This window comes from Xanthocytophaga agilis (assembly GCF_030068605.1).
GTDB lineage: Bacteria > Bacteroidota > Bacteroidia > Cytophagales > 172606-1 > Xanthocytophaga > Xanthocytophaga agilis.
On the sequence record NZ_JASJOU010000028.1, the window covers coordinates 1 to 47,205 of the forward strand.

Consider the following 47,205-nt stretch of genomic DNA (forward strand, 5'->3'; position numbering starts at 1 on the left):
GCCTGTGGTTGTTGCCTGTGGTTGTTGCCTGTGGTTGTTGCCTGTGGTTGTTGCCTGTGGTTGTTGCCTGTGGTTGTTGCCTGTGGTTGTTGCCTGTGGTTGTTGCCTGTGGTTGTTGCCTGTGGTTTGTAAAAATAACGATAAATCAGAACCTGTATTAGTAGATGCATCGGTAGAATAAAATACATATACAGACGCCGATAACTTATCTCCCCGTTTGACTTTCAGAATACGGCTTGGTCCCATGGGTTGAGAAGAAGTCAGTTTAGCCGAATTAGAGCCAGAAGAAGCATGTTCACTATTATGGGTTGCTGTTACATTGTAAAACTAAACAGAACAGCAACTATTGAGTAAGCCAAAAATATGATAGAGCAAGCGGTTTACTTATACAATCAGCGAAAATTACATGTAGCATTAAACCATCAAACACCTAATACTGTCCATCAAAAGTTAACAAAAAATGAACTTAAGTAGAAAAAAAAGTCCTTGTCAGACTTACCAACAAGGACTCTATTTAATCTTTTACTAACTGTCAATTTATTTAAGAATGGGACAAGTATTTAGTGTACTATAACAGAAGGGAGTATCCTTATCTTAGGAGCAAAGCCAAGTACTAAATGTTTGTTGGTGACTACAGTAATGAAAGTTCATTTCATATCCTATCCCTAATATTGAGACCACTCAGCTTTGATGAGCCTAGCCTTATCGTAGAGACCCCGATATTCAATTGAATAACCTGATAATCCAATAAAATTGTGCCTATAAATGGCATAAGGATCTCCTTCTTTTTTAACTGAGTGTAGAAGATTACTAAATAAAAAATCCTCTCTCATTAATATTGGAATTACTTCTGTAGAATCGAGTCTTATATAACGATTTGTATTCTTTATCAGAAATGTGAGTTCCTTCGGAGAATCTCCATGTGAACTTATGAGCACCTGAGTTGTATCATTTTGATGAGATAAAACCCCAAAGATAGAATGATCCGGTCTCAGATTCTTCTTTTTCATGTAGTCTAAAATCTTTGCTTTTACAAAAACGGGAATAAAATAGTAAACAGAATCACGACTCTGAGCAAACGAACCATTTACAGACATGGCAAACAGGCATATAGTAATCAGCATTCGAGATACTTTATTTGTGAATGCCAGCTCTTGTTTCAAGCGCATCCCGAAGAATTTGCTTACTCCTTGGTTGTTTATTTGATATATCTCCATTTTGATTAACTTTATATACATTTTGGTTATCAATAGCATATACAGACCCTCCTATACGGCCCGCAGTTATTCGAACACTACCTCCAGCTGCATTAGGTTTTACACTCACACCACGATGTAATGTCATTCCAGGGACAGGATCGGGGTGGGATGCGCCACACCTACAACAATTTGACCACTGGAAGGGTCATTAAGTCCACTTGGTTATGTTCCTGGAACATAACTTATACATTTAAATGTTCAACCGGAAGAGGAGCAGTTGTCAATGTTCCTGAGGAATCAGGTGTTCTAAATCCCAATGTTCCTGCATCATAATCAAAAACAATAGGAACATTAAATTCTGCTCCGGCACCATTCCCTGCACCATTACCAGTTGTGTAAACCCCAGCCATATAGGTTTCTTAATCTGCTTCACTCATAACAGTTATTGCGTTACTATTCTGTTGTAATTCTGCTGTAGCATTCAAAGAATTAGAGCTTCCATCATTTCCTGCAACAATAGCTTTATAAGTATTTTCTTCAATACCTCTTATATTATTGGTTATAGCTCCGTCCGTGCCTTAATACTTACCTATTTTTGAGTAATCATCATCATAAGGTGCCATTCCATCTGGATCTAAAATCATTATTGGATTATTGGCAGCATAAGTATAAGGAGAAAGAGCATAGTATTTCTCAGATTTATTATCAATTGCATGCCACCTACCAATTTGTGAATCGTCCATCCTTGCCCCTAGATCAATCCAATTCAGTCCAAACGGTTCTGCAACCTGGTAGGAACCAGCAATGAAAACACGTTTCTGAAAGACCCAACCGGAAACCGTCGCTTTCCCATCATTGAAACAGGTGTAATTGATAAAGAGTACTACAATACCATTGATAAATATGAACTCTGGAAAGAGGCTTACTTTATCTATCTGCAAAATCCGGATTCTAAATTTGATGCAAACGATTTCCAGCTGATCAATGAGGTGGCAGACAGCTATCTGCGTCGTACGCCCGAACAGGAACTGTTATTAAAGTTCTATGAAGAAGCCGATGAAGAAACAGGATTGTTTCGCACCACCAGTGATATCCTAAATATGCTGTTAGGAAGTAGCAACATCAAAACAATGAATACAGTCAATCTGGGCAGGGCTATTTCAGCACTCAAGTGGAAGAAATCTATTCAAGGTACAGGTAAACACAAACGATATGGCTACTTCATCCAGGAAAAAACGCTTGCAATGAACAGACAAGTCTAGCCAAATTAACAACTTGGGTAAGCTGGGTAAACTTGGGTAAGATGTGGGTAGGATGTAATGAATTGATAATCAGGCTGGGTAAGATGGGTAGGATTTTTGGCCGGTAACTCTCCTGGAAGAAGTGGGAATGATGGGTAAGTATATACTATATATAGTATTTTTTATATTATTCTCTATATACATATATAAGGGAATCTTACCCAGAAAGTAAGAGAGAACCACTTTATCATCTAACTATTTGACTCATACTATGCAACCAACCGAATCCCGTTTACAAGGCCTATGTTTTCAATGGCACTGGAATACATTTCCTCACTACAGAGGCTTATTACATAGGAACAACAACACCGCCCAAAACGCGATTAAAGGGGCTTTAAACCGCTCGATGGGAATTGTCAAGGGAGTAGCAGACCTGGAATACTTCTTTGCATCTACAGGCCATTTTATAGAGCTAAAATCACAAGAGGGCATTCAGACCTGTCCCGCCATCGGCGGGAGCGAAGAACAAAAACTGTTTCAGGCAAGAATTGAAGAACAAGGCGGATACTATCACATTATTCGCAGTTATGACGAGTTCAAGCAATTAATCACCGCTATTCCTACAGGCCACCACCGATGAAAAAAATACAATCACACACAATCTATGATGACAATCCGAACCCTGTAGGGGCAGGGCTCGCCCCTGCCCAGATTCCCACCGAACGATTGGGATTATTCCGAACCAATGTAGGGGCGCACCTGTGTGTGCGCCCAGTTTCCCACAGACCGCGTTTGTGGTATTCCGACATTGTAGGGGCGATTGGCAGATCGCCCACATTCCCACAGACACGGCATGGGATACATCCGAAAGGATTGTCTGTTAAATCTGATCCTTCGCGAATGGAACCAAGGCGACCGCCAGTCGCCCCTACAGGTGTCGGATTAATCCAATCATAGCCTGTGGGAAACCGGGCGCACACACAGGTGCGCCCCTACATTGGTTCGGAATAATCCCAATCGTTCGGATGGTAAACAGGCAATTACATCACACCAAACCCTTACCCCCTATGGCAAAATCGATATACGATTACATCCAGTTCGTGTTAGACAACTGGAAAACCTCGACCCTGGGTTTATTTACTTTCTCAGGGTATATTCTTTGGCTGGCTAATCGAATTGATACACAGTCGTTCGTTTCGTTACTAGCCTTTATTTCAACAGTCGGGTTCGTCTCCATGAGAGACCCTAAATAACACAGATGCATGCCATCCCACCGTATCGGGATAGGCAGCCTTAGCGAGGACGGCATCAATCCCCATCCTTGCTTTCGTTCCCGTCGTTGGTGTTATCACCAACGACCTTGTTTCCCACCGTTCAGGTTGGTGATAACACACAACCTGGGGAAGAGCACAACGGATTCACAACTCGTCCTGTTCACGTTCAATAAACCACATATAACAAACTACCTCTATGAAATTCCAATACCTGATTATACACTGCACCGCCACCCCTGCCGGACGCTGGATCTCCCCTGATGATGTGAAACGCTGGCACACTAAACCCAAACCCTACGGCAACGCCTGGAAGCAAGTCGGCTATTCCGATCTGATTCTGCTGGATGGCTCCAGGCACCAGTTCGTCAAACACAACAATGACCAGGTAATAGACTCTTTTGAAGTTACCAATGGAGTAGCAGGCATCAACTCCATTTCCAGACATCTCTGTTATGTAGGCGGCCTGGACTCGTCTCACAAAATGCCATTAGATAGCCGCACCCCTCAGCAGATCTCAACCATGTTAGACATTCTCGGTGAGGTACTGGGTTATGCCCCTAATGTAAAAATTGCCGGACACAACCAGTTCGATAACAAAGGCTGTCCGTCTTTCTTTGTCCCCACCTGGCTTAAACAGCTAGGCATTCCCAAGCACAACATCGAGTGGCGCGATCCGTTTGGCTATGAGAAGTACTTTAAGCAAGTTTGGAAGAAGTAAAAATACAAAAGCCGACCTGAAAACAAGTCGGCTTTTATTCCTTATTTTGCCTCTGGTAATATACCCACCTATGAACAATAAAAAAGAAGCAAACCGTTACGATAAAATATTCAAGGAAAATCTGGAAGCTGTTACGCTAAGCATGATTGAGAAAGTACTCCGGATCGATGTTGCCAATTATGAGAAAATACCATTAGATCTGCAACGGACCCTGGAACGAAAACCCGATCAGCTACTCAAAATTACAGACAGGCAAGGCGATACGTTTTTACTGCAACTCGAGTTCCAACTGGTCGATGAAGCACGGATGGTAGACCGCATGTTTGAATACAAAGCCTTGATCTGGCGTAAATATCAATTGCCTATTCGCCAGTACGTCTTGTTTCTCTCAGATACGGTGCCTACCATGCCCACCCGTATCGAGCAACACGGATTAGTATTTTTCTTTGACCTGGTCAGGCTTTCGCTGATAGACTATCAATTATTTCTCTCATCAGATAAGGCTGACGAGGTTGTATTTGCGGTTCTGGCGAATTTTGGCAATATGGAGCCAGAGAAAGCAGCCAGCCAGATTTTAGATCGCCTCACCCAGGTTTCACCAACTCCACTGGAACTAAACCGTCACTTGCAACAGTTACGGATATTAGCTAATTTGCGTAAACTATCACCTTTTATTGAACAGATTATGGAATCCATTACTAACTATATCAAAGAAGAAGATGATTATTTCTTCAAAAAAGGAGAGAGAATAGGAGAACAAAAAGGTAGACAGGAAGGTAGACAGGAAGGATTGCAGGAAGGGAAACAGGAAGGAAAGCAGGAAGCGATTCTCAAATTTCTCAAAGATGGGATTCTGACTACCAAACAACTGGCTTCGTATTTTGATGTAACCGAAGAGTTTGTCGAAGACCTACGCAAAAGCCTAGACAAATAGCATATACAGTACTCCAGACAACCTGAGTCATCCTGAATTTTGAGGGAAGTATTTTACATTGGAAGCATTATCCGATAGTAAAATAATAAGCTACAAAGAGAGTTACATCCACTTCAATCGTATGCGGTCGTATAGGTGCGTAGGCAATCTTTTCTCCGCGAGGTTGGCCTTTGGCCTGCGGGCGGAAGGATCGGAGAAAAGGGCCCTTTTTTGCTCACACACAGATCTGGCTCACCAAACTCTCGTTTGGTGCCCTGTTTTTTGGGCAAGCAAAAAATGAAGAGATCAGTGGAAGAGTGATGAAAGTGACTATAATCAAACTCAGGAAGAGAGCTTTTTCAAAAATTACCCTAGGCTTGGGTTTTATTCAAATCCAACATTCAAGATGACTCATGTTACTTATTTCTTATATTCTGAATACACTGTGTATTGACTCAGTAACAGATTCCACTGCGTCACTTCCTCTTTCTGTTTTTCATAGTCCTCTATATTGTCTGACAGATAATCGTTGACAATATCATACTCCATATCATTGACAATCTTTTTTCGCTTTGCGATTTTTGCCAAAATGCTTTTATTTCCTCTGATATCCTGAGTGGCATTTCTGCCAGTACGTTTTTTATATTCGTCAAATAAGGCTTGTTTGAGTTTCGGGTTTTCACATTCTTCCCAGCTTCCCAGCAATTGTCGTTGCAGCATGCCTAACCCAATTGTATTCTTCTTGTTATAAGCATCCTGAGCTATTTCTTTTCTGTGAAGAGTAACGGAAATATGCCAATTCTTCACCTCACTACTTACATCAATCATCAATAGGATTCTTTCCAACAAAATATCGGCTTTTTTCTTTTTTTCCATAGAAATGAGTTGGTTACTAAAGCAGTAAAGATATCACCGATTTAGGCTACAAAAAAGAAGGGAAGCAAAGCCAGAGATTATTTTTCTTTTGTGTACTACCTAGTTGATCGTGTGTCCAGATTAGAAAAACAGGCATGTGGAATAAAGTTTTTGCAGATTTTAACAGGTATTTTTGTTTATACACATAATTTCAAAGTAGCCTGTCAGAATGGCTATGCAAGAGGTTATAGTACCAATCAATCATTTAACTAGTCGAGCTATGAAAGCACTCCCAATAGAACAGCTAGAGAAGTATGCAAACCCTGAGCTGGGAAAGCCGATAAATCTCAATGAGGTTGAATCTTTGTATAAAGAAAGTTTTAACCTTGTTTGTCTGCATGAATATTTTGAAGGGTGGGAATTCGATTTTTCCTACCAAAAATATATTGACAGTTCTGAAGAAACGAATCTGATCTGGATTAGTGACCAAACTCTTCATATAAATGAACACGTATTCGCTTATCCTCTCACCTTGTATGCATTTATTCAGCATTGCAATCAGGTAGGCGTAAACTTAGTGTGGAATCAGAAAATACTAAAGCGGTTCTATACAGAATGAGTAATGAAAAAGACAAAAGTAAAATAAGCTATATAGACATAACATAATCAGAAGATAATAGCCTGCAGTTGCCTATACATGGCAACTGCTTATTGGCCAAACAACAGGACTTTTTAAAATCATCCAGGATAAAAGAAGTATATAGAGCTGTTTCCAAACAAAATACAATTGATATAGTACACCAATAGTATGAAGCATTCCTCAAGCTGACTAGCCGTTTTACACAATGAATGGTATAAGCTCTGAGCAAATAACACCTCAACAAACATATCCAAACAAGTATGTCCAAACGGTTATAACAGATCAGTTTCTCTTTATTTTTGTTTTGCTCTGAGATAATCGTGTAAAATAGAGCAAATATCATTTGCTAGTATCGGCTTGAGCAAATAGTCTTTGATAAGTGGAGTTGTGTTTGCTTTCTGAAGATCGAACTGATTAACAAAAGAGGTCAGCAGATAGATTCCCAGCTTTGATTTTACGTTATTATACCCGGGAATGGCAATGAGTAAATCTGTCAACTTTTTTATAAATTCCCACCCATCCATTTGCGGAAGCACCATATCCAGAAAGATCAAGTCAGGGAGTGTATCAAAATCCCCTTTCAAAAACAACGTTCTGATTTGAGCCAAAGCCGCAGATGCGGTAGAGAAACAAGATACTTTAACCTGAATCTGCTCAAATGGCTGTTCCATTACATCTCTGTTGGATTGGCCTTCACTGTTTATCTTGTGTTCTGACTTAGGAAAACTACTATTCTCTTCTGAGTTCTGTTGGCTTGTTTTTATTGGATGAAACTGTTCGTTACACACCTTTTCTATTTGTTTTTCAAATATCATTCGATCAACCGGATCATCGTCGACAACATAGATTTTCACAAGCATACCGGATTAGTTTTATCTTTAGTAAAGTATAAAGTAGATATCTCCTTTGAAATTACTTATGATCAGAAAATAACTAATTCGATAAATAGCTAAAAAAGTATGCCTGTTCTTTACACTTTTTATAAAAAAAGGAAGAGAACATAGTTAGATTACAATGAATAGGGTTCAGTAGTATTTTGACAGATTTCAGATTATCCGGCATCTTTAAAATTTCATATATTCTATCCTGCACTTACATATAACAGATAGTTGACTTTTATCAAAAAATAGAATTAATTGCATTCTATCCTTTACTGTTTTTTTTGCCTAGATCATTGATTATCAATTTAGTAGGCGTTTTTTTATTTTTCAGATCTGCGGATTCTCTTTAAACTTACGCCAGTATATGAAAACCATACAAGTAGGACAGAAAGTTATTTTAAGAAAAAATATCAATATCCATTCCATTGAGGTTACTGCTGAAAATGACACTCACAGCCATAGTAGAGAGAAAGAAGTAATACTCAAGGAAATTGGAGAAATCCTTAGTGTCGTTGTGGATCAACACGGCCTTGAATGGGTAGTTGAAACCAATCGACTCTTACCATCTGATAACTATTATCTCAATTCAATGGATACCAATAAATAGAATAGATTACTCCCTGGTGAGTAGTAGGCTGTGATTGAAACCAGTTTTTTTGTGAAGAAAAAAACGTCTATAGTATACAAAGTGATATTCGTAACCAGAAAATTATAAGCAATCCTGCAAACCACCAGCCTTTCTTCTTAATCAGGTAAGGTGATTTCTCTAGCGGTTATTTTGCTTTTTCCCATACTGGTTTTGGAATTGACTGAAAAGAAAGTGTAGAGTCTTTCTCCCCCTTCTCTCATTCTTGTTGTAGCGTGCTTATTTCCATCTAGTTAGTTTACACCTGCCTTAAAAATAAAGCTATCATGAGCTTGCTCTTGACTAAGCGGATAATGCACTACTTATGCACGATATAATGCCTATTGCCCCCACTCCCACTGTTACGAAATATACAACGGATGGGTGCATTTAGCCATTGGTCACAGTGGCGATAGACCCTACTTTTGTACTATACCATCTGTTCATTCAATCATCTACCCGGATAGAAAGGTTTGTGAAAAATGTCATTGTCCGTTAAACAGATCACTGAGTAGCATCAGATAGTGCAGCTTATTCTTCCAGCAGCTTTTATTCGCATTATACCTATTGGTAAATTTTTATACTATGCACACTCAAACCACACAAATCCCTGGCTATACCTATGGAGAAGTAGCCACCTCACCCGTATCTGAGGCTGATTTAGACTTGCTGAAGCAAACCGTACTTTTATCTGAAGAGGATGTACTCTATCTGCAAATGGCAGGAAGAGTACTCGAAGACCAGACAGAAAACATACTGGATGTCTGGTATGGCTTTGTAGGCTCACATCCGTATCTGGCTCAGTATTTTGGAAAAAACGATCAGTTGAATGATGCCTATTTAGCCAGCGTACGTAAGCGCTTCGGGCAATGGATCATGGATACTTGTTTTCGTTCTTACGATCAGCAATGGATGAATTATCAGCATGAGATTGGCCTTCGTCACTTGGTTAAAAAGAACCAGACGGATGGAGTAGATGCTGTTCCGATTATACACTTCCGATACCTTGTCACTTTTATTGTGCCAATCACTGCAACCATAAAACCGTTTCTGGCTAGAAAAGGCAATAGTGTAGGCGAAGTTGAGAATATGTACAATGCCTGGTTTAAGGCTATTACACTGACGGTGGCACTCTGGTGTTATCCCTATGTGAAGGAGGGTACTTTTTAAGTTCCATTTTTTGCTCCGCCTTACCAGATAAGATCTCCTGTAAAACATACATATAGTTCTTTATCACTCATTTAAACACAAACCTATTATGACACCTACTCCATCTAAAACCGTAGTCTTTATTACCGGAGCTTTTGTCAGCCACAGTTGCTGGGACGAATGGCGTACCTATTTTGAAAGCAAAGGCTATTCAACCATTGCACCACCCTGGTTACACAAAGAGGGTACTGCGGCTGAATTACGGGCCAGACAACCCAATGATGTGGCGCTGGCAACTCTTCATTTGGAAGATCTGGTAAATCATTATGTAAACATTATCAAAGGACTACCTGAAAAACCGATTGTGATTGGTCATTCGTATGGCGGTATGCTTACACAGATCATGGTGAATCGCGATCTGGCGGCTGCTGGGGTAGCCATTCATTCCGTCCCTCCACTAGGCGTATTTCCCTATGAATTCTCCTTTCTGAAAGCAGGCTGGAAGTCGTTGGGACTGTTTACGTCACTGGAAGAAACCTATCTGATGTCTTTTGAAGACTGGCAGTATGCTTTTGTGAATGGAATGTCATTTAATGACCAGATTGCTTCCTATGAAAAATATATCATACCGGAGTCGAAAACTGTAGCACGGGATGCATTAACCCCTGCAGCAAAAGTAGACTTTGCCAAACCACATGCGCCTTTGTTGTTTACAGCCGGCGATACAGATCATATTACGCCTGCCCATCTGAATCAACGCAACTTTAAAGCATACGAAGAAAACGGCTCTATTCTCGAGTACAAACTCTTTACCAACCGGAATCACTATGTATTGGGACTGCCTACCTGGAAAGAGGATGCAGACTACATCTTACAATGGATAGATAAAGTACAACAGGCTGTGCCAGTGAGCAGTAATCAGGTCGAAGCCTGAGCTAGTTGACAACGCCTCTATAGTCTCACTTACCCATTTTTCAATCTTAACTGGTTCAGTTACTTGGCCTTTGGCTTGTCCCATAGCTTTTCTAGAAATGAGTCCAGTAAATAAAGAAAAAGCACCCTTTTCTGTCCTCCTGTAAGGAACTCGTGGCAAGACCGGCGACCTATGGATTCTGAATATATTTGTTTCTCTCAGAAAGTAAGCATAGCACTATTTGTCACAAGATTCTTTCAGAAGGACAGCGAAAGGGTGGTTCTTTCAGCAGGACAAAAGAGAAGAGGGCACAAAAAAGGTTTTAGGAAAAAATCCCTCTAAAATTCTATTTATTTTTTTCTCACCTAAACTCACTTCAAACCATGAATGCAGCAGTTTCACAAACTTCTGGTGTAGCGTACTATGCCGAAGATCCGCGTATCGACCAAGGTACTAAGGCCTTTTTACAGATTCTGAACAATTCAGGCGGCCCTGCTCTGGAGACGTTGTCTCCGGAAGCCGCCCGGCTAGTGCTGGTAAATGCACAAGCTTCCATACCCGTCGATGTATCAGGTATTGAAACCACAGAGAAAACCATTACCTATGATGGATATACCGTGAAGCTACACATTGTCCGTCCGGAAGGAGTAAAAGAGGTATTGCCTGTCTTTCTCTTCATACATGGAGGAGGTTGGGTATTGGGAGACTTTCCTACTCACCAGCGTTTAGTCAGAGATTTGGTAGTACATTCCGGTTATTGTGCTGTGTTTGTTAATTATACTCCATCTCCGGAAGCTCGCTATCCGCAAGCTCTCAATGAAATTTATGCAACTACCCAATGGGTTGCTGAACATGGTGCAGAAATCAATGTAGATGGAAAACGCCTGGCCATAATTGGAAACAGTGCAGGCGGAGATCTGGCAGCAGCTACCTGTTTGATGGCTAAACATAAATCAGGTCCGAAAATTAGTTTACAGATACTACTATGGCCGGTTACCAACGCAGACTTCGAACTGGATTCATACAAACAATTTGGCGAGGATCGCTTTCTGACGACATCTGTTATGAAATGGATGTGGGATCAGTATGTGCCAGATCTTGAGAAACGGAAAGAAATCTACGCAGCCCCTTTGCAAGCATCTGTGGAACAGTTAAAAGGCTTGCCTCCTACACTGATCCAAGTAGCGGAGAACGATATATTGCGTGATGAAGGAGAAGCCTATGGCTGCAAATTAGATAAAGCAGGGGTAACAGTAACTACCATACGCTACAATGGAATGATACATGACTTTGGCCTTCTGAACGGTCTGGCAACATTGCCCGCTACACGTTCACTATTTGTCCATGCCGCAGCTGAGCTAACCAAATACCTCGGATAGCATTCCAGGCAGGTAGGTGTATAAAGATGCTTACCTGCCTGGCTATAGAGAATGAGAAAAGCGTGATAGCATATGCTGATTCCTCATTTTGCATCGCTGATTTATAGCCAGAATAGCTGATAGGGCTTTTACTCTCCTTCTTCCAGCACGCTTGTTGTCTGGCAGGTTATTCTATAGTCCATTCATAACTTAATGTTCCCTAAACACAATCAAACCATGCGACTTTTATTTATCATTCTTATGCTTACCAGCACTCTTCTAACTACATCCTGTGATGATGACAAAGACGAGGCAGATCCGAAACCAACCTTTGTGTTTGTACATGGCACCTTTGCCGGTCAATATGCCTGGCATCTGATTAAACCCAAACTTGAGGCGAAAGGCTACCAGGTAGTGACCTTTGATCTACCTGCTCATGGCGATGATCAGACACCTGTTAGCCAAGCCAACTTTGAACTGTATGTAAAGACAACAGTAGACAAAATCAATGCGATTCCAGGAAAGGTAGTACTAGTCGGCCACAGCGGTGGTGGAATGGTTATCACAGCAGCAGCAGAACGGATTCCTGCAAAGATTGAAAAGCTGGTGTATATGTGCGCCTTTTTGCCCAAAAGTGATCAGACTCTCTACGAACTGGCTATCTCTGATACGGCAAGCTTGCTCGGACGCAGCCTGCAACCCTCTCAGGATGGATTAACCGCCTCACTACCGGAAGATGTGCTGATCCAGGTGTTTGCGGTTGATGCGTCAGAAGAGATTCAGAAGGTAGTCGCGAAAACACGGCCAGAACCGTTGGCTATCTTTCAGGGTAAAGCAACATTAACGGCTGCTAATTTTGGTAAAATACCCAAGTACTACATTAAAACGCTTAAAGACGAAGGTATCACCCCAGCCACGCAACAGAAAATGATTGATGCCAATGGCTCTGTTGTCAAGACCTATACTATGAACACAAGTCATAGCCCCTACTGGGCTCAGCCCGATGAATTGGTGACTATTCTACAGGAAATAAACTAAAGTGAGGCTGGCCGCTTATCGTTTCCCAAACTTTTCCAGAAAGGAGTCCGGTAAATAAAGGAAAAGCACCCTTTTCTGTCCTCCTGAAAGGACCTCATGACAAGACCGGCGGCCTTTGGATTCTGACTATATTTGTTTCTCTCAAAAAACAATCATGTCACCTAATTTGAAAGCAACGTCCGTTGCGTTGGGACAAATAGAGCCAAGTTTAGGTTTGTGATAATACCCAAACAAGGTTTTACCCACCAACGCAGCGTCCGCTCAATGCTGTCAAGGTAAGGGAGTTTATTTCTTTTTTCCATATTTCTTTATTGTCCTTCTGAAAGAATCTTGTGACAAATAGAGTGGCGCTTGTATTATGAGCGAAAAAAATACTCTCCAAATTCAGTGGCCGCCGGTCTTGCCACGAGTTCCTTTCAGGAGGACAAGAGGGGGTTGAGAGGGTAAAAAGAGAGTTTTCTCAAAAATACATCAGTCATCCCAAATTTTGAGGAAAAGAATATCACATTCCTTAAGAAAAAGAGAAACAAAGGAGTTACAAAGAGAGCCAAGATCACTTCAATCGTGGATGGTGGTGCAGGTGCGTTGGCCTTCCTTTTCCCGCGAGGTTGGCCTTTGGCCTTGCGGGCGGAAGGATCGGGAAAAGGTGCCCTTTTTTGCAGCTAGCACAAATCCTGGCCCAACAAATTCTCATTTGTTGTCCTTTTTTGGGCAAGCAAAAAATGAAGGGGCCACAAGTAGAGTAAAGAAAAGGATTAGAAACAAACACAGGAAGAGACAAGCAAAAAAGTAACAGGGTGATAAGAAGAGAAATGTTCTGAACAATAAACAAACGCAGAAAGAAACATTTCTCAAAAAGAAACCCAAGCCTACACCATTTTTAAAAGCATAGGCTTGGATTTTACTCATATCCTAAATTCATAATGACTCATGTATATACCTATCTGTTTTGTACTTTCAGACAGCATCTGCATTCACCAATGAAAACCTGGTTTTATCAATAGCATCATTCAATGTAGGGGTAGCCTTGAAGCTTATAAAAATACTTAATCCGTTATCGGAAGTCAGGGTTAGTTTTCCGTCAATGTCATCGGTTAATCCCCGGATGAGTTTAAGCCCTAATCCTTCATTGCTTCTTTTTGTCAAGAAGTCTGCAGGTAACCCTTTGCCATTGTCAGAAATTGTCAGAAGTATTTCATTATTTTCTGTCTGTTTGCATTCGACTGAAATACTATTATTCGATTCCTGTTTAGGAAAAGCATACTTAAATGCATTGGTAACAGCTTCGTTCACAATCAGTCCAATTGGTACTGCCTGAGAAACATCCAGCTGGATAGATTCATAATTTTGATGAAAGTGGATAGGATAACCGTCACTAAAGCTTTCACGCAAGTGTTGAATTAGTTCTTTCAGGTATTCCTCCATATTGATAGAAGCTACATTGGTTGCCTGATACAGTTTTTTGTGAATCAAAGACATAGCATATACCCGATTCTGGCTTACCTGTATTGCCTGTAAGGCATCATTACTCAAACTATGGGATTGCGATTCGAGCAAACTTAATACTGTCTGAAGATTATTCTTAACCCGATGATGTACTTCTTTTAACAACCATTCCTTTTCAGTAAGAAGATGTTGCAATTGCTTGTTGGTTTTCTGCTTGATCCGGTATTGATTGTAAAGCAAGCCCATAATTATACCCAATAACACAATGCCTGCCAGGGTAGTATTTCGTATTATTTCTGATTTTTGTATTTCGCTTTGCTGTACCTGAGTTTGCTTGGTTAATAGATTAATAGACTGTGCTTTTAGCTTAATGTCCTGATCTTTTTTCTCAGTTTCATACTGCACCTGCAACTGGGCAATCTGCTGGCTTTTGGCCTCATTGAAAATCGAGTCATTCAGACGTTTATGGAGCTGATAGTGAGCAATAGCTGAAAGGTAATTCCCCTGAGCAGAATCAACTTCAAACCACGACAACTGATTCACTGAAAGATCTGCTAACGAACCAGATTTTTCAGCAAGCTTTTTTTCCAGTTGCAGATATTTCTGAGCCAGTTTATACTGTTTGGTAGCAATAGTAAAGGGTATGACTGCGGTATATATAATGCTATAATCCCCTGGGCTTAAGTCTGGTTTCTCAGCCAGTTCCAGCAACTCATTACAATAGGTTTGCCCCTGTGTATATTGCTTTAACAATTCGTATACAGTTACAAAGCTGGCTTTATTGATTATCATACTACTTATATCAGGAGGAGGATATCTCTTTGTAATGTCTTTCAGAAATACCAGTGCTTCAGAATACTTATGCGATTTGAGTAAAGAATGGCTGATATTTTGAGCCAAACTATTTATCGTATTGAGATCCTTATTCTTTTCAGCAACAGTCAACGCTTTCTTGAAGTAGAGGTATGCCTGTTCGTAGTCTTTTAAATAATAATAGGTAATACCCAAATGATTATAGATTGTGCTCATCTGTGCAGTTTCATCATGTAGACGTTCCCCTGTTTTCATAGCAAGCAAACCATATCTTATTGCCTCTTTATACTCTCCTGATATGGAGTAGACAGCACTTAAAATATCGTAGATACTTTGTAGGCGGGAATAATTAATAGATTGATATACAGCCAAAGCTTCTTTTAGCTTTTTAATAGAACGGGTATAATCTCCATCTATGGAATACAGGTCCCCTATTTCTTTTAAGCAATGAGCAATCTGTACTTTACTGCCTGCCTGCTTAAAAGCCAACAGGGCTTTTTCAGCGATATCGATTCTTTGAAATAATATCTCTTTGGAAGCAAAGGCCGAATAAAAATTCCTTTGCTCCATATAAGCTTCCCCCAGTCCATAGGTATATTTGATTCTGGCAAACATATCAATTGCTTTACCAATCATTACTTTACCCCTCTCGTTATCTCTTTTTTCCCGATAGGCCATTGAATATAGCAAGTAAGAATAGGAAATTCCTTTTTGAAATGAGAGCTTGTTGCTCAGCTGCTCAGCTTCTTGAATAAGACTCAATGCACTATCCAGATCTGTTTTGTGCTCTCCAGGCTTTTCAATATAAAACCGTCCTGCTTTTTGCAATAAATAGACACGATTTGTATCCTGTTTGGCAACCTTCAATAAGCCCAGTGCATCAGTAGCTTCCTTTACTGTTATATCCTGTGCATGACAATAACAGTTACCAATACACAACAGTAAAATAACTATGGAAAGATTCTTCATTGGATAAAGTGCTTTAGACAATGTAAAACAACCAGCTAAGATAGAAGACTAAAAAAAGAAGTATAAAACTATTCGCTCTAAGTTGTTACTCAGATAAGAGACAGAGTTCATGTAATAATGTATGAACTCTATTTTAGAGTTTTTGTCAGTAATATAGCCTATTTTCATGTAGACTTGTGTGTTAGTGGCTTCCATTTTTAAAAGCAGTAAAGTTCATTCCTGAATTGTTTTTGAAGAACTTGCTAAAATGCGCATAATCGGTAAACCCTAACTCGTACGCTACTTCCTTCATACTTAAGCCAGAATACAGTGCCTGCCGCTTTGCTTCCAGAACGATGTGCTGCTGAATATGGTAACTTGCTGGAAATCCAGATACTTTCTTTACGATCCTATTGAGATAATTGGGTGTAACACATAGTTCCCGCGCATAATCTGCAACCATTCGTTTGGTGGTATAATGTATTTTCAACAGAGCTATAAATCTTTCAGCAATATGTATGTCTTTTTCTGGCACGTTTACGTAGTCCTGCCTTTCTGCTTTTCTGGATAAGTAAATAATAAATATTTTCAGCAGACCTTTTAAAATCTCCGTTCGTAGCATAAAACAGTTAGACAATTCTGTTCTCATCTTCATCAGAATATCTTCCAGTTCATGATGTATTTCCTTTGTTGTATGAATAATTTGCAGATTTCTGCCAAAGCTGTTTTGAAGAGTTAGAAAAGAAAAGTCCTGTTTGTTTTCTGCCAGATAGGCAAACTCTTCCGATAAGGAAATGTAATACCCTTCTACCTTTCCATTGGTTGAAAATTGACGCAATTGTCCTGGAGAGAGACAATAAATAACATTGGGTTCAATTACATATTCCTGACAGTCAACTGTTAATTTACCGGTTCCTTCAACTATCCAGATTATTTCAAAACCAGTGGTACGGATAGGACTGTTAAAAGATATAGGATGGTTCTGTTCAAGCCATTGGAGTGTGTGAATCTCCACTGGGTTGTCAGCCTTGGCATTGCCTTTACTTGTCATCTGAAAATGATCTCTGGCTGATTCATGGGTATCGGTGGGTCGAACCTTTAGTCTCATGGGGAAGAATATTTAAGGTTATAAAAGTGTATTTCTAGTATCAGGACTTCCTTATCAAATTGTAAATCTGAATTGCATTACCTTCCTATATCGTTTCCGGCTATACTTCAAATAGTACTATCACGTGAGCTAAACTCGAACAACTCTTTTCCTTTACTAAACAAAACAGGTATTACACTTTTCTATTAGTACTAAACCTCCATACAGCGTTTGTAGACGATTACGTTTTGTATCCTTTCCTACAACTGATATACCAATAAATTAACGCATTGAATATCAATTAATTAAAACTATATTTATCAATAATAATTGTTGATATTTCAACAATTAACGAAAGTATTGGTGAGATATAACCAGTTTATCACTTACATTTAGATAAAACTCATTTTCAAACTATATGGATCAGACCCATTGGCAAGACCTGGAACGGAAATTAGAGGAAAAAGAAATTTTGCTTTCTTTAATCAGGGATATAGCATCGATACGAAACAAAGAGGATCTGCAGCATGTTTTGCAGATCAAACTCCAAAAACATCTGGCTGTCAGCGGCTTCCGAATTAGCCTAATAGACAAAGCATCATCTCAGGTAGTGCCTTTTCTGATCATCACAGGCCAGTATGGTCAAAAGAATCGGGAACTGGAGTTGGAACTGAACCGAAATCTGCCTCTGCAGGATGGAATTTTTGATAGAGTATTAGAGACTGGCTCTACGGTTAGAACAGATCTGACAGCCAAATCCGTCACTACCCATACACCAAAGTACATACGTTTGTTGAAAACTACCGGCTTAACGGAAATCGTTTCGGTACCCTTAAAAAGTGAAGAGAAAACCATAGGCGTCATGTGTATGATAGGCGATTCCAAAAATAAATTTCGCCCTGAGCACTATACCCTGATTGAAAGTGTATCCGCCCAGATTTCAATAGAAGTCGCCAACATCCTGGCCAATGAAGCCATAGCCCGAAAAGAAGAGGAGAAATCTATATTACTATCTCTGAGTAATAGCATGGCCCTTGTGCGCAGCAAACAAGACCTTGCCAGTACCATCAACCAAAAACTTAAAGAGCTTTTTTTCATAAAGGATTTTACCATCGTAGCTCTTGACCAACAGGATATGACCTTTGGCGCGTATTTGTTTGATGAGGACAATACCCCCTACCTGCAAAAACGGGAGTATCTGCAAACCATTTATTCCAATTTTAAGTTTGAGAAACAATTCTATGACCTTGTGCTACAATCTGACAGGCCTGTAATCTTTGATATAAAGGAACTAGCTACCCAAAAAAATGCGTCAGGGCATGCACTATTTTTTCATTCCATCGGCATTGATTTCATAATCGGGGCTGCATTACGCATTGGTAATACAAACTTTGGTGTACTTTGGATTCAACCGGAAAATCTAACCGATTTCAATACCGTCAATACGACTATTTTTACAGGTGTCTGCTCACAAATATCCATCGCACTTTCCAATATCATCGCCAATGAGGCACTCGAAAAACAATATAAGGAGAAAGAAATACTCCTTTCCCTTAGCAATGCTATCGCTTCTACCCGTGATAAGACTGATTTGCTTAAAATCATTACCCATCAGCTCAAGCAGCTGTTCAATTATAACGACGCATCCATTATCATTCTGGATCAAGAGCAGCAAACATACAGTGCATATTTGCTTGACATGGAAGAAAAACGAACTTCTCATCCCGATTGTCTACCAAATGCGACTGGTAACTATGCTGTGGCAGACCGGATTTGCGATGCAATATTGGCAGCAGAAGGTCCGATTGTTTTTGATAATGAGGAACTCATAGAGCAAGGGACTGTCCCTTCCTGGCTTGCTTTCCTTCATAAAACGGGTATCCGTGAGATGGTTAGTGTGGCTTTACGTTACAGCAATAAGAATATCGGCGCTTTTTTTCTCCATTCTGAAAATAAAAACTATTTCAAACCTTATCAGCTTACTTTGATTCAGGGCATTTCCTATCAGTTATCCATCGCCATGGCAAATATTCTGGCCAATGAAGAGATAGCCAGACAACTGGAAGAGATCAAGCATTACAAAAGCCAGTTGGAAGAAGAAAATCAATATCTGCAGGAACAGGTAGAAAAAGCCTATAACCATAGCGAACTGATTGGGGAAAGCCAACCTATGCAGAAGGTATTTCATATGCTTTCACAAGTGTCGTTTACCAATAGTACAGTCCTGATCTTAGGTGAAACCGGAACAGGGAAAGAACTCATTGCCAGGGCTGTTCATAATGCTTCATCCCGAAAAGATAAACTTATGATAAAGGTCAACTGTGCTGCATTGCCAGCCAGTCTGATAGAAAGTGAATTGTTTGGACACGAAAAAGGTGCTTTTACAGGAGCAATAGAACGTCGTATTGGTAAATTCGAAATGGCACATAAAGGTACGTTGTTCCTGGATGAAATTGGCGAATTACCCCTGGATTTACAGGTGAAGCTACTGAGAGTATTACAGGAAAAAGAGATTGAACGAGTTGGTGGTCAAACTACAATTAAAACGGATGTACGTCTGATTGCTGCCACCAATCGCAATCTGCAAAAAGAGGTAGAAGCCGGCAGATTCAGAAGTGACTTGTATTATCGCCTGCATGTATTCCCGATTGTAATGCCTCCACTTCGGGAGCGAAAAGAGGATATTCCTTTGTTAGTAACTCATTTTATAAAAAAATATACACAAAGAACAGGAAGGGAAATTTCTACTGTTACCAAAAATGTAATGAATGCCTTACAGGCATACCACTGGCCGGGGAATATTCGGGAGCTGGAACATTTTATAGAAAGAGCTGTATTGCTTACCTCTGGCAATAGTATCAGACAAATAGACCTTCCTTCATTTGCAGGCAAGAGAACCGTTGCTGACTCAGTAGAAAACTACTCGATAAAAACACTGGAAGAAAACGAACGAGATCATATTCTGGCTGTATTGAGGAATTGTAACGGAAAAGTATTTGGTCCTGGCGGTGCTGCTGAACTATTGAATATTCATGTGTCTACCCTCAACTCCCGAATGAAAAAATTAGGTATAAAAAAAGAACATATATTTGTTCAAAAAAAATAATCATAAGCTATCATTTTTTACCGTAACCCTATTGCGCTTGTTAAATTACCCATTTTTTTGAAAATTGTAGTAACTTGCCAATATGGAGTACTATCTATGAAAAATAAGATTCTGATTGTAGAAGACCAGTTTGTAGAAGCCAACAATCTGCAAATGATCCTGGAAAGAGCAGGATACGAGGTATGCCCCATTGCTCGTTCCGTTTCGATAGCTCTGGAAATCATAGAAAAAGAAAAGCCCGATCTCGTATTGCTGGATATTTTTCTGAAAGGTAAACTAACAGGTATTGATCTGGCCAAAATCTTACAGGAACAACAGATTGCATTTGTTTATTTATCAGCTAATTCAAATAAGGAAATTCTTGATGCAGCAAAGGCCACTAAACCCTACGGCTTTCTGGTAAAACCTTTTCGGGAAAAAGATGTACTCGTCACACTAGATATAGCAAATTATTTACACGAAAACAATCTTCAGTCTGCCATTCGCCAAGAATCACAACAGGCTGCAAAACAATCTTTTCCCACTACTCACTTTAAAGACATTATTGGAAAAAGCAGGAGTTTAGATCTCGTTTTAAATCATGTACAGATTGTAGCCCCAACCAATACATCCGTTCTGCTTCTGGGCGAAAGTGGCACAGGCAAAGAACGCATAGCAGACGCCATTCACTTACATTCTTCCAGAAAAAACAAACCTCTCATAAAAGTCAACTGTGCTGCATTGCCAGCCAGTCTGATCGAGAGCGAATTGTTTGGCCACGAAAAAGGTGCTTTTACAGGTGCCACAGAGAGAAGAATTGGTAAGTTTGAACAAGCTCAAAGTGGTACTATTTTTCTGGATGAAATTGGCGAAATGCCCCTGGATTTACAAGTAAAGCTACTGAGAGTATTGCAGGAGAAAGAAATTGAACGGGTTGGTGGAAGAACTACCTTTAAGGTAGATGTACGCATTATAGCTGCGACGAACCGTAATCTGGAAAAGGAAGTTGCTGAAGGTCGTTTCCGCATGGATTTATATTATCGTCTCAATGTATTTCCGATTGTGATGCCTCAACTTCGGGAACGAAAAGAGGATATTCCTCTGCTTGCTCAGTATTTTCTGGAAATATATACCCGAAAAATAGGGAAACAAATAACAGGTTTGTCTGACAACGTTCTGGAAGCTTTGGTTCAATATAGTTGGCCAGGCAATATTCGCGAACTGGAACACTTCATTGAAAGAGCTGTATTACTTACCCAGACAGAGATGATTCAACATGTAAGCATACCTGTAGATGTACCAAAGGAAGAAGCTTCTTTAAAGAACCCGCAAGACATTAAATCTATGGAAGAAATGGAGCGGGAGCATATACTATGGGTGCTGGAGCAATGTAATGGAAAAGTATTTGGACCCGGAGGCGCTGCTGAATTACTAAAGGTACCTGTTTCTACTCTCAATTCCAGAATGAAAAAGCTGGGTATTGAAAAAGAGAACTTCTTCTCTATCAACAAATCTTAGTCAACACAATCGTTTTAGGTACTTCTTTTGCTAAAGTTCTGGAAAATAAAACTCCTACTTTACCAGGCTCGCTTCTATAAAGATCCTGGCATTTAACATCCGGCTGACAGGACCATACAACTCCGTCTCTTTAATACAGGCTTCAAATGCTTCCTGACTAATTCTGGAGACTTTTGCTTTTATAGTAAGGTGCGATTCTGTGATTACCGCATTTTCAAATGTGATATGGCATCTTGTTTCCAGTAACTCTGCTGTAAAACCTGCCTCATTCAATACAAAGCTCAGTTTCATAGTGAAGCAACTGGCATGGGCCGCAGCAATCAATTCTTCCGGGTTTGTGCCAGGCACCTCACCAAACCGACTGGTAAAAGAAAAATACACCTGTTCTAAAATTCCGCTTTGGGTACTGATCTGTCCATACCCATCTTTTCCAGTACCAGTCCAGGTGGCAGTAGCATGGCGTTTCATAACTATGAATGGTGTTCTATAGCGTGATAAGGAAGAATCAGGACTAGATTAGTGGCGTTTGTACTCCAGAAGTGAGAAACAAGGTTTTATTGCGTAGTTGCTCATTACGGGCAATAGCTTCTTTAAGCTTATTCTCTGTTTGTTTAAAATGTGTCCAGCCTTTGTGGTGAATAGGAATAATTTTGTTCATATCGAGTACCTTTACGGCTTTTAGCAGATCATTGCTATCCATGGTATACTGCCCGAAGCCAGTAAGATAGCGAAACTGTACTGATCCCAGATGGAAAATGCCAACATCAATTTTGTAACGTCTGCCAACCTCTGCAATCCCCTTAAAATAAACAGTATCCCCAGAAATATAAATCACCCCATTTTTCTGTTCGTCAAAAGCTATAATAAAACCGATTACTTTTCCGACAAGAAATTCCGGCACCCACCAGGGATGATGCTGGGCAGGTGTTGCTGTAATAGTCAAATTTGTTACTGATTGTGTATAAATGGGATAACTCTCCCAATCGTCAAGTCCGATAGCACCCGATATAGTCCTGGCAGCTGGTTTGGTAGAAATTACAGTGGGTACAGTTTTAGTAAATTCCTGCCCATTCCTATCAAAATTATCTTTATGCTGATGATGGCTCAACAATACCAGGTCTACTGCAGGTAGCTTATCCACTGGTAGAGCCGGATCTTCTGTCTTTCTGGAAAAAGTGCCCGATCCGTGATAATACAGATGTCCGGCAGCATCCAGTGTTGGATCAGTCAGTATTTTGTAGCCGTTAATATCTAACAGAACACAAGCTGTGTCAATATGTGTAATTGATAGTTTCATACAATACAGCTATCCTCGAATCGGTGGTAAATCTGTGAAAGTCTATAAGCAAAATTGCCATACTGATGTGATTGAAACAATGTAGAAAAGGTATATTTTATTGGCTATATCAAACCTTTTGATGCTTGTTACCCAATTCTTTTATATGAGACTATTCCTGCTTGTAATTCAATGATTTTTTGCTGGCAACCCTCTTCTGACCAGAACACTGATTTCTCTGGTAGTCAATAAAATAAGTCTCTAGTAAGTTATGTTTAGTTGCTGAATACTTCTGATATTGTACTTGTCATGCAACCATTTGAAAAGAAGTTGGGTCACTGTTCCATAACAACAATTATATCGATGAAAATAAGTTTTTTGCATTACGCCTTGATTTTATCTCTGACTTTTAGTTTTAGCAGTTGCTCACAAAAAAACTCCACAGGAGAACAAACAGAACCAGCCAAAGATACTGTAGCTGTGCTGGACACGGTAGCAACTCAGGATACAGTAGTCACTACAAAAGATTGTTCAGGGGATGTTATGTGTACTGAGATATTCTCCACTGTTTCAGCTACAGTCAAAAATAAAGACAATAGCCCTGTCCAGTTAGACAGCTACAAGATTATCCAGACTGCTACAGGCACAGAGAGAACGCTAACACTAGATGCGGCAATGGCTGAGATGCAACGCAAATCCGGAACATATGCTATTGTTACAGATGCCAATGTGAAAGAACTCGCCAACAAAGAAATCGAGGTAGAATTTATTGGTTATAAAGCTGGGAAAGAAATCGTGAAAAGAAAGTTTACCGTAGGTGCGGATTGCTGCCATGTCAAACACATTGCCGGAGAGCTGGAGATTGTAGTTGAAAAATAAGAACTATCTGATAACATGATTCATCCCGGATTTTGGATGTGAGTAAAACCCAAGCCTATACAATTTTCAAAAGTTTAGGCTTGGGTTTATTTTTGAGAAATGTTTCTTTCTGCGTTTGTTTATTATTCAGAACATTTCCCTTCTTATCACCCTGTTACTTTTTTGCTTGTCTCTTCCTGTGTTTGTTTTATTGTCACTTACTTTTCTCTTCCACTGACCTCTTCATTTTTTGCTTGCCCAAAAAACAGGGCACCAAATGAGAATTTGGTGAGCCAGATTTGTGCGTGTGCAAAAAAGAGCACTTTCTGCCGAACCTGCTCCGCGCAAAGCCGGGGGCTTTCCTCGCGGCAGAAAGAAGGCCAGCGCACAGATACGACCTTCCACGATTGAAGGAAGTTTAATTCTTTTTGTAATATTTTTCTTGTCCGCCTAAATAAACACCCCTCTCTGTCCTTCTGAAAGAATCCTGTGACAAATAGAGTGGCGCTTGGTTTCTGAGAGAAAAAATTATTCTCCTGTAGAAAACGTGGCTCTATTTGTCACACCTGTCCCGACAATAGCGGAAAGTTTCTTTCAGAAGGACAGTAAGGGATAAGGGTAAAAAGAATTACTCATTTTGCTGAAGCCATCGATTCAAATCTTTCAGCACGTCGTTATTAATGGAATGGCCCAGGTTGTATTCATGGTAACTTAACTGCACATTCAGCTTTTCAAGAAAAGTTTTGGCTTCTCTGGCATACTGGATTGGGAGTGTACCATCTTGAGTACCATGAGAAAGAAATATGTTTAATTTGCGGAAACTATCATTTGGAACAACTCCTACCTGGTGCTGTTCCAGAATCCGGCCACTTAGTGCAATCACCTGATTTACTTCATTAGGATAGGTCAATGCCACACTAAAACTCATAATAGCTCCCTGGCTAAATCCTCCCAGATACAGCTGGTCGATGTGGTATTTCTGTTTTATCTGAGACACAAATCTGTGAATGGTATTTCGGCTTGATAACTCCTGCTCAACATCAATCACAGGCCTGCCCGTTGAAAAATCAACATTGTACCAGGCAAATCTGCCTCCTCCTAAAGCAAAGGGCCCTCTGGCTGCAATAATATAAAAGTCATCAGGTAAATGACCCGCCAGGCTAAACAAATCCTGCTCATTACTACCTACTCCATGCAAAAGGATGATAGCCTTGTTTTTTTCTGCTTTAACTTTTGGCTCTCTAATAAGATATTGTAAGACAAAGCTATCAGAAGGGTTATTGGATTCGGACACCATTGGATCTATCATAGATGTATTGTTTATAGATAGCATCTGTAACGCAAAAAAGAATACAGACACAAGCATATTACCCAAATTTTACAGAAGTCATGGTAAGTGAACCCCCTACTGCCTTATCATTGAAAAATGATATGCTATCCTTTCCTTCTTTAAGACCTAACGTATACAACAATGGCAGATAGTGCTCGGGTGTAGGAATAGCCAGCAGAGCTTCTCTGCCCAACGTTGTATAATTGATCAACGCTTTATGATTCCCTTCCTCAATCAGGTTTTTAAAAGTATCATTCATCTGTGCAGCCCAGTCATAGGCGTATTCGGGATCATTTAGTTTATCCCATGCTACCATTCTCAAATTATGCACCATATTGCCACTTCCTATGATCAATACTCCTTTTTTGCGCAGCGCATTAATTTCTCTTGCCAGATCATAATGATATTGTGGCCCTTTGGTAAAATCAATGCTCAACTGTAGTACCGGAATTTTTGCCTCCGGATACATATGGCGTATAATAGTCCAGGTACCGTGATCCAGCCCCCAGTCGTGGTCTAATTCCACATGAGCAGAATGAATCAGACTAGCAGTCTCTTTCGCCAGAGCCGGATTACCGGGTGCCGGATACTGTACAGCAAACAGTTCTTTGGGAAATCCTCCAAAGTCGTGTATCGTCTCTGGAAAGTCCATTGCCGTAATTTTAGTACCTTTGGTAAACCAGTGTGCCGATACAACCAGCACAGCTTGAGGCGTTGGAATCTCTTTTGCCATTTGGGTCCACCGTCGGCTAAACTCTGTATCTTCAATGCCATTCATAGGCGATCCATGCCCAATAAATAGTACGGGCATTAGCTGCTCCTGTTTGGGGAGATTATCTGTAAATGCTTTAAATCCTGATAATGTTGTCATACCTATTGTTCCTGTTAGGATGGTTTTAATAAATTTCTCTCTTTTCATCAGACAAATGATTGATCAATGACAGATGTTGAGTTTAATGATGAAGAACTTTCCAGCCTGCCAGCCAGTCATAGTTACTCTTTATAGTCTCTTGAATAAGCAGTAAAGCCATATTCTCAAGCGTTCTGCTGACAGATAAATCACCCGCAAGAATGGGATAAAATCCGGCTGCTACTACTAGTTCTGAAGCTGTTTGCAATGCTTCTTCATGATTACCTGCTATAAATGAGTCAACTTGTTTGCCATCAATGACAGGAGTTGAGAAATCTGCCGCAAAAGTTGTGTTGAAGGCTTTTACTACTTTTGAATGGGGAAGCTGTTTTTGTAATTCTTCAGCAGCACTTGTATCTGGTTCTGTTAGCATACCATTGAAAGAAGTATTCAGTGGATTGGAAATACTAACCACAACCTTCTGATTAGCTACCTCTCTGATCTTTTCAGCGATTTCTTTTTCAGCCTGATAAGGCACAGCCAATAGGATAATATCTGCTTCCCAGCTTGCATTGACACTGCAATCTACACTCTCTATATTTGCGACAGCATTACTTTTCCTGATTTCCTCAACCAAAGTTTGAAGTTTAGCCTGATCTTTTGCAAAAAGAAGAAGACGATAATTAGCGTTGGATAATGCCCTGGAGATAGCTGACCCCATATTTCCTGTAGCTCCAATAACGGCAATAGTCTGTTTTGTTTTCATCTCACAATCTGTTTTGATGATACAAAATTACTACTTCCTGCTACCCTCCGCATTGATTTCAGGCAAGAAAAAGTCTTGACAAAAGTCAATGAAATGAAGCATTTTACTTTTGGTTAAGCATTTTCTTCCGGACACGACTTAAAGTCTCAGGAGAAAGTCCCATATACGAGGCAATCATATGCTGAGGCACCCGCTGTACAATATCGGGATAGGTCTCGATGAAGTTTTTATACCGTTCCTCTATAGGCAAGCTGATGCTGGAGGTGAGACGTTTCTGAAGGGCTATGTATGCATCTGTAATCAGTAATCGCATGTATGTCTCATATTTAGGCTGAGTTTGCAGTAGTTCCTCATGTGAACTTTTGGAGATAAGTACCAATTCTGAATCTTCCAGGGCATCAATCGTATAAACAGCAGGCTCACCAGTCAAAAAACTAAACAAATCAGCCACTGTCCAACCTTCCAGTGCAAACAAAATAATATGTTCTGTCCCACCTTCGATAGAGTACTCCCTCAATGCTCCTTTTTCGACAAAAGCAATATGCTTACAAATATCTCCTTCCTGGAGTATATATTGCCTTTTGCGTATTTTTTTCGGAATGAGATAACTTTTAATCTGTATTTCCTCTTCCGGAGATAGATCTACTCGTTCTCTGAATTTCTTAAAAAAAAGATCGTACATGAATAAACCAATCTATTGGTAGCAACTGAGAGTTCTTAAGCTAAGTTATAGTAAATTAACCTGATTAGCTGCGTTCGTTTCGAATTTCGCTTAAATACTGGGGCGTAATTCCCAAATAAGAAGCAATCTGTGTATTGGGCAAGCGCAGAGCAAGTTTTGGGTATTGTTCCAGAAATGCCGCATAGCGTTCCTGTGCGGTAGAACTGATATTTTGCAGAACCTGATTTTGTAACTCGACAAATTTATTCTCTATAATGACTTTAAAGATACGATCAAGCTTCGGAATGGATTGATACAAAAAATAAAGATCTTGTTGTTCAATCTGCAAGATAAGAGACGGCTCAATGGCTTCAATAAACAGCTTGCTTGACTTATTGGAATGAAAACTGCCTATATCTGCAATCCAGTCGTTCTCAGCAGCAAATTGGATATTATGTTGGTTCCCTTTCTGATCAACCCCATACATTTTAAAACACCCTTCCACTACAAAACTATAATGCTTACAGGGGAAGCCTTCCTGCAAGATATGTTGTCTGCGTTTGATCTTACGTTGTGTTACCCGCCCTTCCAGCAATTGCATTTCGCTTTCTTTTAAGGGGAGATAACTTTCAAAATGAGCAATGAGAGGTTCAAGCATCTGGTTATAGAGAGAATCTGTTTTTTGTTCCAAAGCTAACACAAAAACTATTTTTCCTTCTAAATAATGGCATTACATCGCCATCATTAAACTAGTTGAATGGTATTTCTTCAGAAACCTGAAAGGTTGCATTCCTGAATACTTCTGACCTTTGCCTCATCATTTAAACCATAAGACCATGTCAAAAACATCAGAATCAAAAGTTGCTATCATCGGATTAGGGAATATTGGCCAAGTAGTAGCCACTAATTTGACTAAGGGCAATCGTCCCGTTATTCTGGCTTCCCGCGACTATTCACAGGCCAAATGTCTTGCGGAAAAGTTAGGAAACCTCGCCCAGCCAATGGAAATCAGTGCCGCTCTTCAGGAAGCAGATATTATTATTTTGGCTATCTGGTTTTCTTCTATCAAAGAATTTCTAAATCAATATGCGACACAGTTAGAAGGTAAAATCATTATTGATCCTTCGAATCCTATTGCTCCTGATGGAAAGGGTGGTTTTGTCAAAACGATTGATGCAACTAATTCTGCCGGCCAAATCAATCATTCATTACTGCCTAAGGGAGCTAAACTGGCAAAAGCTTTAGGTACACTCGGGGCAGCTTCATTAGCCAACGCCTCTGATCAAAAGCCCGAACCGGCCGTTCTGTTCTATGCAACTAATGATCAAAGCATTAATACTAAAATTGAAGAACTGATCTGGGATACAGGTTTTGAACCACTATATGTGGGTAATTTAGATCAATCCATTCGAATCGAAGTGTTTGGAGAGTTACATGAGTTCGGTGCATTAGGAAAAACCGTAACAGCAGATGAAATACGTCGTTCTGTAGCTGTTTAGTTAATAAACATGAGTCATCTCGGATGTTGGATATGAGTAAAACTCAAGCCTATACTTTTAAAAATAGTGTAGGCTTGAGGTAATTTTTATGAAAGCTCTCTTTCTTCGTTTGTTTAAAATCCAGAACCTATCTCTTTTTTATCGCCTTGTCACTTTTTTGTCACGCCACAGCGTGATAACCCAAAAAAGGCACTTTTTCCTGATCTTTCCGCCCGCAAGGCCATGGGCTTTCCCTTATCCTGTTCCATATTTTTTCTAGAAACATGGTTTGTAAATAAAGAAAAAACACTCTCCCTGTCCTCCTGAAAGGATCTCGTGACAAATAGAGCCATGCCTGGTTTGTGAGAAAACAAATACATTCCAAAACCTAAGGCCGCCGGTCTTGCCACGAGGTCCTTTCAGGAGGACAAAAAAGGGTGTAATGGCACAAAAAAGAGATTATCCCCTAAAGCTGCAAAATTGAAAAACTTATGGGACAGGATAAGGTGCCAACCTCGCGAGAAAAAGATTCCCTACGCCCCTACACCACCACACACGATTGAAGTTATCTTTGCTCTCTTTGTAACATCTTTGTATTGTTATATATGTCAGTCAAATTCTTTTCCTCAAAATTTGGGATGACTCATGTATTTTTGAGAGAAAAGATCTAATGCACATACTGCATAGATTAAAGATCTTTTCCTGAATTAGGTCTCTATATATTCCATTATTATATATCAAACACACTGAGACTGAACGAATACATTTTTTGTGATACCATTTGCCTTTGTTGTAAGTTGCTACATTTATCTATATTTTGAGCTGCTTTTCCGGAAAACACTCAAATGAAAAATCAACAAAGCAATCCATTTATCCTTGCTCTTACAGCCCACAATCTTACCGTAGAGATCCACAAACATTCAGCGTATCAGATTGTTTTAACCAATGACGCACCGTTTACCTCAACGATTAACGGGCAGTTGTGTAAAAATATCTATGGCTTTTTGATCAAACCACAGGTTACCCATTTGTGTGTAGCTGAAAAAGGAACATTGAATGTTTTCAATATAGAGCCGTATTCTACTATTGGTTTGGAACTTGCCAACAGATTCGCTGCTGATCAGGACTATATTGTTTTTCATTCCGAAAACGAAATGGAAGCTTTCTTTCAAACCGGAACGAATCGTTTTGATATTGACACCCTCATTACAGCATTGGTGTCACAACTACCTGCTACACAATATGATGAAAGGGTGACAAAAATGGTTGATTATATCCGAACCAACTTCTTTGAACGGGATATTAACCCACAAACCTTTGCTGATATCGTTTTCCTTTCTCCTTCTCGTTTAGCTTCACTGTTTAAAGAACAAACGGGTAGTAGCTTGTCTAAATATTTATTGTGGACAAGGATACGTCAGGCTGTTTACCTTACCCTTTCTGACAAAGACAAGAGCCTTACAGACATCGCCTACGATACGGGCTTTTACGATCTTCCCCAACTCAACAAGTATATGTATGAAATGTTTGGTATGCCACCCAAGGCTTTAAAGCACAATAGTGATCTGATACAAGTCTATTAGACGTGCACACCCGATCTTTGTAGCATCAATCATTTAAACAAAAACAGAAAATGAAAACGATCGCTTACAACATGTTTGGTGGCACTGAAGTGTTACAAACCATAGATGAACCAACACCTTCTATCCAGGCAGATCAGGTTCTGGTAAAAATCAAAGCAGTTTCAATTAATCCTTTGGATTGGAAAATCAGAAAAGGAGAAATGAAACTGATGTCAGGTTCGAAATTTCCAAAGCATACAGGCACTGACTTTGCGGGTGTTATTGAAGAGGTTGGATCATCAGTAACTACCTTCAAAAAAGGAGATGAAGTGTTTGGTATAGTGAAAAACAATATGAAAGAGGGAGCCTTAGGCGAGTATGTTGCGGTGCCTGCTACATCTGTCTGGAAAAAACCTGCAGCTATCAGTTTTGCTCAGGCGGCTTCCATTCCTACGGTTGGAGGTGCGGCTGTTGCAGCATTTCAGAAAATGGGAAAGATCAATTCGCAATCTCACATTTTGATCAATGGAGCAACAGGAGGTTTCGGTATGTTCTTGTTACAACTATTAAAGCCTACAGGAGCAAACGTAACAGCCGTTACAAGTACCAATGGGGTGGCCTATGCTAAAGAATGGGGAGCTACTTCGGTAGTGGATTATAAAAAAGAAAATATACTTTCCCGCAAAACAACCTATGATGTTGTCATTGATCTATCAGGTAAAATGGGGTATAAAAACGCCAAACAGATAATGAAACCTCAGGCCCTGTTTTTAAATCCGGTTCCCCAGCCTATTGACATTCCAACCACACTGATTCAAAATCTATTCAGAAGTAAAAAGCATATTGCCCTAATAACCGCCCCTTCTGAAAAAAGCATCAATTTATTGTTACAGGGTATAGATAAGGGACTAACCATTGAGGTAGGCAAAGTATTTCCCTTTACTCAAACTCAGGAAGCCTATCAGTATGCAGAGAAAGGTGGATACATTGGCAAGGTAGTCATAGAGCTCTGAACATCCTCAGCCAGATGCCTCTATGAGGATGTGTTAGTAAGGCATCATACTGTAAATCCACATACATACTCTAATTCAGTGCCGTAGATCAACTAGTTTGTGATCTATGTGGTAGCACCGTGTCTGTCCTTTCAAGTCTACCATATAATCTCCAACGACAGATACACAACTCAACTACAGTGATCTGATACAAGTTTATCCTTGTTCAGCAAAGTAATTTTACATCATCATTCATCACTAACATTTAACATATACACATATGATTTTGGTAACAGGAGCAAACGGGCACCTTGGGAAAGCTATTATCCATTCCCTACTAAACAAAGGCGTTAAACCTAACACTATTATTGGCTTGGTTAGAGAAACCGCCAAAGCAGAAGATTTACAAGCAAAAGGCATCACACTACGAGTAGGTGACTATGACTGGTACCCTACATTGGTCAAGGCTTTTACAGGGATTGACAAATTAATCCTGGTAGCAGGTAGAGATCTGACCAGCAGAGCCGAACAACATGATAGTGTAATCACAGCAGCAAAAGAAGCTGGAGTAAAACATCTGCTATACACAAGTTTTTTTGACGAAAATGCAGTTAAAAACTCTCCATTTGACTTTGTATCTTCCTCTATCAAGACCACAGATGCAACGATTAGAGAAAGTGGGATTCCGTATACTATTTTTAAAGACAATCTGTATACAGAATTGTTACCTCTGCTTTTAGGAGATAAGGTAATGGAAAACGGCATTTATTTACCAGCTGGTGAAGGTAAGGCCGCGTATGTAACCCGCACCGACATAGCTGAAGCCATAGCAAATGTCTGTCTGCAGGAAGGTCATTATAATAAAGAGTATAATATCAGTAATACGGAAAATGTGTCTCTGGCTGAAATTGCTGATATTTTAAGTACGCAAGGCGGAGTGGATATACAGTACACCAGTCCTTCAAAAGCGGAGTATATGGCTACTATGGAGAAAGCCGGGCTGCCTCCTCAATCCATCAAAATATTTTCAGCCCTGTCAGAAGCCATTAGCTTAGGTGAGTTTCAATCTTCTTCAACAGATCTGGAATTGCTTCTGGGCAGAAAACCTTTGTCCGCAAAGCAATTTTTAACACAAACATATTTTACAACCACCACTAACGTAATTTAAAAAATGAAACTGTTTGATAAAACCCAGTTAGGGAAACTAACATTGAAAAATAGAATGGCGATGTCTGCCATGACCCGAAGTCGTGCCGATATAAACGGAGTAGTAGGTGATTTAACCGTTGAGTATTATACACAAAGAGTAAGTGCAGGACTACTCTTTACAGAAGCCATTACTATTAGTGAACAAGCCATAGGAAGCCCTTTTACCCCTGGCATTTTTACACCCGACCAGATTGAAGCCTGGAAGAAAGTTACAAAAGCGGTTCATGACAGAGGGGGTGTCATTATTGCCCAGCTTTGGCATACCGGAAGGGCTGGTCATTCGGTTGATCGCAAAGGTGTATTACCGGTTGCACCGTCAGCGGTTGCCATTACCGGAATGAAACATTTTACCTCTCAGGGTCTCAAAGACTACGAAACACCGAGGGCACTAACAGTTGATGAAATTAAACAAATCATACTGGATTACGGTCAGGCAGCCAGAAATGCAATGGCCGCAGGGTTTGATGGTGTAGAACTGCATGCAGCGAATGGGTATCTGCCCAATCAGTTTTTAGCAGAAAGCGCCAACAAACGAACAGACGAATATGGAGGAAGTATTGAAAATAAAACTCGTTTTGTTCTGGAAGTAATGCAGGAGCTGATCCGTGCTGTCGGAGGGGATAAAGTAGGGATAAAAATATCGCCTTTTCATCCCTATGGAGATATGTTAGTGGACAACCCGGTTGCCACCTATACTCATTTGATTGAGGAACTCAACAAACTGGATTTTACCTATGTAGAGTTAATGAAACGTAGTCCGCTATTCTCGGCGGTGCCGGGTTATCCAGAAGATGATGAAATTGAGTTATTTGGCAGAATGGTAAAGCATACCCTTATAGCCAATACTGGCTACGACAAAGTGTCTGCCGAAGCAGAACTTGAAAAAGGCATTGCCAAAATCATTTCTTTTGGTACACTATTTTTAGCAAATCCTGACCTTCCAAAACGATTCGAAAAAGATGCCCCTCTTAACCAACCTGACAGAGCTACTATGTTTGGAGGCGGCGCACAAGGGTATATTGACTACCCATTCCTAAATGCCTAAGCTAACTGTTTTAGCTTTTCAGCTGGAGTCTACATCAGGACGATACGGATTGCCTTATTCTGTCCCATATCTTTTCTGGAAGACCTATAATTAAAGAAAAAAATACTCTCTTTGGAAAACAATTCCATGTCTCTGTCCTTCTGAAAGAACCACCCTTTCTCTGTCCTTCTGAAAGAATCTTCTGGCAAGGTTAGCGACCTTTCCCATTGGAGTGTATTTTTTTCTCTCAGAAGCCAAAGATGGCTCTATTTGTCAAAAGTCTCTTTCAGAAGGACAAAAAAGGACATGAGTCATCTCGAATTTTGAATAAAGAATCTCATTGAGAAGGGATAATAAATGTTACAAAGAGAGCAAAGGAAACTTCAATCGCGGAAGGTGGTGTAGGTGCGTAGGCAATCTTTTTCCCGCGAGGTTGGCTCTTGGCCTTGCGGGGCGAAGCTTTGGAATTTTTTGCCCTTTTTTGCTCACACACAAATCTGGCTCACCAAACGAGAGTTTGGTGAGCCAGATTTGTGTGTGAGCAAAAAATGAAGAGATCAGTGGAAGAGTGATGAAAGTGACAATAAACAAACGAAGAAAGAGATCTTTCTCAAAAATTGCCCTAAGCCCATACTTTCAAAAGTATAGGCTTGGGTTTTACTCATATCCAACATTTGGGATGACTCACATTCAAAATTAAAAAAGTTATGAAACAAGATAAGAACTAATTGCTTGCTATATAGCGTCTGGGCTAGGAAGAAGTTGTCTGGGGTTCGAGTCTGTTTTGCTGATTCATCTACATAGTAATCGTCCTTCCTTCCTCAGCACTTTCTTTGATCCTATCCAGCAGTTTGTGCATACGCACCCCCTGAGCAAAATCAGGAACAGTATGAGTATTATTTTGAATATCATTCCAAACTGCTTTGTATGTATAGTATAAACCATATACAGGCTGATGGAGAGGTTCAGACACGTCTGTTAAATAGTTAGTTGGAATTTCAAGTGACTGTAACTTCTCTCCACTTGCCGCATATTGTACTGTAACAGGTGTAAGCTGATAGTGCCCTAATTGCCCGGAAACAAGAATATCCCCTTTGGTACCATTTATTTCCCAGAGAAAGTTGGTTCCTGTTGATATCCCACTTCTATAGTGGATGTTAGAAACAATCCCTGCTTTGAGGATGCCCGAAACAACAATCTGATCATTAGTCAGTTGTGGCACTTTTGTACCGTTTGTCAATAAGGTTACTTCCGTTCTTCTACGAGCCAATGTAGTACTCACTGATTGATAGTTACCCAGAACTGCAAGATAGGCAGCAAGTGTATGGGCAAAAGGAATTTCTAACATAGTAGCACCATTTGCCGGGTCATACATATAAATGTTTCCTTCCGATCGGATATCAGCCCACATCCCTCCCGAACCTAGTATGTTGGAAGAAAGTACTTCTCCAATCAACCCATCTGCAATAACTTTTTTCAGGTAAATCGTTTCTGGCAGGGATAAAGCCTGCAATCCGGTAAAGGTACGTATTCCCTTGTCATTAGCCAGGGTTGCCATTTCTTCCGCTTCTCTGGTACCGTTACCAAGTGGCCATTCACAATAAACCATTTTACCTGCTTCAACTGCTGCTTTAACCAGTTGATAATGATAAGGCACCTTAACTGCTATCACAACAAGATCTACATCCGGACAGCTAACCAGATCAGACTCATTATCAAAAGCATGCTTTACTCCAAACTTTTCTGCTGCTTGTTGGGCTGAACTCATCTTTGTAGTGCTTACAGCTGTGAGTTCAAATCCGGGGAGTAACTTCAATGCTGGAATGTGTGATCGAGATGCCCAGTTTGTAGTATTGGCTCCAATAATCCCTACTCTGATTTTATTTGTGGTTGCTGATATATTTTTCACGATGTATTTTCGATTTTTAAGATATAAATGGTTTGCTGCTTGGCTGGCTGCAATTATCCTTTCCATACTAAGGATCAACTACATATCAATATAGCCACTCGGTAGGGGCCTTGCCGAACTTTTTCTTAAACGAATGTGAAAAGTGAGAAAGGCTTTCAAATCCCAGTTCGAGATAGATTGCAGAAGGTTTTTTCTGCCTGTCTTCGATTAAATGACGAGCTTCAGCCAGCCTTCTTTCCTGCAACCAATGTCGGGGAGCCATGCCAAACACTTTTTGGAAGTCCCGTTTAAACCCTGCCAGACTTCTTCCGGTAAGTTGGGCAAACTTCTCAACAGGAACATTGAAATGAAAATTGCTAAGCATGAACTTTTCCAGATCTATTTTATACGGCTCGGAAAAATCGAATAGAAACTCCTTAAGGTCGGGCATGGTATACAGTAGCAGATGAACAGCCTCTCTCACCTTTAACATACCCAGGTCCCTGGTTATTTTTTCTTCCGGATAACGAGTATAAGGTATTGCCGATTGAAAAAATCCCTTCAGAAAATCGTTCTGGGGAATAAGGATGTTGGGTGGACCAGCATATTTTTTCTCTATCTCAATTTTCTCTTCCAGAGCAAATTGCCTGAGCAGATCTTCCTTTAGACTGATCACAAGAGTTTGGTAGTCTTCTCCCTCCAGAGGCATTTTGGTAAGTTCTCCCAACTGATTTTTTCGGATCAGCAACATCTGGCCTTGTTTCATTGAGATTTTTTCACTGGCTGTTTCCATCATGAAGTGGCCGCTAACCTGTAATACCAGAGTACTATGCTCGAAAAAACCTACTTTATCCTTTCGCTGTTTGGATAGATACGAGTAAAAGATGACTCCCGGAAGTATTTCAGTTGGATTTTGCATAAATGTAAAGATATAAAACAGGTTGGGGTAAATACATCATACCTGCCTTAGAGGTTGTCTCAAATTATTCTAAAAGGCTGCAAAGGCAGATAATAAAGTTCTTAAAGAACTAAAAATACATGTGCTGCGTATTTCGTCCATTTTTCGGTGAGTAGCCGCTGGCTACGTTGCGATTGGCCTGTAGGTAAATATCTCATCTCGCTACAAAATCTACTCTTTTCGCTTTTTTAATAATAATTTAGACAACCTCTTATGGGTATATTCTATCTTTGCAGATAGGTACTGCCAAGCATAGCACCCACCGAAAAATGCGAATTAAGGGTATGTATCTCATCTTCCGTAAAGGTAATGTCCATAGCCTGTAGATTTTCAGGAAGGCGTGATCTGCGGCTCATGCTTACCAGAGGCATAATATGCTCACCCTGTGCATTTACCCAGGCAATAGCCAGTTGAGTAGGGCTGTATCCTTTTTCCTTTGCTATCGTCTTTAATACTTCCACTCTTTCCAGGTTCTTTATCAGATTCTCCCCCTGAAAACGTGAGAAATGGTTTCGGTAGTCGTTGTTCTGAAGAGGGGCTTTCAGTTCGCCTGTAAGCAATCCTTCCGCTGTGTTGGCGAAGGCCACTACAGCAATACCCAATTCCTTCGCTGTAGGAAGCAGATCTTTTTCGATTTGGCGGTCAGCTAGAGAATACCCTATTTCCAGAGCTGATACAGGATGTACATTATGTGCCTTACGTAACTGCTCAGCTGTGATTTCTGACACACCCAGGTGACGCACTTTTCCTTCTTTGATCAGATCAGCGATAGTTCCAATCACATCTTCTACAGGCACACTATTATCCAGTCGGCATGGTTGATACAGATCAATTGTATCAATACCCAACCTCACCAACGAATAGTTGATAAAGTTCTTGATAGCTACAGGTCGCAGATCCAGACCAATCAACTGTCCATTGTAAAAGATAGCCCCAAACTTCACACTTATAAATGCCTCTTCTCTTCTGTTCTTAATGGCTTTGCCTACAAGTAGCTCATTATGACCCGCTCCATAAAAATCTCCGGTATTCAGAAAGTTAATACCATTATCCAGTGCCATCTGAATAGTAGCAACGCTTTCATTTTCATCATTAGTAGGCCCTCCCCAGGTAGATGACATACGCATACATCCTAAACCAAGTTTAGATACGAAGGGACCATTTTTGCCAAGGGCAATTTTTGTTATTGTTGTCATTGCGGTTCTTTTAAATGAATTAACAAGACAAAGGTCTACATTATATCCGTTGGCGTATTTCTCTTACGGCTCAATTTACTTGTCCGTACGGCTCATTTCTTATTTTACCATTGAATAACAAATGTAGGTGCTTTCAGTTACAACTGCGTGGAAAAAAGGAGGGGACAACAGGCAAGGATCAAATGGATATTGATAAAGAGCTCTGTTATCAATAATGCCTGAGATAACTTCTTTATAGATAGTCTGAAAAGCACTTGTGTTAACTTATCTGAAATGTCTTTTCCAGTATCCTCAGATTAAAATACCAGTTCAATTAAATAAGATGGTATAGTAAGAATATCACTATACTCTCAGAGTAATTTTTATTCTCTATATTAATGCTACCTTCGGCAAGCATTTTTAGCAGATATTTTTATTTTATCCAACCTACTCTCTTTCTCCACTCATCCATTTCCTCCCTCCTTTTTTCAAAATCTATTGGTGGTGATTGATTCTCTTCTTTTGCCCTTTTTCTTATGAGTATGGTTTGTTCTTCAAGTGTATTAAGACCAATAGATTTTCGTCTTTGGTTTACCTGGATTAAGTCATCAAAAGGGTCAGGACTTAGTTCTCCATGTTCGTCCCAGTCAAATTGAGTTCCATACAACTGGGGCTTGCCTTATTATCACTCACAGCATCTTCAAGCAGATCTCTACACTTCTTCATAAATTCGGGCTGTCCAATGGAATGTATGACCAACCAGGCAGCTTCACTGGCTTCTTTCCCTACCTTATCTATTGTTGGACAGCCAATACTATCTATTATTTCATGCATTATCTCAGCATTCTGGTTATGCAATTCTTCCATTTGTTTGTTATATCCTCCTGAAAGCTGTCCGTTTTGAACAAGTATTTCCCTAAGCTTCAGATCAGCATCTTTGAGGCTAATGATTTTTTCGGCAATGTATGTATAGTCCATTTTGATACTTATTTCTTTACATTTGTAGTATACCTTCTATGGCTTCTTCGTTATGCATACTCTAGTCGCTGGTAACCGCTCCCTGAAAGTAATAAAACATATCTCACGCAGCTCAATGTTATTACTCGTAGGAGTAGTTTTTACAGATATTGACCTATAAAATGGTTCTATCAATCAAAAGACTAAATTCCTTTTAGCATACACCTAAATATGATAACTGGTTTAGTATGGCAGAAATCGATTTTTAGTGATAAGTAAAAATGTTCATATTGATGAAAAGAATCTGTGAAAGATCATTACGAACAGCTTCATGTTGGGTTAAAGAAATCAAATGAAGACTCCTATAAAGTAGCTATTTGATACCAGACAAATCCGACCCCAATTGAAGCTGCGACCTTAGAGCCAATTCCGAGGATGATATTTCTATTTCGGCCAGTTACTGCTACATAATACAGCTACACCTGCTCTAGCTTATTTTATTTAACTTAATAGTGAATATATATTGTACTAATTGCTGGTTATTACATTAATAATGAATTACTTCCACTTTTAAAATTCACTAAGAAACTAAAAAACAAAAATATCTCTTGCTCAATTACAGACAATACTATTACTTTGTCTATATAATTAGTAGAGTACTTTTTATCCCACCAGTAATTAGTATTCGATTCAGTTACCATTATGAAATCGATACAATTTACTTCTACCCTTGGAGAGCTGTCTTTCCTGTTCTCCAGTATTGTTCCTCACACCCCTGTTTGTAATAGGTGTTGTTGTTGATTGCATTCTTTTCTTTTCAGTAGTACATACTGCTTTGACCTCTCCTAAGAAATAGGCCAAGGATAGGCGTACACTATCTGACAGGGTCATTGTATCTGTTTACCTCTTATTACTCAATTCATTCTTAACTCGTTAATGTATGACTAAAAATTTACAACCGTCATCAACTGGTTGGATGGCTTGGTCCATTTTTGCTATCCTCCTCTTTGTAGCTTTACAAGTTCAGGCACAACAAACTCAGTTACAGACAAGGACTGTAACTGGAAAAGTTATCTCAGAAACAGATCGTGCTGCTATTCCAGGAATCAATGTGGTTTTGAAAAACAGCACTACAGGTACTACTACGGATGGCAATGGTCGCTATTCTATCCAGATTCCTGAAGATGGAGTCCTTGTATTTTCGGGTATAGGTTTTCAATCTATTGAAATAACAGCAGGCAATAAAGGCATCATTGATGTCACCCTGCCTGCGGATGTCAAATCACTTAACGAGGTGGTAGTTGTCGGTTATGGAACGCAGAAAAAAAGTGACCTTACCGGATCTATTACGTCGATTTCAGAAGCAGAGTTTAAAAAAACGCCAGTGGTATCACTCGACAATGGATTGAAAGGTCGTGCTGCAGGTGTACAGGTTACCAGTACTTCCTTTCAGCCGGGTGGAGCTACTTCTATTCGGGTCCGGGGAAGTAACTCAGTCAATACAGGTAGTGAACCCTTGTATGTTATTGACGGATTTCCGGTATACAACGACAATAATAGTACAGGAGGTGGAGCAACTGTCGGTCCCAGGCTTAATGCGCTGGCACTGATCAACCCCAATGATATAGTGTCTATAGAAATATTGAAAGATGCATCGGCAACAGCTATTTACGGTGCACGGGGTGCCAATGGTGTTGTGCTGATCACTACAAAAAAAGGTCAGCAAGGCGATATGAAAATAGATGTCAATGCCTACTATGGCGTTCAGCATGTTTCCAAAACACTTCCATTGCTAAATGCAACTGAATACGCCAGACTAGTAAATGACGCAAATGGTTCACAAATCTTTACGGAAGAACAAATTGCATCATTTGGAAAAGGCACGGATTGGCAAAAAGAGATATTCCGCTCTGCACCTGTACAAAACTATCAGATCAGTGCCTCGGGTGGTGATGCCAAAAATAAATATGCTCTTTCGCTCAATTACTTTGACCAGGATGGAATTATTATTAACTCAAATTTCAAACGGTATTCAGCAAGGTTCAATTTTGAGAAACAGGCATCTTCAAAGTTCTCGATTGGAACCAACCTTACTGCCTCCAATGTAAATTCCAATCAGGCACTTACCAGTACAGGCGGAGGAGAAGGGACACAGGGAGTAGTCGTATCTGCACTGGATTTCAATCCTATCCTGAAGGTATACAATACAGAAGGTTCCTATGTGTTGGAAAATGATAGGGGTATACCCATAGGGAATCCTGTGGCTACAGCGAGAGAGCTAACTAATAAATCGCTTAGTACACGGTTGCTGGGTAATATATTTGCCAACTATCAGATTCTAAAAGGGCTTACCTTCCGTACCAGTCTGGGCACTGATATTATCATTACTGAAGAAAAATACTATGCTCCTCGTACCATTCTGGCAGGCTATACACTTCAGGGACTTGGCAGGGTATCTAACGCCAATTCCTATTCCTGGCTAAACGAAAATACACTAACCTATACTCAGTCATTCGATCAACATGCCTTTACTGTACTTGCCGGTTTTACAGCACAGAAATACAGACGCACAATCAGTACCTCATCTGCATCCGGATTTGTCAATGACCTGCTCAAAGCTGACAATCTGGGATCAGGTGCTATTATCAACGCTCCTGTTACCAATGTGTCTGACTGGGGGCTTCTCTCCTATATAGGTCGAGTGAATTATGCTTTCCGCGATAAATACTTGCTCACACTGACTGGACGTGTAGATGGCTCTTCCAAATTCGGAACCAACAATAAATATGGTTTCTTTCCCTCCGGATCTATTGCATGGAAGTTATCACAGGAAGAATTTATCAAAAACATCTCTTTTATCGACGAGCTCAAATTGAGACTTAGCTATGGAAAAATCGGTAACCAGGAGATTAACAGCTATCAGTCGCTAGCCGGGTTGACAGGAGCCAGTTATATCATTGGGGACAAAGTGGTTAAAGGCTTTACACCAGGTAATATTCCCAATGGCGATCTGAAATGGGAAACTACTACCCAAACTGACATAGGTCTAGATCTGGGAGTTTTTCAGGGCAGAGTTAATTTGACACTAGATGCCTACTACAAAAAGACAACAGATATGTTGCTGAATATAAATGTTCCCTGGTCAACTGGATTTTCAACTGCGCTGCAAAACATTGGTAGTGTGGAAAATAAAGGAATAGAGTTAGGCATTCAGACAGTTCTATTAGACAAAGGCGTGAGATGGAATGCAAACTTCAATATTGCTTTCAACCGAAACAAGGTACTCGACCTGGGCCCGGTAAGCCAGATACTTACTGGTGAGATCAATGGCTATCTGAAAATCAGTGATCCCATTGTCATTCAGCCTGGACAGCCTATCGGTGCTTTTTATGGGTATGTAAGTGATGGTATTTTCCAGACTGGAGATGACATTGCATCCAGTGCACAAAAAAATGCCGTTCCCGGAGACAGAAAGTATAAAGATGTTAAAAATGACAATATATTAAATGCACAGGATCGCGTTTTCTTGGGAAGTTCACAGCCTAAATTCTTTGGAGGATTTTCTACAGATATTGCCTACAAGGGCATTGAACTGGCAGCATCCTTTAACTTTGTTTATGGCAATAAGATTCTTAACAGCACCCGTGCCGACCTGGATCTGCCCACAGGACAAAAGAACAGTTCGGCTCGTGTAAAGGATCGCTGGACCCCAACCAATCCAAGCAATGAAATACCAAGAGCTTCGCTGAATCGTTCCTTCTTATTTTCTGATGCGCAGCTGGAAGATGGTTCTTTCCTACGATTGGGAACATTAACTCTTGCCTATAATCTACCTGGTAGCTGGCTTAAACACGCACGTATTGGCTCGGCAAAACTCTATGTATCTGGCCAAAATCTGTTTGTACTTACCCACTATACCGGTTACGATCCGGAAGTAAATCAGTCAGGACAAAACAACATTTTGCGAGGTATTGACTCAGACGCTTATCCTAATACACGATCCTATATGGTAGGAGTGAACTTTAGCTTCTAATTTAACTGACCTATTCATTCTCTTATATCCGATGAAAAAGATATTCTATCTACTTGTTATATTGTTTCTTATGGCAAGCTCTGCCTGCAGCGAATTTCTCAAAGAAGATCCAGAATCGTTGATGGTAGCTGAAAACTTTTACAAAACAGAAGCTAATGCCGATGCTGCTGTAGTAAGTGTATACGATGGACTGAACGATCAGTGGAACATTTATTATCGGGGTATTTATCTGCTGGCAGAACTAACAACCGATAATGCTGAATGTGGTCAGGGTGTAGCCAATTCCAATATATTTGCCCTCAATGACTATACCCATGGCCCGGTAAATGACAGGATTTATACGCTTTATACAGCAGTATACAAATCAATAGCCAGTGCCAATGTTGCTATCGACAAAATACCTTTGATCGCATTTAATGAAACCAAAAAGAACAGATTGGTTGCAGAAGCCCGGTTTGTTCGTGCCCTACTGTATTTTAATATGGTAAGGTTATTTAGTGATGTTCCGCTCGTATTGCATCAGGTTACTTCTCTGGAAGATGTGAACACACCACGTTCACCTGTAGAGGAAGTATATGCACAAATAATTGATGACCTGGAATTTGCAGAGCAGAATCTGGACAAAACAAACACATCAGCTAATCTGGGTCGTGCCACTCAGTCATCTGCTACAGGACTACTAGCTAAAGTTTATCTTACCCGCAAAGAATACCAAAAGGCAAAAGAAAAAGCAACGCAGGTATTGGACGACACTCAGTTTGGCTTGCTGGAAAGTTATTTTGACATTTTTACTCCTACCAACCGCTTTAACAAAGAACTTATTTTCGCTATACAAAATAAGGGAAATACAGGTGCGGCAAATGGTTTTGGTATGGCACTTTTCCTTCCGCGAGCTACAATCAAACTGGCTGGAGGAGGAACCGTAGCTGGTAACAGTGCTGATGTACCTACACAAGAGTTCTACGATAGCTTTGCCAGCGGTGACCTGCGACGTGACCGCACTTTCTTCACCCAGTATGATGCAGGTGCGGGTGTAGCGACTTTCCGTCCACACTGGTACAAATTCTTTGATCCTTCTGCAATTACCAACCTGGGAGAAGGCACTCTGAATTATCCTGTAATCCGATATTCAGATATACTGCTCACCTATGCAGAGGCTATTAACAAACTGGAAGGTCCAACTGCAGACGCCTTAGAGGCTGTTAATCAAGTGCGTCGTCGTGCCTTCGGTAAACCCATCACTCAACCCGATGCCTCCATTGATCTGGCAGGGTTGAACGCTGAAACATTCGATGAAGCAATTCTGCAGGAACGACGTTGGGAGTTTGGGTTTGAGGACCACCGGTGGTTTGATCTGGTACGAACAGGAAAGTTAATATCTACCATGCGTGCCAAAGGGAATACCGCCATTCAGGATTATCACGTGCTGTTTCCTATCCCACAGCGGGAACGCGATGTAAATAAAAATCTCACACAAAATGATCAATATCCTCAATAAATTAAAAATACATCCATAAAAACTGTTTATTCGTAGAGGAAAACATGCACATAAAATGAAAATGACTATGTATCGTATCCTATGTATGCTCTGCCTGATGAGCATATCCTTTACTCCGGTAGCCTTTGCACAGAAGGCAGCTACACAGGAGAAAAAACGGCCTAACGTAATCTTTATTCTCTCGGATGATCATGCCTATCAAGCCATTAGTGCCTATGGCAGCAAGTTAGTCCAGACTCCCAGCATTGATCGTATAGCCAGTCAGGGAGCTATTCTATATAACAATGTGGTCACCAATTCAATATGTGGTCCAAGCCGGGCCGTCTTATTGACAGGGAAACACAGCCATATAAATGGGTATAAACTCAATGAGAAACAGTTTGATATTAATCAGCCTGTGTTCTCAGAGCAACTTCAGCAGAATGGTTATCAAACAGCATGGATTGGTAAAATGCACCTAGGCGCATTACCCAATGGATTTGATTATTTGAATGTACTACCAGGGCAAGGTCTGTACTACAATCCGGACTTTATCAATTCAAAAAATGAAAAGGTAAAATATACTGGCTATGTAACAGATATTATTACACAGCTCTCAGAGGAATGGCTTAGTAAGCGGGATACAGTTAAACCGTTCTTTCTCGTAGTAGGCCACAAGGCTACTCACCGTGAATGGTTACCAGCCATTGAAGATCTGGGATACTATGACAATGTAAACTTCCCTTTGCCTTCAACCTTTTATGATGAATATACAGGCCGTATTGCAGCACAAAAACAAGATATGACCATCGACAAAACTATGAGGTTAAAAGAGGACCTGAAGGTGCATGCAGACTATGACTCCGAAACAGGGTACAATCCTTATAAAGGCTTCACACCCGAGCAGAAGACGGCCTTTTATAACTATTATGAAAAGAAGGTCAGCAAAGAGTTTGATGAGAAAAATCTGAGTGGCAAAGCTCTTGTAGAATGGAAATATCAACGCTACATGCGAGACTATCTGGCTACAGCCCGATCTCTGGACCGAAATATTGGCAAGATACTCGACTATCTGGACCAACATGGTCTGACAGAGAATACAGTAATAATCTATGCATCTGATCAGGGTTTTTATCTAGGTGAACATGGATGGTTTGACAAACGGTTTATTTATGAACAGTCTCTAAAAACACCTTTTGTCATTCGTTATCCGAGTGTGATTAAACCAGGTACAAAAGTAGATGCTGTTGTATCTAATCTTGACTGGGCACCTACCCTACTTAACGTGACAGGAACGTCTGTTCCAGATCAGATGCAGGGACAATCTTTTCTCCCTCTGCTGAAGGGGCAAAAGACATCCTGGAAGAGTGCAGCTTATTATCATTATTATGAATACCCCAAACCACATAATGTACCACCTCATTTTGGTATTCGTACTGAGCAATATACGTTAGCCAGATTCTATGGGCCTGACAATGCATGGGAACTGTATGACATTAAGAAAGACCCACAAAACCTGAATAATTTGTATGGAAAGAAGGGGTATGAAAATATTACTTCAACATTGAAAGCACAACTCAAAAAAGAGATCGTCCAGGCCAAAGACAATGAAGCGTTAAAGATACTGGAAGGAGATTTGTCTTCAACATCCGCTCGATAGAGTAGTCAACTTCTGTATCATATCAAACAGCCAGCTAAGTTACTGGCTGTTTGATTTTTTCTATAGGATGACCTTTATAATAATATTTAACTTCTTAACAATATTTATAGGAGTCTGATCAAAAAAGGGAGAAAAATAGTGAATATTGCTCTTGGCCAAGAGTACTATTAGCCATAATAGCTCCACCATGATTAGTAACCATTTTTTCGCAAATGGCCAGACCAATACCTATAGATGCATATTTTATACATGTAACCGTTCAAAAATCTGAAAGATGAGGCTCGCATATCTGTGCTCAAACCCAATTCATTATCAGTCACATCAATCCGATGATACTGTGTGGTTAGGATGTGAGACACTCACCCAATCAGGAAGATTCATTACCGAAACAGGCTGATACGAAAACTCAAACAGAATAGGAACATCTTCTTTACGAAACCTAAGTCCAATGAAAAACAGATTCTGAAATAATTAGCTTGGTTGAGATATGTATTCCAGGTAGCAGATCTATCCAAATAATGGTGTTGGTCTTCCCAATAGTGAGATCTAACTCTAAAAAACATTATTTATCATTTCAGGGTATAGATTCTAATAGGAAACATTATTGGTCAACACAGAAATCCATACAACTGTTTGCAATATGTATCCAGATATACGATCTTATCTACCTTGTTTATTTACAATAAACCTATACCTGCTAATTTCATTGTCTTTTGATAACTTTGAAAGGAACAATTAGCAAAAGAGTTCATGTTCATAAAATCAAAAATAGGGTCGAAAATATCCTACTTAAAAGATAAACTTTTAAACGATATTCTTTTCTTTCCATATAAATGTAAAAATGCGAGTAAAATCCTATTGGGAATAGGATAAGTGATTAGGATGACAGAGAATCTTCTTATTTTGATAGTTAACTCCAGCCGTAAAAGGCCTGAAATTTGAGAGAGATATTAGAAAGATATACAAAATAAAAAACACTCACTATTGAGTGAGTGTTTTAATAATAGTAAAGTGGCGGCAACCTACTTTCCCACCGGTGAAGGCAGTATCATGGGCGTGAAAGGGCTTAACTTCTCTGTTCGGAATGGGAAGAGGTGATCACCTTCACTATAACCACCAACAATGTTTGTGTCTTGCGACAATGCTTGTGTCTTGCGACAATGTTGGTTGATTCGATTAGGAATCTAATATTTTAGAAGTTCATTTACTTTTCAGAGTGTACTACTCTGTGGAGTAAAACTCTTTGTAGTAAAGAATTGACAAGTGGAAAAGAGAGAAACTCATTAACGAGTGTTTAAGTATAACAAAGTATTTTTTCTGATTGAGTATCTGACTTGCATGATCAGCAAA

Annotated in this window: 44 protein-coding genes and 1 rRNA gene; 23 read left to right on the forward strand and 22 right to left on the reverse strand. The window is 40.1% G+C overall.

Translation table 11 applies throughout. From position 1 onward, the window contains the following. The 5 genes from QNI22_RS39080 to QNI22_RS39100 form a co-directional block, all read right to left on the reverse strand. A partial coding sequence (locus QNI22_RS39080) for a hypothetical protein (RefSeq protein ID WP_314519931.1) occupies positions 1-246 on the reverse strand: 246 nt, incomplete at its 3' end. Between the two features lie 419 nt (positions 247-665). After that, positions 666-1,124, reverse strand: coding sequence for a hypothetical protein (locus QNI22_RS39085; protein ID WP_314519933.1), 459 nt, complete (start codon positions 1,122-1,124; stop codon positions 666-668). Between the two features lie 10 nt (positions 1,125-1,134). Continuing rightward, positions 1,135-1,344: a hypothetical protein gene (locus QNI22_RS39090; protein ID WP_314519934.1), complete on the reverse strand. Its 210-nt coding sequence runs from the start codon at positions 1,342-1,344 to the stop codon at positions 1,135-1,137. Positions 1,345-1,441: 97 nt separating this feature from the next. Continuing rightward, positions 1,442-1,609: a hypothetical protein gene (locus QNI22_RS39095; protein WP_314519936.1), complete on the reverse strand. Its 168-nt coding sequence runs from the start codon at positions 1,607-1,609 to the stop codon at positions 1,442-1,444. A gap of 168 nt (positions 1,610-1,777) precedes the next feature. After that, complete coding sequence (locus tag QNI22_RS39100) at positions 1,778-2,134, reverse strand: RHS repeat-associated core domain-containing protein (protein ID WP_419836277.1); 357 nt, start codon at positions 2,132-2,134, stop codon at positions 1,778-1,780. On the opposite strand from QNI22_RS39100, the gene QNI22_RS40475 reads away from it, so the two are divergent. The 4 genes from QNI22_RS40475 (at position 2,018) to QNI22_RS39120 (ending at position 3,693) form a co-directional block, all read left to right on the forward strand. Further along, a complete protein-coding gene (locus QNI22_RS40475; RefSeq protein WP_419836278.1) occupies positions 2,018-2,461 on the forward strand; it encodes a hypothetical protein in 444 nt (147 codons plus the stop codon). The two genes, QNI22_RS39100 and QNI22_RS40475, sit on opposite strands and share 117 nt — an antisense overlap. A gap of 238 nt (positions 2,462-2,699) precedes the next feature. Continuing rightward, the gene (locus QNI22_RS39110) at positions 2,700-3,080 is read left to right on the forward strand and encodes a hypothetical protein (protein WP_314519943.1); all 381 of its coding nucleotides are present in this window, start codon (positions 2,700-2,702) and stop codon (positions 3,078-3,080) included. After that, entirely contained in the window at positions 3,077-3,397 is a 321-nt protein-coding gene (locus QNI22_RS39115; protein ID WP_314519945.1) for a hypothetical protein, read from the forward strand. The genes QNI22_RS39110 and QNI22_RS39115 overlap by 4 nt, the downstream gene beginning before the upstream one ends. 110 nt (positions 3,398-3,507) lie before the next feature. After that, positions 3,508-3,693, forward strand: a complete 186-nt coding sequence (locus QNI22_RS39120) for a hypothetical protein (protein WP_314519947.1) — start codon at positions 3,508-3,510, stop codon at positions 3,691-3,693. A gap of 187 nt (positions 3,694-3,880) precedes the next feature. Here QNI22_RS39120 and QNI22_RS40245 read toward each other — a convergent pair whose 3' ends face one another. Next, on the reverse strand, positions 3,881-4,192 hold the full coding sequence (locus QNI22_RS40245; RefSeq protein ID WP_336620950.1) for a hypothetical protein: 312 nt from the start codon (positions 4,190-4,192) through the stop codon (positions 3,881-3,883). A 42-nt stretch (positions 4,193-4,234) separates the two neighbouring features. On the opposite strand from QNI22_RS40245, the gene QNI22_RS40250 reads away from it, so the two are divergent. Both QNI22_RS40250 and QNI22_RS39130 read left to right on the forward strand, forming a co-directional pair. Further along, positions 4,235-4,432: a peptidoglycan recognition protein family protein gene (locus tag QNI22_RS40250; protein ID WP_336620951.1), complete on the forward strand. Its 198-nt coding sequence runs from the start codon at positions 4,235-4,237 to the stop codon at positions 4,430-4,432. A gap of 70 nt (positions 4,433-4,502) precedes the next feature. Beyond that, positions 4,503-5,366, forward strand: coding sequence for an RpnC/YadD family protein (locus tag QNI22_RS39130; RefSeq protein ID WP_314519951.1), 864 nt, complete (start codon positions 4,503-4,505; stop codon positions 5,364-5,366). Positions 5,367-5,765: 399 nt separating this feature from the next. Here QNI22_RS39130 and QNI22_RS39135 read toward each other — a convergent pair whose 3' ends face one another. Continuing rightward, complete coding sequence (locus tag QNI22_RS39135; RefSeq protein ID WP_314519953.1) at positions 5,766-6,221, reverse strand: hypothetical protein; 456 nt, start codon at positions 6,219-6,221, stop codon at positions 5,766-5,768. 259 nt (positions 6,222-6,480) lie between these two features. Here QNI22_RS39135 and QNI22_RS39140 point away from each other — a divergent pair, with 259 nt between their 5' ends. Next, positions 6,481-6,819 carry a hypothetical protein gene (locus tag QNI22_RS39140; protein WP_314519956.1) on the forward strand — a complete coding sequence of 113 codons (339 nt, stop codon included), beginning with the start codon at positions 6,481-6,483 and terminating at the stop codon, positions 6,817-6,819. Between the two features lie 314 nt (positions 6,820-7,133). Here QNI22_RS39140 and QNI22_RS39145 read toward each other — a convergent pair whose 3' ends face one another. Further along, positions 7,134-7,700 (reverse strand): response regulator, encoded by a 567-nt coding sequence (locus QNI22_RS39145; RefSeq protein WP_314519957.1) that lies wholly within the window; start codon positions 7,698-7,700, stop codon positions 7,134-7,136. 385 nt (positions 7,701-8,085) lie between these two features. Here QNI22_RS39145 and QNI22_RS39150 point away from each other — a divergent pair, with 385 nt between their 5' ends. The 5 genes from QNI22_RS39150 to QNI22_RS39170 all read left to right on the forward strand — a co-directional run bounded on the left by QNI22_RS39150 (position 8,086) and on the right by QNI22_RS39170 (position 12,804). Then, positions 8,086-8,328: a hypothetical protein gene (locus QNI22_RS39150; RefSeq protein ID WP_313994367.1), complete on the forward strand. Its 243-nt coding sequence runs from the start codon at positions 8,086-8,088 to the stop codon at positions 8,326-8,328. Between the two features lie 603 nt (positions 8,329-8,931). Continuing rightward, positions 8,932-9,516 (forward strand): protoglobin domain-containing protein, encoded by a 585-nt coding sequence (locus QNI22_RS39155; RefSeq protein ID WP_314519960.1) that lies wholly within the window; start codon positions 8,932-8,934, stop codon positions 9,514-9,516. 88 nt (positions 9,517-9,604) lie between these two features. Continuing rightward, the gene (locus QNI22_RS39160; protein ID WP_313981996.1) at positions 9,605-10,429 is read left to right on the forward strand and encodes an alpha/beta hydrolase; all 825 of its coding nucleotides are present in this window, start codon (positions 9,605-9,607) and stop codon (positions 10,427-10,429) included. A gap of 362 nt (positions 10,430-10,791) precedes the next feature. Next, positions 10,792-11,787 carry an alpha/beta hydrolase gene (locus QNI22_RS39165; protein ID WP_314519963.1) on the forward strand — a complete coding sequence of 332 codons (996 nt, stop codon included), beginning with the start codon at positions 10,792-10,794 and terminating at the stop codon, positions 11,785-11,787. A gap of 216 nt (positions 11,788-12,003) precedes the next feature. Beyond that, positions 12,004-12,804: an alpha/beta fold hydrolase gene (locus QNI22_RS39170; RefSeq protein ID WP_314519965.1), complete on the forward strand. Its 801-nt coding sequence runs from the start codon at positions 12,004-12,006 to the stop codon at positions 12,802-12,804. Positions 12,805-13,761: 957 nt separating this feature from the next. On the opposite strand, the gene QNI22_RS39175 is transcribed toward QNI22_RS39170, so the two are convergent. Together QNI22_RS39175 and QNI22_RS39180 are read right to left on the reverse strand one after the other, a co-directional pair. Next, positions 13,762-16,032 (reverse strand): tetratricopeptide repeat-containing sensor histidine kinase, encoded by a 2,271-nt coding sequence (locus tag QNI22_RS39175; protein ID WP_314519967.1) that lies wholly within the window; start codon positions 16,030-16,032, stop codon positions 13,762-13,764. A 181-nt stretch (positions 16,033-16,213) separates the two neighbouring features. Beyond that, positions 16,214-17,119 (reverse strand): helix-turn-helix domain-containing protein, encoded by a 906-nt coding sequence (locus QNI22_RS39180; RefSeq protein WP_314519969.1) that lies wholly within the window; start codon positions 17,117-17,119, stop codon positions 16,214-16,216. Positions 17,120-17,516: 397 nt separating this feature from the next. On the opposite strand from QNI22_RS39180, the gene QNI22_RS39185 reads away from it, so the two are divergent. Both QNI22_RS39185 and QNI22_RS39190 read left to right on the forward strand, forming a co-directional pair. Continuing rightward, positions 17,517-20,204 carry a sigma-54-dependent Fis family transcriptional regulator gene (locus QNI22_RS39185; protein WP_314519972.1) on the forward strand — a complete coding sequence of 896 codons (2,688 nt, stop codon included), beginning with the start codon at positions 17,517-17,519 and terminating at the stop codon, positions 20,202-20,204. A gap of 96 nt (positions 20,205-20,300) precedes the next feature. Next, entirely contained in the window at positions 20,301-21,701 is a 1,401-nt protein-coding gene (locus QNI22_RS39190; protein ID WP_314519975.1) for a sigma-54-dependent transcriptional regulator, read from the forward strand. A gap of 54 nt (positions 21,702-21,755) precedes the next feature. Here QNI22_RS39190 and QNI22_RS39195 read toward each other — a convergent pair whose 3' ends face one another. Beyond that, complete coding sequence (locus QNI22_RS39195; protein ID WP_314519977.1) at positions 21,756-22,169, reverse strand: OsmC family peroxiredoxin; 414 nt, start codon at positions 22,167-22,169, stop codon at positions 21,756-21,758. Positions 22,170-22,212: 43 nt separating this feature from the next. Beyond that, positions 22,213-22,998: an MBL fold metallo-hydrolase gene (locus QNI22_RS39200; RefSeq protein ID WP_314519980.1), complete on the reverse strand. Its 786-nt coding sequence runs from the start codon at positions 22,996-22,998 to the stop codon at positions 22,213-22,215. Between the two features lie 342 nt (positions 22,999-23,340). Between QNI22_RS39200 and QNI22_RS39205 the strand changes: the two genes are divergently transcribed. Further along, the gene (locus QNI22_RS39205) at positions 23,341-23,856 is read left to right on the forward strand and encodes a hypothetical protein (RefSeq protein WP_314519982.1); all 516 of its coding nucleotides are present in this window, start codon (positions 23,341-23,343) and stop codon (positions 23,854-23,856) included. A 607-nt stretch (positions 23,857-24,463) separates the two neighbouring features. On the opposite strand, the gene QNI22_RS39210 is transcribed toward QNI22_RS39205, so the two are convergent. The 5 genes from QNI22_RS39210 to QNI22_RS39230 form a co-directional block, all read right to left on the reverse strand. After that, positions 24,464-25,201: an alpha/beta hydrolase gene (locus QNI22_RS39210; protein ID WP_314519984.1), complete on the reverse strand. Its 738-nt coding sequence runs from the start codon at positions 25,199-25,201 to the stop codon at positions 24,464-24,466. Between the two features lies 1 nt (position 25,202). Next, complete coding sequence (gene ygiD, locus QNI22_RS39215) at positions 25,203-26,036, reverse strand: 4,5-DOPA-extradiol-dioxygenase (RefSeq protein ID WP_314520012.1); 834 nt, start codon at positions 26,034-26,036, stop codon at positions 25,203-25,205. A gap of 82 nt (positions 26,037-26,118) precedes the next feature. Continuing rightward, on the reverse strand, positions 26,119-26,781 hold the full coding sequence (locus QNI22_RS39220) for an NADPH-dependent F420 reductase (RefSeq protein WP_314519987.1): 663 nt from the start codon (positions 26,779-26,781) through the stop codon (positions 26,119-26,121). A gap of 103 nt (positions 26,782-26,884) precedes the next feature. Then, the gene (locus QNI22_RS39225) at positions 26,885-27,463 is read right to left on the reverse strand and encodes a Crp/Fnr family transcriptional regulator (RefSeq protein WP_314519989.1); all 579 of its coding nucleotides are present in this window, start codon (positions 27,461-27,463) and stop codon (positions 26,885-26,887) included. Positions 27,464-27,527: 64 nt separating this feature from the next. Next, positions 27,528-28,133, reverse strand: a complete 606-nt coding sequence (locus tag QNI22_RS39230; RefSeq protein WP_313981987.1) for a Crp/Fnr family transcriptional regulator — start codon at positions 28,131-28,133, stop codon at positions 27,528-27,530. Between the two features lie 145 nt (positions 28,134-28,278). Between QNI22_RS39230 and QNI22_RS39235 the strand changes: the two genes are divergently transcribed. From QNI22_RS39235 to QNI22_RS39255, 5 genes are all read left to right on the forward strand, one after another. After that, on the forward strand, positions 28,279-28,941 hold the full coding sequence (locus tag QNI22_RS39235; protein WP_314519992.1) for an NADPH-dependent F420 reductase: 663 nt from the start codon (positions 28,279-28,281) through the stop codon (positions 28,939-28,941). Between the two features lie 824 nt (positions 28,942-29,765). Then, positions 29,766-30,503, forward strand: a complete 738-nt coding sequence (locus QNI22_RS39240; protein WP_314519994.1) for a helix-turn-helix domain-containing protein — start codon at positions 29,766-29,768, stop codon at positions 30,501-30,503. 50 nt (positions 30,504-30,553) lie between these two features. After that, positions 30,554-31,495: an NADP-dependent oxidoreductase gene (locus tag QNI22_RS39245; protein WP_314519997.1), complete on the forward strand. Its 942-nt coding sequence runs from the start codon at positions 30,554-30,556 to the stop codon at positions 31,493-31,495. A 259-nt stretch (positions 31,496-31,754) separates the two neighbouring features. Further along, positions 31,755-32,642: an SDR family oxidoreductase gene (locus QNI22_RS39250; RefSeq protein ID WP_314519998.1), complete on the forward strand. Its 888-nt coding sequence runs from the start codon at positions 31,755-31,757 to the stop codon at positions 32,640-32,642. Positions 32,643-32,645: 3 nt separating this feature from the next. Continuing rightward, positions 32,646-33,728, forward strand: a complete 1,083-nt coding sequence (locus tag QNI22_RS39255) for an alkene reductase (RefSeq protein ID WP_314519999.1) — start codon at positions 32,646-32,648, stop codon at positions 33,726-33,728. A 775-nt stretch (positions 33,729-34,503) separates the two neighbouring features. On the opposite strand, the gene QNI22_RS39260 is transcribed toward QNI22_RS39255, so the two are convergent. The 4 genes from QNI22_RS39260 to QNI22_RS39275 form a co-directional block, all read right to left on the reverse strand. Then, positions 34,504-35,616, reverse strand: a complete 1,113-nt coding sequence (locus QNI22_RS39260) for a Gfo/Idh/MocA family protein (protein ID WP_314520001.1) — start codon at positions 35,614-35,616, stop codon at positions 34,504-34,506. A gap of 85 nt (positions 35,617-35,701) precedes the next feature. Continuing rightward, positions 35,702-36,514, reverse strand: a complete 813-nt coding sequence (locus QNI22_RS39265; protein ID WP_314520003.1) for a helix-turn-helix domain-containing protein — start codon at positions 36,512-36,514, stop codon at positions 35,702-35,704. A 263-nt stretch (positions 36,515-36,777) separates the two neighbouring features. Further along, positions 36,778-37,749 carry an aldo/keto reductase gene (locus QNI22_RS39270; protein WP_314520004.1) on the reverse strand — a complete coding sequence of 324 codons (972 nt, stop codon included), beginning with the start codon at positions 37,747-37,749 and terminating at the stop codon, positions 36,778-36,780. 603 nt (positions 37,750-38,352) lie between these two features. Beyond that, complete coding sequence (locus QNI22_RS39275) at positions 38,353-38,706, reverse strand: hypothetical protein (RefSeq protein WP_314520007.1); 354 nt, start codon at positions 38,704-38,706, stop codon at positions 38,353-38,355. 919 nt (positions 38,707-39,625) lie between these two features. Between QNI22_RS39275 and QNI22_RS39280 the strand changes: the two genes are divergently transcribed. The 3 genes from QNI22_RS39280 to QNI22_RS39290 all read left to right on the forward strand — a co-directional run bounded on the left by QNI22_RS39280 (position 39,626) and on the right by QNI22_RS39290 (position 45,855). Continuing rightward, positions 39,626-42,718 carry a SusC/RagA family TonB-linked outer membrane protein gene (locus QNI22_RS39280; RefSeq protein WP_314520008.1) on the forward strand — a complete coding sequence of 1,031 codons (3,093 nt, stop codon included), beginning with the start codon at positions 39,626-39,628 and terminating at the stop codon, positions 42,716-42,718. Positions 42,719-42,788: 70 nt separating this feature from the next. Further along, complete coding sequence (locus QNI22_RS39285; RefSeq protein ID WP_314520010.1) at positions 42,789-44,216, forward strand: RagB/SusD family nutrient uptake outer membrane protein; 1,428 nt, start codon at positions 42,789-42,791, stop codon at positions 44,214-44,216. A gap of 67 nt (positions 44,217-44,283) precedes the next feature. Beyond that, positions 44,284-45,855: a sulfatase family protein gene (locus QNI22_RS39290; protein WP_419836276.1), complete on the forward strand. Its 1,572-nt coding sequence runs from the start codon at positions 44,284-44,286 to the stop codon at positions 45,853-45,855. Positions 45,856-46,864: 1,009 nt separating this feature from the next. Here QNI22_RS39290 and rrf read toward each other — a convergent pair. Beyond that, positions 46,865-46,976: ribosomal RNA gene (gene rrf, locus QNI22_RS39295) — 5S ribosomal RNA — on the reverse strand. Positions 46,977-47,205 lie beyond the last annotated feature (229 nt).

Bases quoted from the DNA above. Each gene is read 5' to 3' on its own strand.
- QNI22_RS39085 (WP_314519933.1), bottom strand. From the start codon at position 1,124: ATGCTGATTACTATATGCCTGTTTGCCATGTCTGTAAATGGTTCGTTT.
- QNI22_RS39090 (WP_314519934.1), bottom strand. From the start codon at position 1,344: ATGACATTACATCGTGGTGTGAGTGTAAAACCTAATGCAGCTGGAGGT.
- QNI22_RS39095 (WP_314519936.1), bottom strand. From the start codon at position 1,609: ATGGCTGGGGTTTACACAACTGGTAATGGTGCAGGGAATGGTGCCGGA.
- QNI22_RS39115 (WP_314519945.1), top strand. From the start codon at position 3,077: ATGAAAAAAATACAATCACACACAATCTATGATGACAATCCGAACCCT.
- QNI22_RS39120 (WP_314519947.1), top strand. From the start codon at position 3,508: ATGGCAAAATCGATATACGATTACATCCAGTTCGTGTTAGACAACTGG.
- QNI22_RS40250 (WP_336620951.1), top strand. From the start codon at position 4,235: ATGTTAGACATTCTCGGTGAGGTACTGGGTTATGCCCCTAATGTAAAA.
- QNI22_RS39130 (WP_314519951.1), top strand. From the start codon at position 4,503: ATGAACAATAAAAAAGAAGCAAACCGTTACGATAAAATATTCAAGGAA.
- QNI22_RS39135 (WP_314519953.1), bottom strand. From the start codon at position 6,221: ATGGAAAAAAAGAAAAAAGCCGATATTTTGTTGGAAAGAATCCTATTG.
- QNI22_RS39140 (WP_314519956.1), top strand. From the start codon at position 6,481: ATGAAAGCACTCCCAATAGAACAGCTAGAGAAGTATGCAAACCCTGAG.
- QNI22_RS39145 (WP_314519957.1), bottom strand. From the start codon at position 7,700: ATGCTTGTGAAAATCTATGTTGTCGACGATGATCCGGTTGATCGAATG.
- QNI22_RS39150 (WP_313994367.1), top strand. From the start codon at position 8,086: ATGAAAACCATACAAGTAGGACAGAAAGTTATTTTAAGAAAAAATATC.
- QNI22_RS39155 (WP_314519960.1), top strand. From the start codon at position 8,932: ATGCACACTCAAACCACACAAATCCCTGGCTATACCTATGGAGAAGTA.
- QNI22_RS39160 (WP_313981996.1), top strand. From the start codon at position 9,605: ATGACACCTACTCCATCTAAAACCGTAGTCTTTATTACCGGAGCTTTT.
- QNI22_RS39165 (WP_314519963.1), top strand. From the start codon at position 10,792: ATGAATGCAGCAGTTTCACAAACTTCTGGTGTAGCGTACTATGCCGAA.
- QNI22_RS39170 (WP_314519965.1), top strand. From the start codon at position 12,004: ATGCGACTTTTATTTATCATTCTTATGCTTACCAGCACTCTTCTAACT.
- QNI22_RS39175 (WP_314519967.1), bottom strand. From the start codon at position 16,032: ATGAAGAATCTTTCCATAGTTATTTTACTGTTGTGTATTGGTAACTGT.
- QNI22_RS39180 (WP_314519969.1), bottom strand. From the start codon at position 17,119: ATGAGACTAAAGGTTCGACCCACCGATACCCATGAATCAGCCAGAGAT.
- QNI22_RS39185 (WP_314519972.1), top strand. From the start codon at position 17,517: ATGGATCAGACCCATTGGCAAGACCTGGAACGGAAATTAGAGGAAAAA.
- QNI22_RS39190 (WP_314519975.1), top strand. From the start codon at position 20,301: ATGAAAAATAAGATTCTGATTGTAGAAGACCAGTTTGTAGAAGCCAAC.
- QNI22_RS39195 (WP_314519977.1), bottom strand. From the start codon at position 22,169: ATGAAACGCCATGCTACTGCCACCTGGACTGGTACTGGAAAAGATGGG.
- QNI22_RS39200 (WP_314519980.1), bottom strand. From the start codon at position 22,998: ATGAAACTATCAATTACACATATTGACACAGCTTGTGTTCTGTTAGAT.
- QNI22_RS39205 (WP_314519982.1), top strand. From the start codon at position 23,341: ATGAAAATAAGTTTTTTGCATTACGCCTTGATTTTATCTCTGACTTTT.
- QNI22_RS39210 (WP_314519984.1), bottom strand. From the start codon at position 25,201: ATGCTTGTGTCTGTATTCTTTTTTGCGTTACAGATGCTATCTATAAAC.
- ygiD (WP_314520012.1), bottom strand. From the start codon at position 26,036: ATGACAACATTATCAGGATTTAAAGCATTTACAGATAATCTCCCCAAA.
- QNI22_RS39220 (WP_314519987.1), bottom strand. From the start codon at position 26,781: ATGAAAACAAAACAGACTATTGCCGTTATTGGAGCTACAGGAAATATG.
- QNI22_RS39225 (WP_314519989.1), bottom strand. From the start codon at position 27,463: ATGTACGATCTTTTTTTTAAGAAATTCAGAGAACGAGTAGATCTATCT.
- QNI22_RS39235 (WP_314519992.1), top strand. From the start codon at position 28,279: ATGTCAAAAACATCAGAATCAAAAGTTGCTATCATCGGATTAGGGAAT.
- QNI22_RS39240 (WP_314519994.1), top strand. From the start codon at position 29,766: ATGAAAAATCAACAAAGCAATCCATTTATCCTTGCTCTTACAGCCCAC.
- QNI22_RS39245 (WP_314519997.1), top strand. From the start codon at position 30,554: ATGAAAACGATCGCTTACAACATGTTTGGTGGCACTGAAGTGTTACAA.
- QNI22_RS39250 (WP_314519998.1), top strand. From the start codon at position 31,755: ATGATTTTGGTAACAGGAGCAAACGGGCACCTTGGGAAAGCTATTATC.
- QNI22_RS39255 (WP_314519999.1), top strand. From the start codon at position 32,646: ATGAAACTGTTTGATAAAACCCAGTTAGGGAAACTAACATTGAAAAAT.
- QNI22_RS39265 (WP_314520003.1), bottom strand. From the start codon at position 36,514: ATGCAAAATCCAACTGAAATACTTCCGGGAGTCATCTTTTACTCGTAT.
- QNI22_RS39270 (WP_314520004.1), bottom strand. From the start codon at position 37,749: ATGACAACAATAACAAAAATTGCCCTTGGCAAAAATGGTCCCTTCGTA.
- QNI22_RS39275 (WP_314520007.1), bottom strand. From the start codon at position 38,706: ATGGACTATACATACATTGCCGAAAAAATCATTAGCCTCAAAGATGCT.
- QNI22_RS39280 (WP_314520008.1), top strand. From the start codon at position 39,626: ATGACTAAAAATTTACAACCGTCATCAACTGGTTGGATGGCTTGGTCC.
- QNI22_RS39285 (WP_314520010.1), top strand. From the start codon at position 42,789: ATGGCAAGCTCTGCCTGCAGCGAATTTCTCAAAGAAGATCCAGAATCG.
- QNI22_RS39290 (WP_419836276.1), top strand. From the start codon at position 44,284: ATGTATCGTATCCTATGTATGCTCTGCCTGATGAGCATATCCTTTACT.